Raw genomic sequence first — 55,392 nt, 5'->3', positions numbered from 1 at the left:
CACGGACGGCTGGTTGTCGTCGGCGGTCGTGAAGGTCTCGCTGCGCTTGGTCGGGATGGCCGTGTTGCGCTCGATGAGCTTGGTCATGATGCCGCCCTTGGTCTCGATGCCGAGGCTCAGGGGGGTGACGTCGATCAGCAGCACGTCCTTGCGCTCGCCCTTGAGGACGCCCGCCTGGAGCGCGGCGCCGACGGCGACGACCTCATCGGGGTTGACGCCCTTGTTCGCCTCCTTGCCGGCCTCCTGCTTGACGAGGTCGGCGACGGCGGGCATGCGGGTCGAGCCACCCACGAGCACGACGTGGTCGATGTCTCCGACCTTGATGCCGGCTTCGCGGATGACGTCCTCGAACGGCTTCTTGGTGCGGTCGAGCAGGTCCTTGGTCAGGTCCTCGAACTTCGCGCGCGTGATCGTCTCGGAGAGCGACACCGGGCCGCTGTCGGTGAGCGAGAGGTAGGGCAGGTTGACGCTGGTCGACATGGAGCTGGAGAGCTCCTTCTTCGCCTGCTCCGCGGCCTCCTTGAGGCGCTGGAGGGCGATCTTGTCACCCGACACGTCGACACCGGTGGTGTCCTTGAACTGCTTGATGAAGTACTCCACCAGGCGCTGGTCCCAGTCGTCGCCGCCGAGGCGGTTGTCGCCGGCGGTCGAGCGCACCTGGATGGTGGAGAAGTCGTCGTCCTTGCCCACTTCGAGCAGCGAGACGTCGAACGTTCCGCCACCGAGGTCGAAGACGAGGATGAGCTCGTCCTCCTTGCCGCGGTCGAGGCCGTAGGCGAGGGCCGCAGCGGTGGGCTCGTTGATGATGCGCAGGACGTTGAGGCCCGCGATCTCGCCGGCCTCCTTCGTGGCCTGACGCTCGGCGTCGTTGAAGTAGGCGGGGACGGTGATGACGGCATCCGTCACGGCGTCTCCGAGGTACTGCTCGGCGTCGTGCTTGAGCTTGCCGAGGATGCGCGCCGAGATCTCCTGCGGCGTGTACTTCTTGCCGTCGAGGTCGAACTTCCAGTCGGTGCCCATGTGGCGCTTGACCGACGAGATCGTGCGGTCGACGTTGGTGACGGCCTGGCGCTTCGCCGTCTCGCCGACGAGCACCTCGCCGTCCTTCGTGTACGCGACGACCGAGGGGGTCGTGCGGAAGCCTTCGGCGTTGGCGATGACCTTCGGCTCGCCGCCCTCGAGGACGGAGACGACCGAGTTGGTCGTCCCGAGGTCGATTCCCACAGCACGTGCCATGTGATTCTCTCCTTCGTTGAGAATTGGTTCCTGAATGTTGAGTCTTGGGGGCTCAAGTTCGAGCCATGTCCCACACTAGTCGCCGACGACGAAGAGTGTCAAATGAACTTGAGCCAGTTCATATCAAGTTTTCAGGAAGGCGGAGAATCGGATGCCTCGGGCCCGGCCACGCCACCCAGCCGCTCCGCGAGTCGCTCGCGCGCCCGCCCGAGGTGCACGGAGAGCAGGGCGGCGGCGGCATCCCCGTCACCCGCCTCGATGAGGGCCAGCAGCCGCGCGTGCTCGTCGACGATGACGTCGGTGGGCAGCAGCGATGCCCCCTGCACCTGCGACATGCAGAACACGACCTCGGAGGCGAGGGTGTCGTACATCCGGCTCGTCCGCTCGCTCCCGATCGCATCGATCAGGCTGCGGTGGAAGCGCATGTCGGGTTCGACGACGTCGCGCGGCGACGCGTCGGCGAGGGCGGCGATCTCGTCGTTGGCGGCACGCGCGGCATCCGGAACCGTCCGCGCCCGCGCGAGCGTGCGCAGCACCTCGGCCTCGACGATCTCGCGGCTGCGGTAGACGTCGCGGGCGTCGTCGGGGGTGAGCCGCACGACGCGGGCCGTCTTGTGGGCGCTGCGCACCAGCAGCCGCTCCCGCACGAGGTTCTCGATGGCGGCTTTGGCCGTCGGCCGCGCGACCTCGTACTCGTCGGCGATCTCGACCTCGGCGAGGGGCGTGCCCGGCGCGAGCGCGCCGGACAGCACGCGGGTGCGCAGGGCGTCGGTCACGGCATCGATGATCGACACCACCGCGAGCTTCGAAGCCATGCGGCGATGGTAGCCGAGATGCACGACACGTCACCTTGACAGGCCTGTCTACTTGTCTGACAATCTGAGGATGCCTGCCATCGAGGGAACGATCGCCCCCGAGATCGCCGCGGCGGTGTCGGACGCGTCGCGCGTGTCGACCCGCGCGATCGACCGGGTCGCCTACGCGAGCGACGCGTCGCACTTCCTCCTGACCCCTCAGGCCGTCGTCGTGGCCCGCGACGCCGACGAGGTCGCCGCGCTCCTGCGCGCCGCCACGGCGTCGCGGTCGCGCGTGACCTTCCGGTCGGGCGGCACGAGTCTGTCGGGGCAGGCCTCCGGCGGCGACCTCCTGATCGACACCCGGCGGGAGTTCCGGCGCATCGACGTGCTCGACGGCGGGCGGCGGGTGCGCGTGCAGCCGGGAGCGACCGTGCGCCAGGTCAACATGCGCCTCCTCCGCCACGGCCATCGACTCGGCCCCGACCCCGCGAGCGAGGCCGCGTGCACGATCGGCGGAGTCGTCGCCAACAACTCCAGCGGCATGGCGTGCGGCATCACCGAGAACACGTACCGGACGCTCGAGTCGATGGTCGTGGTGCTGCCGAGCGGGACGATCGTCGACACCGCCGCCGACGACGCCGACGACCGGCTCGCCGAGTGCGAGCCCGAGCTCTTCGACGGTCTCGTGCGACTGCAGCGGCGCGTGCGATCGAACCCCGAGTCGGTCGCGATCATCGAGCGGCAGTTCGCGATGAAGAACACGATGGGCTACGGCGTCAACGCGTTCCTCGACTTCGACTCCCCCGCGCAGGTGCTCGCCCACCTGATCATCGGCAGCGAGGGCACGCTCGCGTTCGTCGCCGAGGCGACGTACCGCACGGTCGCGATCACACCGAGGATCACGACGGCCCTCGCGGTGTTCCGCACGCTCGACGACGCGACGCGCGCGCTCCCCGCCCTCGTGGAGACCCGGGCCGCGACGCTCGAGCTGATGGATGCCACGAGCATCCGCGTGGGGCAGTCGTTCGCCGACGCCCCCGCGCAGATCCTCGGCTTCGACGTCACGTCGGAGGCGGCCCTGCTCGTGGAGTACCACGCGACCGACGACGACGAGCTGGCCGAGCTCGCCGCGCGCGGCCAGGCGGTGCTCGGACAGGCGCCCCTGCGCACCACCGCCGTGTTCTCGCCCGATGCGAAGGCCCGCGCGACGGCGTGGAAGCTGCGCAAGGGCCTGTACACGTCGGTCGCCGGCGTGCGGCCCTCGGGCACGACCGCACTGCTGGAGGACATCGTCGTGCCGGTGCCGACGCTCGCCCCCACGTGCGACGCGCTCCAGGACCTGTTCGCCCGCTACGGCTACCGCGACTCCGTCATCTTCGGGCACGCGAAGGACGGCAACATCCACTTCATGCTCACCGACCGGTTCGAGGGCGACGAGGCGATGGGCCGCTTCGCCGGGTTCACCGACGACATGGTCGACCTGGTGCTCGACGCGGGCGGAAACCTCAAGGCCGAGCACGGCACGGGCCGCGTCATGGCGCCGTTCGTGCGGCGGCAGTACGGCGACGAGCTGTACGACGTCATGCGCGCCCTCAAGCAGCTCTGCGACCCGTCGGGCATCCTCAATCCGGGCGTCATCATCGGCGACGACCCCGATGCGCATCTGCGGGATTTCAAGCTCGCCGAGCCGATCGAGGTCGAGGCCGACCGGTGCGTCGAGTGCGGCTACTGCGAGCCCGTGTGCCCGTCGAAGGACCTGACCCTCACGCCCCGCCAGCGGATCGTCGTGCGCCGCGGGATGGCGCGGGCCGAGGCATCCGGCGATCACGCCCTCGCGGCGAGTCTCGAGAAGGACTACGACTACTCCGGCATCGACACGTGCGCCGTCGACGGCATGTGCGTGACGGCCTGCCCCGTGCTGATCGACACCGGCGCCCTCGTGAAGCGCCTCCGCCGGGAGTCGGCGAACCCCGTGCTGGCCGCGGGATGGACGACCGCAGCGAAGGCGTGGGGACCGGTCACGCGTGCGGGATCGATCGCGCTGACGACGGCGGACGCCGTGCCCGTCGGCCTCGTGCGCGGGGCCACCACCCTGGGCCGGGCGGTGCTCGGATCCGACACCGTGCCGCAGTACTCCGCGGATCTGCCCGCCGGCGGCCCCGCGCGCCGCCCGCGCGCCGGCAGTGCCGGATCCGGACCGGGCGATCCCGTCGCGGTGTACCTGCCGGCGTGCGTCAACAGCATGTTCGGCGCCGCGGGCGACGGCATCGGGGTGACCGAGGCGTTCACCCGTCTGGTCGATCGCGCCGGCGTGCGGATGATCGTGCCGGACGGCATCGAGGCGATGTGCTGCTCCACCCCCTGGACGTCGAAGGGCTACTCCGGCGGACGCGCCGTCATGGCCCGCCGCGTGATCGACGCGGTGCGCGCGGCCTCCGTCGACGGCGAACTCGTCATCGTGAGCGACGGCGCGAGCTGCACGGAGGGCTTCGCGCACATCTTCGACGACGCGGGGCTGCCCTATCGCACGGAGGACGCCGTCGACTTCGTCGCGCGCGTCGTGCTGCCGGTGCTGGGCGACATCCCGCCGCTCGTGGATTCGCTCGTGCTGCATCCGACGTGCTCCTCGACGCAGATGGGGCTGAACCCGGCGCTGCTCACGGTGGCCGCGGCGGTCGCCCGCTCGGTGACGGTTCCGGATGCCTGGGGCTGCTGCGGCTTCGCCGGCGATCGCGGAATGCTGCATCCCGAGCTCACCGCCTCGGCGACCGCCGCCGAGGCCGCCGAAGTGCGCGCCCTCGACGCCGACGCGCACGCCTCCTGCAACCGCACGTGCGAGATCGGCATGACCCGGGCCACGGGAAAGGAGTACCGTCACGTGCTCGAGCTGCTCGAGGAGGCGACCCGCGACCGTTGACCGGCCGTCCACCGGGGCTGCACCGGCAACGCGGTGCGCACGGATGCGGAGACGCCGCCCGACGCGCCGGCGCGACGTCGATCCGGACGGGGTGTCGGGAGCGGTCTCCGCGGGCGTGCACGCGGAGTCTCCGGCGAGCGGCCTCAGGCGCGACGGGAGGCGGTGATCGTGAAGGTCGGGTTGCGCGCGATCTGGCGCGTCGGGCCCACGAGCCGCTCGAGGTCGCCGCGGTACCGGAGGTGCGAGTTCCAGACCGCCCACAGCTCGCCCCCGGGTGCCAGCACACGACCGGCGTCGGCGAAGAGCTTCCGCGCGATGCCGGGGTGCACGGCGGCTCCGATGTGGAACGGCGGGTTCAGCACGATGAGCTCCGCGCTGCCGCTCGGCACCGACGACAGGGCGTCGTCGCGCACCACGTCGACGCGATCCCCCACGCCGTTCGCCGCCGCCGTCGCCGCCGCGGATGTGACCGCCGCGGCGGACTGATCGGTCGCGCGCACCCGGAGGCCCGGCCGGCGCAGCGCCAGGGCGGTGGCGAGCACTCCCGTGCCGCAGCCCAGGTCGATCGCGTGCGCGGCGTCGGGCACGGCGTCGTCGAGATGCTCGAGCAGGAACCGCGTCCCGATGTCGACGGATGCCCCGGCGAAGGCCGCCCCGTGCGCCACGATCCCGAACCCGGTCCGCGCATCGCGGTGCGACACGGGCCAGCGCGTGGCACCGGCATCCGGGATCACGCCCGTCGCGATCAGCACGCGGGCCTTCTGGCGGGCGTGCGAGATGTCGAGGCGTGCGAAGCGCGCCCGCAGCACGTCGTTCATCGCGACCGCCATGTGCTTGACCATGCCGCCCGCGAACACCCGCACGTCCGACGCGGCGTGCGCGGCGATCGTCGCGGCGATCTCGTCGAGGGCGTCGAGCGAGCGGGGCAGGCGCACCAGCACGACGCGCGCCCCGGCGACCAGCGCGGCATCCAGCCCGTGCGAGGCGAAGCCGTCGTCGAGGCCGAGCGCGCGGGCGTTCGCCGCCAGGGCGAGCTCGCCCGACAGGGCATCCTGATGGACCCGGATGCCGCGAGCGCCCGACCTCGCCGCGGCGCCCAGCGTCAGGGCTCCGTACGCGTCGCCGATCATCACGACGGTGCCGTCGGGGGCCGCAGCGAGCGCGTCGGCCGCCTCGTCCAGCAGCAGCCGGTCGGCGGCGTCCGAGGCGGAGAGCTCGGGACCCTCGACATCCGGATGCCGCGACAGGCGCGAGAAGTCGAAGTCCACGTCACCACGTTAGGCGTAGCCTGGCCTCGCACCGCACCGGCGCGGTGCGTGCCGGACGCCACCGCCCGTTCACCGAAGGACCCTACCGTGCCCGACATGAGCTCTTCCGACGGAAGCCCGCAGACGACTCCGCCCATCTTCAAGACGGCGGCACTTCGCACCGACGGGCTCGACGCCACCCCCGTGCCGCGCAGGCAGGTCTTCTCGTGGGCGCTGTGGGACTGGGCGACCCAGCCGTTCAACTCGGTGATCCTGACGTTCGTCTTCGTCTCGCTCTACCTCGTCTCCGATGCGTTCCTGCCGGCCGATGTCGCGGCGCAGAACGCCGACGGGTCGCTCGTGTGCTCGCAGGCGGCGGATGCCGGCACGGCGTACTGCCAGGGGCTGTCGAATCTGGCGGAGTGGTACGGCTGGATCGCGTTCGCGGCCGGCATCCTCGTTCTGCTCCTCGCACCCGTGCTCGGCCAGCGGGCCGACGCCCGCGGCAACAAGAAGCGCTGGGTCATCGGGGCGACCGCGGCCCTCGCCCTTCTGCAGTTCTCGCTCTTCTTCGTCTACGCCGACCCCGCCTTCTTCTGGGTCGGCGCCGCGATCGTCGCCCTCGGCTCGGTCGCGTCGGAGATCGCCGGCGTCAACTACAACGCGATGCTCGTGCAGGTCTCCACGCCGAAGACGATCGGTCGCGTGAGCGGACTCGGCTGGGGTCTGGGCTACATCGGCGGCATCCTCGCCCTCGTGATCGTCGTCGTCCTGACGCAGCTGGAGTGGTTCGGGCTCGACGTGTCGGGCGGCCTCGCCTACCGCCTCATCGCCCTGGGCGCCGCCGTCTGGACCGTCGTGTTCGCCCTGCCGTTCGTGTTCAACGTGCCCGAGGCGCCGGCGCGGCTCGACCGCGAGCGCGTCGGCTTCTTCCAGAGCTACGGCGTGCTCGTGAAAGACATCGGCAACCTGTTCCGCCACCACCGCCCGACGTTCTGGTTCCTGGTCGCCAGCGCCGTCTACCGCGACGGGCTCGCGGGAGTCTTCGCGTTCGGCGGGGTCCTGGCGGCGGTCTCGTTCGGCTTCTCGCCGACGGAGGTCATGATCTTCGGCATCGCGCTCAACCTCGTCGCGGGCATCTCGACGATCCTCGTCGGCTGGCTCGACGACCGCTTCGGCGCCAAGGCTGTCATCGTGACGGCGCTCGTGGTGCTGATCGCGAGCGCGCTGTTCGTATTCCTGTTCCGCGAGGAGGGGAAGATCATCTTCTGGATCGGCGGGATCATCCTCTCCGCCGCCGTCGGACCGGCTCAGGCGTCGAGTCGCTCGCTGCTCGCACGCGTCACGCCGAACGGCATGCAGGGGGAGATCTTCGGGCTCTACGCCACGTCGGGGCGCGTCATGAGCTTCCTGTCGCCGCTGCTGTGGGCGCTGTTCATCGGGTGGTTCGGCGCGACGCACTTCGGCATCCTGGGCATCGTGATCATCCTCGCGATCGGCCTCGTGCTGCTGCTCCTGGTGAAGCTCCCGAAGCACGTGCGCGCGGAGTAGTCGCCGTCAGAGCCGGAGAGCGTCGGCCAGGAACGCGTGGATCGTCGCGTGCAGCGCGGCCGTCGCGGCGTTGTCGATCGTGCCGGCGTGCCCGCCCTCGACCGGCTCGAGGTAGTGCACCTCGGCATCCGTCTCCTCGCGCAGCCGCGCCGCCATCTTGCGCGCCTGCACCGGACCGACGCGGTCGTCGCTCGTCGCGGCGTAGATCAGGCTCGGCGGGTAGGTGCGCGCGGGGTCGATCAGGTGGTACGGCGAGAACGTGCGGAGGAACTCCCAGTCGGCGGGGTCGTCGGGGTCGCCGTACTCGGCGATCCAGCTCGCTCCGGCCGACAGCCGCGTGTATCGGCGCATGTCCAGCAGCGGCACGCCGCACACGATCGCCCCGAAGTCGTCCGGATACGTCGTGAGCATGTTGCCGACCAGCAGCCCGCCGTTGCTGCGCCCGTGACAGCCGATGCGTGCGGGCGAGCTGACGCCGCGGGCGACGAGGTCGCGCGCGACCGCGGCGAAGTCCTCGTACGCGCGGTGGCGGTTCTCCCGGAGGGCGGCGAGGTGCCACGCGGGCCCGAATTCGCCGCCGCCCCGGATGCCCGCCACGACGAACACTCCGCCGCGCTCGAGCCAGGCCGGGCCGACGATGCTCGGGTACTCGGGCGTGAGCGCGTGCTCGAACCCGCCGTAGCCGCTCATCAGCACGGCGCGCTCGGGCCCGGGGGCCTGCGGCCCCACTTCGAAGTACGGGATGCGGGTGCCGTCGGCCGAGACCGCCCACTGCTGCCGGGCGACGAGCCCCGTCGTGTCGAAGACCGCGGGCGCGGCATCCGTGATCCGCGAGTCCCCCGTGACGGCGTCGGCGACGAGGAGCGTCGTCGGCGTGAGGAATCCGCGCGCCACGAGCCACAGCTCGTCGTCGACCTCGGCGTCGGCCGTCGCGATGTCGATCGAGAGGATGTCGCCGCCCACGCCGACCTCGAGCGGCACGGGTGCCCACTCCGCCGCCGGGTCGAGGGAGACGAGCCGGCTCTGCACGTTCTCGAGGAGATCGAGCACGAGCCTGCTCGCGGTCCAGCGCCACGACGCGAGCACCGTGTCGCTCGACGGCGCGAACGCCACGCGCAGCGCCGACCCGTCGCCCTCGGTCAGGGTCTCCAGCGGCCCGACGAGCAGGGTGCCGCCCGGGTGCCGCTCGCCCGCGACATCCCAGTCCGTGGTGGTGCGCACCGCCACGAGGTCGCCGTGCACGTCGACGTGCGCGTCGCTCGGCGCGGCGATGCGCACCGGCACGACGCCGTCGCCGTGGCGCCACACGTGGACGTCGGAGTGGAAGAAGTCGCGCGCGAGCACGACGACGGCCGTCGCGCGTCCTCCGCTGCGGTCGACATGGACGAAGGCGCCGACATCGGTGCGGTCGGCGGTGAGGACGACGGACGCATCGGCGAGCGGGGTTCCGCGGCTCCACACGCGCACCGTCGCGGGATAGCCGGAGTCGGTGACGGCGCCCCCCGCGATGCCCGTCGCGACGAGGAGCGTGTCGGCGTCGAGCCAGGCGACGGCGGACTTGTCGACCTCGAGGGCGAACGGATGCTGCGCCGCGTCGACGAAGCCCGCCAGGCCCAGGTCGTACTCGCGCAGGATGCGGGCGTCGCCGCCGTCGGGTGAGAGACCCACGAGCACGCGACCGGTGCCGGTCGGGCCGTGCCAGGCTCTCGCGAAGGCCCACGGCACGCCCTCGGCCGCGCCGAGCGCGTCGACGTCGAGCAGGGTCTGCCACTCGGGCGCTCCCGCGAGGAACGACTGCCGGCTGCTGCGCCGCCAGACCCCCCGCGGGTGCGCGGCATCGCGCCGAAGGTCGTACATCCACTCCCCGCGCCGGCTCGGGATCACGATGCGCGCGGGATCGTCCAGGATGCCGCGCAGGCGCGCTTCGAGCGCGCTGCGCCCGGGCGAGGCGTAGCGGTCCTCGGTCTCCGCGGTCCGCGCCGCGGCCCACGCGAGGGCGTCCTCGGCATGGATCTGCTCGAGCCAGAGATGCGGGTCTTCGGGAGGGGTGCTCATCACCGGCTCAGCCTAACCAGGGCCGAACCTGCTCAGTCCGCGTGAGCGTAGCTCCTGAGCTCCGGTCCGGGAGCGTTCGCCTGTCGCGATCCGCACGCAACCCCGCGAGTTGCGACAGGCGAACCGGGGGGAGCTCCGCCGGGGTGCTCGCCTGTCGCAGTCCGCGAGCCCCACCGCGAATCGCGACAGGCGAACCGACGTGTCAGCCTCGCCCGGCGGCTCGCCTGTCGCGATCCGCAAGCGGCACCGCGAGTCTCGACAGGCGAGTCGGCCGAGTCGGCTCGGCAGGCTCTCGCACGCGACGGGTCAGCTGCGCGGCCAGGCCTCGGCGAGCTTCGCGAGCAGACGGGCGAGCTCGGCGCACTCGTCCTCGGTGAACGACGTGAGGGCGCCGGCGATCGTCTCGCGGCGGTCGCCGCGGAATCCCCGCACGATCTTCGAGCCGTCGTCGGTGAGCACGATGCGCGTGCGACGCGCGTCGTCAGGGTCGGCCTCGCGGCGCACGAGACCCATCTCGACGGACTGCTGCACGAGTCGCGAGGCGCGCGGCTGATCCACCCCCACGGCCTCCGCGATCTCCCCGACCGACAGAGGGGCGGATGCCGCGGCGAGCGCGTCGAGCAGGCGCAGGCGGGCGGGTCCGCCGAACCGCGCTCCGGCGACCCACGGAGGCGGGCCGTGGTGCGGCATCCCGTGCACCCGGGGGCCTCCGCCGTGCCCGTGCGGACCACCCCGCCCCCACGGCGCACCGTCGTCGGAGCCCTCGCCCCACGGCGTGCGCGGCCCGCGGCGCCCGCGGAGGCGCGAGAGGGCCGCGGCGATGACGTCGACGGGATCGGTGCTCTCGGTGGCCATGCACCCAATTTACATGCGACTTGACATGTATCCACATTGCATGTCACACTGCATATACATGTTCTCTGACATGCATCATCGGCGGCACAGACGCATCGGCGCCCGCAGCCGCCCCCACGAATCGAAGGACTTCCCATGAACACCGCACACGATCAAGACATCCCCTCGACGCCCGACGAGGGCGTCCCCACCGACCGTCGTCCGCTCGGCTACTGGCTCCGCGTCGTCGACGCGCTGCTGACCCGGGAGTTCGCGACGGCCTTCGAGAACGAAGAGGTGTCGCGACGCGAGTGGATGCTGCTGAGCATCATCGCCGGCGACGTCGAGCGTCCGGGTCTCGCCGAGCGCTTCGCCCGCAAGGGCAAGAAGCTCCGCAGCCTCGAGGACCGCGGATGGGTCGCGCAGACCGCCGACGGCACCTGGTCGCTCACCGACGAAGGCCGTGCGGCCAAGGAGCGACTCGGCGGCATCGTCGACGGGCTCCGCTCCCGTGTCGCCGGCGCGGTCCCGCCCGAGGACTTCGCCACCACGATGGCCTCGCTCGAGGCCATCGCGCGCGAACTCGGCTGGGACGACGAGGCCCGCATGCCGCGTCACGGCTTCGGCCGAGGCGGACGCCGGGGCTTCGGTCCGGGCCTGCGTCCCGGATTCGGTCCGGGTCACCGCTTCGGTCCGGGATTCGGTCCCGGCCGCGAGTTCGGACCCGGGCACGGCGACGGCCGCGGCCGTGTATTCCCGCACGACGGCGACGGCCACGGTCGCGGCCGCGACTGCGCACCGCACGGCGGCCACCCGCACCACGGCCGCGGTGGCGCACGCGCCGAGCAGGCCTACGAGCGCGGCTTCGACGCCGGGTTCGCGCGCGGGCGCAGCGCCTGAGGGCCTCCTCGCGCTGCCGGTCCGGCCGACGCGCGACGGATGTCCGGCGCGCATCCGAGAAGGAGCAGCGCCATCGACGAAGGGCACCGGGATTCCCGGTGCCCTTCGTCGCGCAGGCGTCGGTCAGGCGCCGATCGCTCCCGCATCGGTCGTGCCGACATCCGTGCGGTGGAAGTTCTGGAACGAGCGGGATGCCGTGGGACCCCGCTGACCCTGGTACCGGTTGCCGTAGGGCCCCGAGCCGTAGGGGTTCTCGGCGGGCGACGAAAGCCGGAAGTAGCAGACCTGACCGATCTTCATGCCCGGCCAGAGCTTGATGGGCAGCGTCGCGACGTTCGAGAGCTCGAGTGTGACGTGTCCGGAGAACCCGGGGTCGATGAAACCGGCCGTCGAGTGCGTCAGCAGGCCGAGCCGACCGAGCGACGACTTGCCCTCGAGTCGGGCCGCGACGTCGTCGGGCAGGGAGATGAGCTCGTAGGTCGAGCCGAGCGCGAACTCGCCCGGGTGGAGGATGAACGGCTCGTCGGGTGCGACCTCGATCAGGTGCGTGAGGTCGGGCTGATCCTCCGCCGGATCGATGAAGGGGTACTTGTGGTTGTCGAAGAGCCGGAAGTACCTGTCGAGCCGCACGTCGACGCTCGATGGCTGCACCATCGAGTCGTCCCACGGCTCCAGGCCGAGGCGTCCGGCGGTGATCTCGAGTCGGATGTCGCGGTCGCTGAGCAGCACGGGGCCAGCCTACTCGCGCCCCGCGGCGGGCCCGGATGCCGTTACGGCCGCTCCCGAGGACGGCTCGCCTGCGGGTGACGGGGTCTGCGGGTCGCGTCTGCGGAGACGACGGAGGAGGACCGATCCCGCGGCGCCGACGATCACGGCCACGAGAAGCGGCGGGAGCACGAGTTCGGGCATCGTGAGCGCCGAGACGAACACCCGGATGCCGTACTCGGCCATCTCCCCCGGGTAGGGCGCCAGGACGCGCGTCCCCGCGGCCGACGACACGGCGGTGAAGAACGCCGGGCCGATCCACAGCGCCGCGAGGCTGACGATGACCGCCGCGACCCTGCCGGCTGTGCGGAACCCGCACCACGCGATCGCGCATCCGACGAGCACGGGCGGCAGCCAGCGCAGGACGAACAGGATCGGCTGCACGAGCTCGTACGGGGCGACGGTCATGACGTCGCGGAGCGCGACCCCGATCCAGCTCGCCGAGACGAGCGCGGCCAGGGAGAGGGCGATCGTCGCGCCGGCCACCTGCGCCCGCGCGATGAGCAGCAGCACGAGCAGGCTCATCGAGAGGGAGACGAGGATGATCCCGACCACGAGCCCGGCGTAGAGCGCGCTGCGCGCCGAGTCCTCCAACGACGCCACCGTCACCGCGGTCGCCTGCACGGCGGCGACGACCTGCACGAGCATCACCCCGCCGACGAGCGCCAGCGCGCCGAACCGGGGGCGCTGCGCGGCCAGGGAGCGCCCGGCGATCCCCGCGCTCGCTCCGCCGACGACGAGGAGCGCGACGATCGACGTCAGGAAGTACTGACTGAACGGGAGCAGCGCGAACGGGGTCTCGGTCGTGGACGGGTCGGCCGCGAGGTTCTGCAGCGGCAGCCGCGCACCGGTGACGAGCCACGGGAGCAGCCCCGCGACAGCGCCGGCCACCCCCATGCCGAACCACACGAGGAGGGGGAGAGGTCGACGCTCGGCGGTGCTCATCCGCGCAGACTAGTCGAGGCCGTGGCGGATCGGCCGGCGAGGCGCGGCGGAATGCGGGCGCCGTCGATCGCCTTGCACCTCACCATGCGTGCAATCGTCTACTCCCAGCCCGGCAGCTCCTCCGTCCTCGACCTCGTCGACCGCGAACCGGCGTCGCCGGGTCCTGACGACGTGCGGGTCCGGATCGCCGTGTCGGGCGTCAACCCGACGGACTGGAAGGCGCGGTCGGGGGGAGTGCCTCCCGAGTTCGCCGAGGTGGTCCCCAATCAGGACGGCGCGGGCGTCGTCGACGCCGTCGGGTCGGATGTCTCGGGCCTGAGCGTCGGCGACCGCGTCTGGCTCTTCCTCGCGGCGCATCAGCGTCCGACCGGCACGGCGCAGGAGTTCACCGTCGTCCCCGCGAGCCGCGTCGTGCGCCTCCCCGAGGGCATCGGCTTCGACGTGGCCGCCAGCCTGGGCGTTCCGGCGATGACCGCCCATCGCGCGCTCACGGTGCACGAGTCCGGGCCGGCGCACCTGGCTCCGGGCGCGCTCGCGGGTCGCGTGGTGCTGGTGCAGGGGGGCGCGGGGGCCGTCGGGCACGCCGCCATCCAGCTGGCCGTCTGGGCCGGTGCGACGGTCATCGCGACCGTCAGCAGCGACGACAAGGCCGAGCTGGCCCGCGCGGCGGGTGCACACCACGTCCTGCAGTACCCGGATGCCGGGCTTGCCGCCAAGATCTCCTCGCTCGCTCCGGGCGGAGTCGACCAGATCGTCGAGGTCTCACCGACCCAGAACGCGGCGCTCGATGTCGAGGTGCTCGCCAACCACGGCAGCATCGCGTACTACGCCAACAACAACGGCGAGGAGTTCACGGCCCCGATCGTGGCGAGCTTCGCGAAGAACGCGCGCTGGCAGGGTCTCCTTCTCTACACCGTCGGCCCGGAGCCCCTCGCTGCCGCAGCACGCGACATCACCGCCGCTCTGCAGGACGGTGCGCTTCCCGTAGGCGCGGATGCCGGGCTGCCCCTCACGTGGTTCCCGCTCGAGGAGACGGCATCCGCTCATGACGCGGTCGCGGCGGGGGCCACCGGCAAGGTCCTCATCCGCGTCGCCGACGACCTCGTCTGAGGGGAGGGAGCGGACCGATCGGAGGGGCTGACGGGAATCGAACCCGCGCTATCTGCTTGGGAAGCAGAAGTTCTGCCATTGAACTACAGCCCCGAGCGCCTGGAGGCGCCTGGACAGCATAGCAAAACGCGTGATCGAGCCCGCCAGGCCCCCGGACGCTACGAGGCGCTCGAGCGCCGGCGCGCCAGAAGGAGCACCGCGCCCAGTGCGGCGATTCCCGCACCCCACAGCACGAGCGGCTGGGGCTCGACGCCGGTCGCCGCGAGCGCGGTCGCGCGCGCGGTCTGGGCCACGGCAGGCGCGGGAGAAGCGGGCGACGCAGACTCCGGCGTCGGCGTCAGAGGGAGCGGACCGGCGGGCGTGACCGTGCCCGTGCCGACCGGCGGCTCTTCGACCTCGACCGGGCACGTGACGATCGCGGGGATCGTCAGCGTCCATGCGGCCACCGCGCCGGGTGCCAGCGCGTACCCCTCCGCGAGCGCGGCCGTGACCACGACCGAAGCGCCCTCGCGCACCTGCGTGTACGCGACACCGTCCTGGACGGGGATGACCACGGTCTCCTCCACCCCGCACGCCGCGCCGGTCGTGACGGTGGGCGCGATCGGCGTCGTCGCGATGTCGCGGGTCTGGTAGACGTAGCGGTACGCCACGGTGAGCGTTCCGAACGTCCTCTGGTTCGCGACGACGTTGCCACCGCCGCCCGTCGTGGTGGTGCCCGTGAGCGAGTCGTACGTGACGTTCACCGCTCCCGGTCCGATCCAGCCCGCCTCCGACGACGTGTAGGTCGGAAGCGTGACCTCGTTCTCGATGCGGCCTTCGACCGGCTCGCCGACGGGAATCAGGAGGAAGCCGGTGTCGAACGCCGCGATCGAGGCCGAGCTGCTGAAGTCCGACGCAGCGGGCGAGGACAGCAGAAGCGTCACATTGCCCGAGATGCGCATGCGCTGCGCCTGCGCGGCGGTGTTCAGGAAGGAGTAGTCGGTGCTCCAGCCCGACGTGGTGACGATCTCGATGCTCTGGAAGTCGCCCAGCGCGGGATCGAACTTCTGAATCGGAAGCGACATCGAGAAGTCGGTGGTCTGCGTGTCCGACACCGTCACCCAGTCGGTGGTGACGGTCTCGGATGCCGCGGCCGGCAGAGCGGTCGCGACGACCGTTCCCGCCGAGATCGCGGCGACGGCGGCGGCGGTAGCGATCAGCTTGCGCGCGCGACGACGGATGGTGTTCATGTGTCTCCCCAGACAGACAGAGTGGCCGCCCCCAGTGGCAGGCTCAGGAGAGAGACGTCGGGGATCCCGGACTATTACGCGATTCGCCGGAATCTCCTCCGGCAGGCTGCGGGGAGGCGTTCAGCCCAGCGGCTCGGCCGTCTCCCTGGCCGCCCGGGTCGAGGCCAGGACCGCACCGACGCTGGCCGCGATCACGAGCGCGATGCCCACGAGTTCGAGCCAGGCGAGGTGCTGACCGAGCAGCACGAAGCCCGCGAGGGCGGCCGTCGCCGGCGCGAGGCTCATGAGGATCGCGAAGGCGGCGGCGGGCAGGCGGCGGAGCGCGACGAGCTCGAGCGCGTAGGGGATGGTCGACGACAGGATGGCGACGGCGGCGCCGAGGGCGACCAGGTCGAGGCGGAGCAGGGCGGACCCCGCATCGGCGATGCCGAACGGCAGCGACATCACGGCGCCGGCGAGCATTGCGAGCGCGAGGCCGTCGAGCTTCGGGAACTGCCGCCCGACCCGGGCCGAGGAGAGGATGTAGAGCGCCCAGCTCGCCGCGGCGCCGAGGGCGAACAGCACGCCGATCGGGTCGAGCCGATCCCAGCCGCCGCCGCCGAGGGCGGCCACGCCGACGACCGCGAGCAGCGCCCACAGCCAGGCCGAAGCCCGCCGGCTCACGATGATCGACAGCGCGAGAGGGCCGAGCACCTCGATCGTCACCGTGACGCCGAGCGGCAGTCGCTCGAGGGCGAGGTAGAAGAGGCCGTTCATGAGGGCCAGCACGCCGCCGAACCCGATCACCGAGAGCCACGCCTCCCGCGTGCGCCCACGGAACGACGGGCGGGCGATCAGCAGCAGCACGATCGCCGAGAAGACGAGACGGAGCATGACCATCCCGAGCGGGCCGACATCGTCGAACAGCAGGACGGCGAGCGAGGCGCCGACCTCCTGACACGCGAGACCCGCGACGACGAGCAGGACGGCGGTGCTGCCGGCGGCTCGAGTGGTCACCGGGTCACCCTACGCGCCCCGCGGTCATCCTTCGGCGGGAGCCGCCTCCGGCAGCGGGCAGACGGCGGCGGCCGCGGTCGAGTCGCGGTACTGCTGGGCGGTCCACGGGAGACCGGCTTCGGGCGCCGTCTCGCCGCTCGCGGCAGGGGCCTTGGAGGCGATCGCCGCCAGCTCCCACGCGAGGGCGAGGGCCGGGCCGGAGCCCATCGAGGAGTTGTTGAGCACGACGGCGACGGTGAGCCCGGTGGACGGATCGGCGAAGGATGCCGTCGCGTACCCCGGCACCGCGCCGGCCTGACCCACCAGCGATCCGGCCTGCAGCGCACCTCCGGCCGTCGTGTACCAGGACGGCGCATCCGTGTACGCCGGCAGGGGCTGCGCGTAGCGCTTGGTGTTCTCGGGCATGAGTGCCTGCGTCGCCAGCGCCTGGGCGTAGCGACCCAGGTCGTCGATGTCGGTCACGACGCCCGAGTCGGTGAACCCGAAGCTCGACGACATCGTCGTGGTCTCCAGCGGAGCCGTGCAGTTCATGACGCCCGCCGCGTCGCGCAGCCCGACATAGCCGCGGAGGACCCCGTCGACGGGATCGGCCGCGCTCTCGGGGAGATACGTGTTCTCGAGCGCGAGCGGCTCGAACACCTCGTCGGCGAGGATCTCGGAGGCCGTCTTCCCCGTCGCGCGCTCGAGCGCGAGCCCGAGGAGCACGTACCCGGCGTCGGAGTCGCGGTAGGCCTCGCCCGGTGCGCTCACGCGCGCGCGGCCGATGCCGTAGCTCGCCAGCTCGCGCGGGCTCCAGACGCGCTCGGGCACCGAGAGCCACGAGGAGAACAGGATGTCGCTGTAGCTGCCGATCCCCGACGTGCCGTCGCACAGCTGCTCGAGCGTGACGTCCTGGATGTCGGCGACGCCGGACACGTATTCACGGACGCTGTCGGAGAGCGACACCGTTCCCTTGTCGGCGAGGACGTAGAGGGCGTCGCACGTCATGGCGCGCGTCATGGCCGCCGCCCGGAACGGAGTCTCCTCGGTGACCGCATCGCCGCCGCCGATCGCCTGGGTGCCGACGCCGGTGACCCATTCCCCGCTCCACGGGGCCCACACTCCCACGACCGCTCCGGATGCCCCGACAGCCGCCATCGCCTGCGCGACGGCCGTGGAGAGCTCCTGAGCGGTGGCCTCCGGGAGCTGAGCCTCGGTCTGAGGCGGCACGTCTACGGCGACTTCGGGAACGTTCGTGCAGCCGGTGAGGACCAGCGCGAGAACGCCGAACAGCGCCGCCGCTGCGCGCACTCTGTGGGTCTTCGCCCGCATACTCACCCCCCGATGACCGTGCATTGAATTCAAACACACCGAACGCCCCGGCCACGGATCGGTTCGTAGGCTGTGGAGTATGACCCATCGATTCGACGAGGCCACGCTCGCGGGTGTGCTTCGCCACATGAACGACGATCACTCCGACGACAATCTTCTCATCTCGCGGGCGTTCTCCGTCGACGGCGAGCCCGTCGCCGCACGCATGACCGGATTCGACGGTGCGGGCGGCGAGTGGTCGGTCGAGCTCGCGGACGGCGGATCGACGACCGTGCGGGTCCCCTGGCCCGGCGGGCCCATCACGCAGCGTCCCGAGGTGCGCCGCGAGATCGTGGCGCTGTACGACGCCGCCTGCGCGCGGCTCGGGATCGAGCCGCGCCCGCACGCCTGACGGCATCCGGAGCGTCCTGAGCTTCCGTTCACCTGAAGGTATTTAGGTTTCGCTTACCTGAAGGTAGTATCGGCGCATGCCCGAGATCCTCCCGTTCTCCACTGCTCTCCGCGAGCGCTCGAGCTCCGCCCACTCCAACAGCGAGCACGCCGGCTTCATGGCCGATCTGATGAAGGGCGAGGGATCGCGCGACGACTACATCGCCCTCGTCGCCCAGCACTGGTTCATCTACGAGGCACTCGAGGCTGCTGCCGAGCGCATGCGCCACGATCCCGTGGCATCCGTCTTCATCAGCGACAAGCTCACGCGCCTGCCCGCCCTCGAGGCGGACCTCGAGTTCCTCCTCGGACCCGACTGGCGCGAGCTCATCACCCCGGTCCCCACGACGACCCGCTACGTCGACCGCATCACCGAGGTCGCCGCGACGTGGCCGGGCGGATTCGTCGCCCACCACTACACCCGCTACCTCGGCGACCTGTCGGGCGGGCAGTTCATCGGTCGCCTGATGGCGCGTCGCTTCGGATTCGAGACCAACGGCATCGGCTTCTACCTCTTCGGCGACATCGCCGACCCGAAGGCGTTCAAGGACGTCTACCGCGAGCAGCTCGACGCCGCGCCGTGGGATGCCGCCGAGCAGGAGCGCGTGATCGACGAGGTGCTGCTCGCCTACCGCTTCAACACCGAGCTCTTCGAGGACCTCGCCGCGGCCAAGGCCTCGCAGGTCGCCTGACCTCGAGGCGCGGCAGCCGGTACCGCAGGCAGGCGATCTGCCGACGACAGGCCGTTTTCGACCCCATCGGCCTGTTCCCGGCGGATCCCCTGGCTCCGACCGTCAGCCCGCTCGCCCGGACTCGCAGGTCGCCTGACGCCGGCGCCGCTCAGGAGGCGGCCGGAGCGCGCACGACACCGGCCATGAACCGCTGCACGTCGGGATCCACCCGGATATCGCTCGGGCGCAGCGGACGCGACAGGTACAGGCCGTCGAGGCTCGTGAGGCGGGAGAGCGCGACGTACGTCTGCCCGGGCGCGAACGCCCCCGAACCGAGATCGACCACCGCGCGCTCGTACGTCTTGCCCTGCGACTTGTGGATCGTGACGGCCCACGCCAGACGCAGCGGGAACTGCGTGAACTCGGCCACGACGTCGCGACTCAGCGTGCGGGTGCCGGCGTTGTACGAGTAGCGGAACCTCTCCCACACGGCCGGCTCGACGTCGAACTCCCGATGCTCGACCTCGACCTTGACGGTGGCCCCCGTGATGCGGGTGACCGTGCCGATCGTGCCGTTGACCCACCGAGGGGGCTCGCCGAAGGTCGAGACGTCGTTTCGGAGGAACATGACCTGCGCGCCGACCTTCAGCTGCAGCTCGACGTCGGCCGGGTAGGCCGCATCCCCCCGGCCGAAGTCGCCGCTGATCTCTGCGTTCGCGGTCTGCGTGCGGCCGGGGAGCGCATCGAGGTGTCGCCGGTTGATCGCGTTCACGATGTCGTTGCGCGTGGCGAGGGTGATGATCGGCGTCTCGCCGTCGACAGGATCGGGGGGCGTGCGGGCGCCGGTGTCGTTGAGGATCTGCGCGATGTCGGCCGTGACCCGCCCGTGCCGCACGGCGTTGAGCATGGCCTTGAAGGCCGGATCGGCCTGGCGGTGGATGTCGACGAGCTCGCGCACGTGCAGCGTCGCGCCGAACGAGCCCAGCTCCGCGAAGCCTTCGAGCGAGGGGGCATCCTTCAGCGCGCTCTGCGTGCCGGTCCACACGTGCGCGTCGAAGAACCAGAACGAGCGGTAGTGGTCGCGGATGTAATGCATCTCGTCGCCGCGTGGAGGAACCGGCGCCAGCTGATACGGATCGCCGAACATCACGATCTGCACGCCCCCGAACGGCTCGGCGCGGCGTCCGCGTGCCTGGCGGAGCGAGCGGTCGATGCCGTCCATCAGATCGGCGTTGACCATCGAGATCTCGTCGATCACGAGCGTGTCGATCGCGTTGAGGATCTTGCGGGTCGCGTCGGACTGCTCGAGCTCCTGATCGGCGATGAGGCCGATCGGCAGGCGGAACAGCGAGTGGATGGTCTGGCCCTCGACATTGAGCGCGGCCACGCCGGTGGGCGCGCACACCGCGATGGACTTCTCGGTGTTCCAGGCGAGATGCTTCAGCAGCGTGGACTTGCCGGTGCCCGCCCGCCCCGTGACGAACACGTGCTCCCGGGTGTCTTCGATGAGCCGGAAGAGCGCCTCCTGTTCGGCGGAGAGGGGCGGCGTGCTCACCGGTTCATGTTAGTCACCGGATGCCTCGGTCGCGGGCGTCGGCGCGGCGGTCCGTGCACTCCCCGCATCATCCACACCCGTCGTGTCTCCCGACGTCGTCGGGACGCGGCGGCACCGGACCGTTTCCTAGACTGAGGGGGTGGACCAAGGGGCGGTGGGCACCCGGGCGGGCGTCGCGACGCCTCCCGTCGCCGGGGCGACCCCGGATGCCGCGGTGCCGCGCCGCCCGCGGCGGCGGAGTCTGTGGTTCGACCTGACGGCCCTCGCCGTGGTCGCCGTGCTGTTCGCCGGCGCGGTCGTCGCGGCCTCGACCGTCGTCTACCGCGAGCTCTACAGCCCGACGGCGTTCGTGATGCGCTACCTCGATCTGCTGTCGGAGGGGCGTGCGGCCGACGCCCTCACGATCGCCGGCGTCACGGTCGACTCGGCGCAGCTCGAGGCCCGGGGGCTCCCCGTCACCGCCTCCGAGGCGCTGCTGCGCCGCGACGCCCTGGCTCCGCTCACCGCCGTGGAGGTGCTCTCGGAGGAGCCGACCGACGGCGGCGCGAAGGTCACGGTGTCGTACCGGGCGGGCAACATCGACGGCACGACGACGTTCGATGTGGAGCGGGCCGGCTCGATCGGATTCGTGCCGACCTGGCGCTTCGCGCGCAGCCCCCTGGCCGTGGTCGACCTGTCGGTGAAAGGCTCGATGTCGTTCGATGTCAACGGCTTCGCGATCGACAAGCGGCAGGTCTCCCCCGACGGCGTCGACGCCGACCCGCTGGCCTCCGTGCCGCTGCTCGTCTTCTCACCGGGCCTGTACTCGGTGTCGGTCGACACCGCGATCGCGGCGACGCCGGGCGTCGCCGTCCTGAGCGACAGTCCGCTGACCCGCACGCCCGTCACCGTGCAGGCGGAGGCCACGGAGAAGTTCCGCGCGGTCGTGCAGGAACGGGTGGATGAGTTCCTCACGGCGTGCGCGACGCAGCAGGTGCTCCAGCCCACCGGATGCCCGTTCGGCTTCTACGTGCGCGAGCGCATCGCATCCGAGCCGCTGTGGTCGATCGCGCAGCAACCCCAGGTGGTCGTCGAGCCCGACGGAGCGGGCTGGAGGATCCCCGCAGCCGAAGCGGTCGCTCGCATCGATGTCGACATCCGCTCGCTGTTCGACGGATCGGTGCGCAGCGTGAGCGAGGACGTGCCGTTCACGGTCACCGGCCAGATCACGATCCTGCCCGACGGCACCGCCTCGATCGTGGTCTCCGGACCGTAGCGACGGTGGCTCAGGATGCCGCAGGCAGCCCGCCGCTGGGTCGGATGACGCGCAGCCGCACGAGGCCCAGGTAGAGCTGGCACCCGAGGCACAGGCCGAACGCCGCGTTGAGGAACGCGGCCATGAACGCCGCCGCTCCGGCGATCGGCAGCGCCCACGGCACGCCGACGACGTGCAGCACGAGTCCGATCGTCACCACGACGAAGCCGACGACCTGCGCGAACCGCGGCGGACGCGGGTCTTCGAGCTCGACGGGCGGAGCCAGGCGCGGGCGCACCAGGGCCCGGAAGAGGGCGCCGAACGGCGCGGTGCGCGGTGACGTGAAGCCCCACACGAAGAGCAGGTCCACGACGAGCAGCACGAGGAATCCCGGGTCGAGCAGGCGTTCGCCCAGCGTCGCACCGGGCGTGACCGCCGAACCGAGCAGGGCGAGGAACGTGCCGATGAGCAGGAGCACGGCGGTGAGCGATGCCGCGAAGCGCGGACCGCGGGGGTCGATGCCGGCCGGTCGGCCGGGCGCGGGGTTTTCAGACGAGGACACGGCGGTCATCCTACGATCCGCAGGCGAGGATCCGCACGAAGGTCGTCACAATCCGTAGGACGCGGGCATTCCTGCGGCGTGCTCAGCGTGCGGCGCGCGCATCCTTCTCGGCGAGGGCCGCGAGCTGCGCGTTGTATTCGTTCAGCTCCGCGTCTCCCGTGCGGTCCGCGTGACGATCGCGGCGGCGCTGCTGTCGCTCGTCGCTGCGACTCCACTGGATCGCGACCGTGATCGCGAGGATGAGGGTCGGGAGCTCCCCGATCGACCACGCGACGCCGCCGCCGATGTACTGGTCCTCCAGCGGAGGAGCGCCCCACGTCCGCCCCATCGAGCCGAACCACTCCGCGACCATGAGCCCCGACTGCATCATGATCGCGATGCCGAAGAACGCGTGCATGGCCATGACGGCGATCAGGATCACGAGGCGGAACGCGTACGGCAGCCGGTATGGCACGGGATCGATGCCGATGAGCGACAGGACGAAGAGATAGCCGGTGATGAGGAAGTGGGCGACCATCCACTCGTGCCCGACGTGGTCGTACAGCGACCAGCGGAAGAGATCGGTGTAGTAGAAGATCCAGAGCGACCCGATGAACAGCGCCGCGGCCACGTACGGGTTCGTCACGACCTTCGAGAACGGGGAGTGCACGGCCCAGAGGATCCACTCGCGGCCGCCGCGCGTGCCGTCGTCGCGCTTGCGGATCGCGCGCGCGGCGAGCGTGACGGGGGCGCCCGAGACGAGCAGCAGCGGGATCGCCATGGTGAGCAGCATGTGGCCCATCATGTGCAGGCTGAACAGGTACTCCTGGTACACGTTGATCGGCCCGCCGGTGACCCAGAAGAGCAGCACGAGGCCTGCCACCCACAGGATGCTCCGGTACAGCGGCCAGGCGTCTCCGCGGCGACGGAGGCGCCACACGCCGGCGAGGTAGAAGAAGATCCCGAGACCCGCCGCGAACGCCCAGAGCAGGTCGATGTTCCACTCCGTCAGCCAGCGGTCGATCGTCAGCTCGGGGGGCAGGGCGGATCCGGTGAGGATCTCCGCCGGAGTCCGCCGCTCGGGCAGCGCGCTGGTGGTGGGGGGAGCCGTGCGTCCCAAGGCGGCGGCGACTCCGCTCGCGACGCCCATGAAGGCGACCTCGAGGGCGATGAGGCTCCAGAACCGACGGGATGCCGCATCCTCCCGCAGGCGTCCGATCAGGCGCCGGCGGTACCAGGCGCCGAGCACGCCCAGCGCGAGCAGCGCCGCGATCTTGACGAGGACGAGGATGCCGTAGGGCGAGCCGAGGGCGCTCCACGCCCCCACCCCGATCACCGCGCGCACCATGCCGGAGATCGCGACCACGATGAAGGCCACCAGGGCGATGCTGGAGTACCTCGACAGCGCCGTCGCGATGCCGTCGCGCGAGACCAGCGGACGGATGACGACCATCAGCAGGAGCCCGCCGAGCCACACGGCTGCGGCGATGACGTGCAGCACGATCGCCATGACGGCCGCGTTGTGATTGGCCTCCTCGCCGGAATGCCCCTGCGTCGCGACCGGGATGAGGGAGGCCGCGGCCAGGATCGCGACGAAGAACGTCGCCGTCCACGACCGCACGGCGAAGGTGAGCACTGTGAGGACCGCACCGGCCACCGTCGTGAGCAGCCACGTGCGGCCGCTGTCGAGTTCGACGAGCCAGCGACCCAGCTGGGCGCCGAACTCGGGGCCGAGGCCGATCTGCGCGTTGAACGCATCGAGGAACGTGAACAGTCCCGTGACGGCGGCCGCGACCGTGAACACCGCCGCGGAGACGGAGGCCGTGTCGAGCGCCGCGTCGAACTCGCGCTCTCCGGCCTTGAGGGCGAACAGGGCGGTGACCAGCGCGCCGACCGTTCCCGCCGCCGCCAGGTTGAACACGAGCGTCGTGACCGGAAGACCCCAGCGCACCACGGGTCCGGGGTCGGCGATCACGAGCGGCGCCGCTCCCCCGCCGTAGACGAGCCCCGCGATCAGGGCGACGAGCGCGACGACCACGAGGATCACCGGGCCGGCGGCCCGCAGGGTGCGCGGCTTCACTGTTCCAGCCTACGTGGGGCCGTGGTCACCGGAGCCCGCCGGCGACCGTCGAGAACCGTAGGAGAAATCGCGTTCGCCGCGCGCTCGGTGGGCTCGCGGCGGCGTTTCTCCTACGGTTCTCGACGCGAACGGCCGCAGACACGCAGAAGGGGGATGCCGCAGCGCGGCATCCCCCTTCATGAAGCGTCGTTACTTGACGGCGCTCTTGAGCTTCGAACCGGCGGTCACCTTGACGCGCTTGCCGGCCGGGATCTGGATCTCGGCGCCGGTCTGCGGGTTGCGACCCGTACGAGCGGACGTCTCGACCTGCTCGAACGAGATCCAGCCCGGGATCGAGACCTTGTCACCCTTGGCGACGGCCTCGGACACGGTGGCGAAGAGGGAGTCGAGCACGCTCGACACGGTGGACTGGCTCTGACCCGTCGCGCTCGCGATGCTGGCGACGAGTTCGGTCTTCGTGATGGCCATGTGTTTGTCCTCCAGGCGGCTGCGTGCCGCCTTCATTGCACGGACCGAGCGGCTGCTGCCCCCCGGCTGGTCGTATCGACCGTTGCCGACAGTACCTGAGATGCCCCGACATCCGCGTATTTCCGGGGGTTTTGGAGCTTCTGACCGGCGTGTCGGGTGACGAATGGGGCAAATGTGACGAATGTGACCCCGTTCGTCACGTCCGACGGCCCGCAGGGCACTGCCGCGGTCGCGGCATCCGGGCGAAGAAGAAGGCCCGCAGATCGGAGATCTGCGGGCCTTCGGGTGCTGTGGTGCTTACCAGGACGACTTGGTCACGCCGGGCAGCTCGCCACGGTGCGCCATGTCACGGAAGCGGACACGCGAGATGCCGAACTTCGTGAGGACACCGCGGGGGCGGCCGTCGATGACGTCGCGGCTGCGCACGCGCACCGGCGAAGCGTTCTTGGGAAGCTTCTGCAGGCCGATGCGGGCGGCTTCGCGCTGCTCGTCGGTGGAGTCCGGCGACACGAGCGCCTTCTTCAGCTCAAGGCGCTTGGCGGCGTAGCGATCGACGATCACCTGACGCTGCTCGTTGCGCGCGATCTTGCTCTTCTTGGCCATGGGATCAGCGCTCCTCTCGGAATTCGACGTGCTTGCGGATGACCGGGTCGTACTTCTTCAGCACGATGCGGTCGGGGTTGTTGCGGCGGTTCTTGCGCGTCACGTAGGTGTACCCCGTGCCGGCGGTGGAACGCAGCTTGATGATCGGACGGACGTCCTGAGCCTTCTTGGCCATCAGAGCTTCACACCCTTCGCCTGGAGGTCGCGGACGACGGACTCGATGCCACGGGCGTCGATGACCTTGATGCCCTTAGCCGACACGTTCAGCTTGATGTTGCGACCAAGCGAGGGAACGAAGTAGGTCTTCTTCTGCACGTTCGGGTCGAAGCGGCGCTTCGTCCGGCGGTGCGAGTGCGAGATGCTGTGACCGAAGCCGGGAATTGCTCCAGTCACCTGGCACACTGCTGCCATAGTGATGTCTCCTTAGTACCGTGAGGCCGGACGGCCCCACCCAAGATCCCTTGTCTGCACCCCACGACTCAGCGGACCGTTTCCGGTCGGAGAGGGAGTGGGATACGAACTGCGTGCAGGGAGTGCGCGCAGACGAAGAGTCAGTCTAGCACGGGGGATGCCGCGGCCTGCGCCCCGCGGCCCCATCGGAACGGCGACACCGTGGGGTCGCCCGGGATCGAGAAGCGCCAGGGGAACGCCGCCGTGCCCGCGATGCCCGCGACGCCGACCCGGGGCCCCGCGACGATCCCGTCGAGCGGAGTCTCCCTCAGCCACAGCCGGGCCACGGCACCCGCCTGCGGCTCTCCGGCGACGGCGTCGATGCCGTCGTGCACCGGATGCCGGAGCCCGACCGCGTCGCCGAGCCGGCCGGGACCCCGGGCGAGGTCTCGCGCGCTGCGCGCGGCCGGGCGCCGGCGGAACGCGGCATCCGCCCCCTCGATCACCTCGCCGGCGCGCAGCAGGATTCCACCCGCGACGCCGTCGGGACCGCAGACGACGTTGACGCACGAGTGGATGCCGTGGCTCAGGTACACGTAGAGGCGGCCGGGCTCGCCCCACATCGTGGCGTTGCGCGCCGTCGGCCCGCTGCGGGCGTGCGAGCCGGGATCCGCGACGTCGCCCGTGCCCCGGCCGTGATAGGCCTCGACCTCCGTCAGACGCACCGCCACGCGCTCCCCTTCGACCAGCGTCTCGAGCACGCCGCCGAGCAGACGCGGGGCGACCTCCACCGGAAGCCCGAGGAGGTCGTGCCGGCGCGCGAGGCGCAGCGCGGCATCCGGATTCACTGCGGAGGCACCCGGCACCACGAGATGGCGCCGCCGGCCATGACGACGACCTCGTCGCCGCCGTCGATCTCGACCACATGGGTCTGGAGCTTCTCGGGGAGCGGCAGATCGTAGAGATCGTAGGGATTCGACACGGCATCCGGAGCGACGAGCACGGCCGCGTAGCGACCGCTCGGCGACACGCACGTCTGCACGACGGCATCCGACGAGGTCACTTCCAGCACCGGGGACTCCTCGCCCTCATCGGTCACGAAGACGATCCGGGTCGCGATCGGAAGGCCGGCCGCCCCGACGTCGGAGAGCGTGCGGAGCGTGCCGCCGCCGGGGACGGGCAGGACGGCGCCGAGCAGCGTCTCGTCGGACACCGCGACCAGCGGCGCACTCGTGCCGTCGGTCAGGTCGACCACTTCGACCGCCTCGAGACGATCGACGATGGCCTCCGTCGCGGCGGCGCCGTCGATCGCGATCGCCGTGCCGAGCGCTGTCGAGGTCGATCCCGTGGCGTCGGTGAGCAGGAGGGAGCCTTCGAAGTTCAGCAGCAGGATGCTGTCGGTGTCGGGCACGAAGCGCCACTGGCCGACGCGAGGATCGGCGCCGGCGATGTCGACCATCTGCGGCTCGGCGTCCGGGTCGCCGAGCGACGTCGTGAACAGCACGCTCTCCAGGGCCCCCTCGGTGCCGGGGTTCAGGTCGGAGAACGTGTATCCGATGCGCTCCCCGCGGTCGGCCGCCTGCAGATTGGCGACGACGCCGGTGCCGGGGAGGGGCAGCGTGCGCTCACCGCCTCCGTCCAGATCGGTGGCGATCAGCTCGGCGGTGTCGTCGGTGCGCACCGAGACGATCAGGTGCCCGGCCGTCGTGCGGAAGTCCTCGATGTGCGGATGCTCGAACACCTTCACAGCGTTCTCGCCGGTGAGGTCGGTGCGGAAGATCGTGTCGGTTCCGCCGCCGCGCTGGAGCAGGTAGACCTCGGCCGGCGGCGTGCGGAACGTGTGCGTGAACTCCGCGGTCGGGCCGTCGCCGAGTCCCTCGACATCCGTGAAGCTCACCGTGTACTCGGTGTCGTCGCGCAGCGGGAGGCCGAAGCGCACGCCCACTGCGCGCCCCGACGTGTCGACGGCGAACGGCACGGCGGGCTCGATCGTGACCTGGCTCTCCTCGACCGGCTGCAGCGACTGCGACGTCGTCACGATGAGGCGGGATCCGGATGCCTGGGCCGCCGCCGCCGGGTCGACCTGCACCCCGGTGACGTGGGGCCCGCGTGCCGTGCCGATCGCCGCGCCGGCGAACCCGAGGACCGCGAGGACAGCCACGACGGCCACGAAGCTCGAGAAGAAGGCGCGTCCGCGGCGCCGGACCAGGGCGGTGCGCCGGGGCTCCGGGCCGGGCGCTTCGGCATCCGCACGGGGCGATCCGGCATCCGGATCGGGGGCTCCGGCATCCGGGCCGGTGGTCCCGGCATCCGGTCCCTGAGCCTGTCGAAGGGCTGCGTCGGCTTCGGCGGCCTCTCTCGCCTCGCGGCGCGTCAGGGGCCTGCCCGAGTCAGTACTCATACGGGTCCTGCGGCTCGTCGATCTGCTCGACGGTCGCCGCGTCGACCGTGAGGCGGCCGTCGGAGCTCGAACGCACCGTGCCCGTCACCGTCACCCACTGGCCGGTTGCGGGCGTGCCGCTCGACGCCGCCACGACGGGGAGGCTCGCGGGCTGGGCGTCGATGACGCAGTGCGTGATCACGAGGCGCGTCAGCCGGAAGTCGCCGTCGTCGCCGGTGGTCACGAACCCAGTCAGGGTGACGGGGTCGCCGTCGAAGGCATCCGGGTTCGTCGCCGTCGCGAACACCGTCGACCACTCCCCGACCCCGAACGACGACGTGTCACCCGTGGTCGCGAGCGACACGACGTCCGCTCCCCCGAACAGCGGCGGCGCGCCGACGTCGCGCGACATCGCCAGTTCGGCCGAGAGCGAGGCGGGCGGGAGCACGAGCGTCAGGAGCACCACGCCGGATGCCGCGACCCCGCCGACGAGCGTGGCCGCGACGGCGGCGGGGTGCCGCGTCGTGCCGACGCCCGAGCGCACCAGGGTGGCGGGATCGACATCGTCGGCCTCGGCGTGCGCTTCGGCATGGTCGTGGATGTCGGCGTCGCCGTGATCGTGCCCGTGGTCGGCCTCCGCACCGAGCGGCAGCGTGAACGACAGCACGGCGCCGACGAGCACCACCACCGACATCCCGACCGCGAACCAGGTGGACTCGGGGTTGATGTACAGCCCGATCCGGCCCGTGAGGGCCAGGCCGAGCGTGACGACGGCGAGGATCGAGGCGAGCCCCACGCCGAGCCACCGCGTGCCGATCGAGTCGAGGTTACGCAAGGAGGTTCACCACCGTTCCGATGGCGAAGGAGGCGAGCACGACGATGACCACGAGGCCCGCGAGCGTCCGCGTCGTGAAGGTCGTGCGCAGCAGCGCGAGCATCTTCACGTCGACGAGGGGCCCGACGAGGAGGAACGCGACGATCGACCCCGGCGTGAACGTCGAGGCGAACGACAGCGCGAAGAACGAGTCGACGTTCGAGCAGATCGACACGACCATCGCGAGCGCCATCATGGCGACGATCGACAGGGCGGGGTTCGATCCGATCGCCAGGAGCGCCTCCCGCGGCACGATGACCTGCACGGCACCGGCCAGGGCAGAGCCGATCACGAGCGCCGGCATCACGGCGCGCAGCTCGATCACGAGCTGCGCGATGCTCTGCTGCACCCGGTTTCCCGGTTCGTGCGTGACGAGCTCGCACGTCGCGCGGAAGCGATCGGTGAGGAGCGAGTCGGGGTCGGGGTGCCGGCTGTACAGCCAGCCGATGAGGTTCGCGATCGCGTACCCGCCGAGGAGGCGGGCGATCAGGATGCCGTCGCTGAAGCCGAACGCCGCGTGGGTCGTGATGATCACGATGGGGTTCACGATCGGCGCCGCGATGAGGAACGTCATCGTCTCGGCGACGCTGAACCGGCGCATGAGCAGGCCACGGGCGAAGGGCACGTTGCCGCACTCGCAGACGGGGATGAACATGCCCAGCAGCGAGAGCACCATGCGCCTGGCCCACGCACGACGCGGCATCCACCTCTCCAGCACCCCGGGCGGAATCCAGACCTGCACGACGATCGAGAGGATCACGCCCAGCGTCACGAACGGCAGCGACTCGATGAGCACGCTGATCGCGAGGGTCAGGGCGTCTTCGGCGCGTGTGGGGAGGGAGGCGGAGAACAGGGACGGGGCGAGGAAGTCGATCGCGACGAGGGCGCCGACGACGGCGAGGCCCAGCAGGATGCCGACGAGCGCCTTGGTGGCAGGCGCCGGCTCGAGCCGTGCCGTCCGTGGCGCCCGCGGATCAGCGCGCGTCACGCTCGCCCTCGTGCGCCGCGACGGGGGAGCCGTCGTCGGTGCGGGCGGCCGCAGCGGTGCACGACGCGCAGAGGCCGAAGATGTCGACGACGTGCTCGGCCTGCGTGAAGCCGTGCTGGGCGGCGGTCGCCTTCGCCCACTGCTCGACGTCGGTCGCGGCGATCTCGACCGCGAGGCCGCACGAGCGGCAGATGAGATGGTGGTGGTGTCCGCGCGTCGCGCAGGCGCGGTAGAGGCTCTCGCCGTCGGGGCTCTGCAGCGAATCCGCATCGCCCTGCGAGGCGAGCCCGGCGAGCGCCCGGTACACCGTGGCGAGCCCGATCCCGGTGTTCTCGTCGCGCAGCGTGGCGTGCAGCGACTGCGCGCTGACGAAGCCGCGCGCATCGGCGAGCGCTTCGCGCACGCGCTCGCGCTGCCACGTGTTGCGCTGGACGACCATGGCCGCGAGTCTACCCGCGGCTCATCTGCGGAGTCTGGGTGCCGGGCGAACGCCGTGCGCGCTCGACTCGTCCGCGCCGCGCGCCGATGACGCGGCACACGACGTAGATCGCGAACGAGATCGTCGTGATGTACGGGCTCACCGGAAGCGTGCCCATGACGGCGAGCAGGATGCCGCCCACGGCGGAGACGAAGCCGAACCCGGCGGCCAGGAGCGGTACGGCGAGCGGACCCGACGCGACGCGCATCGCGGCGGCCGCGGGCGTCACCAGGAGCGCCATGACCAGCAGCGCGCCGATGATGTGCACGCTGACGGCGACGATGAGTCCGAGCAGCAGCATGAACGCGAGCGACACGAGGGTCGTGGGCACACCGCGGGCCGCCGCCGACTGCGGGTCGAGCGAGTCGAAGCGGAGAGGACGCCAGATGTACAGCAGCGCCAGGAGGACGACGGCGCTGATCGCGATGAGCCAGCCGAGCTGCGCGTTGGGCACCGAGACGATCTGGCCCGTGAGCAGGCTGAAGCGGTTGGCGCTGCGGCCGCTGTAGAGCGACAGGAACAGGATGCCCAGGCCCAGCCCGAACGGCATCAGGACGCCGATGATCGAGTTGCGGTCGCGGGCCTTCGCCCCGAGGACGCCGATGATCGCCGCCGCGATGAGCGACCCGACGATGGAACCCGTCACGACGTCGACCCCGATGAGCAGGGCGGCCGCCGCTCCGGCGAACGAGAGCTCGCTGATGCCGTGCACGGCGAACGCCATGTCGCGCTGCAGCACGAACACGCCGATGAGGCCGCCGACGAGTCCGAGGACGGCACCCGCGACGACGGAGTTCGACACGAGGGCGAGGATGTCGCCGTAGTCGGCGAGTCCGCCGAACATCGCGTCCCAGAGGTCGGGCCAGTTCATGCGTGGGCCCCGTCTCCGTCGTGGTCGTGGTGGTCGTGCTCGTGATGGTGCGACGACTCCTCGACATCCGGCGCACCGACCACGACGAGGCGGCCGCCGGCGCGCAGCACGTAGACCGGAGCGCCGTACAGCGCCGAGAGCGTCTCGCTCGTCAGCACCTCGTCGGGTGTGCCGAGCGTGAACCGGCCGTTCGCGAGGTACAGGATGCGGTCGGTCAGCTCCAGCACGGGGTTGATGTCGTGCGTCACGAGCAGCACCGCCGCGCTCCGCTGCCGGCGGTGCCGGTCGATCAGGGCGATGACGTCCTGCTGGTTCGCGAGGTCGAGGCTCGTGAGCGGTTCGTCGCAGAGCAGGAGGAGAGGATCGTCGGCCAGGGCCTGTCCGGCGCGCAGACGCTGCTGCTCGCCACCCGAGAGCTCCCCCACCGGGCGGTCTGCGAAGGCGCTCGCGCCGACGGCGTCGAGCAGGCGGTCGATGCGGGCCCGATCTCCGCGCCGCGGGAAGGGCAGGCCGAAGCGGTGTCCGTCGACGCCGAGGGCGACGAGGTCGCGCCCCCGCAGTGCGCTGTCGCGCGCGAGCGGACGCGCCTGCGGGATGTAGCCGATGCGCCGGTTGCCCTTCGCGCGCACGGGTTCTCCGAGGGCGACGATGCTGCCTTCGCTGAGGTTCTCGAGCCCCAGGATCGCGCGCAGGAGGGTGGTCTTGCCGGATCCGCTGGGTCCGAGGACGGTGATCAGCTCGCCGGGCCGGACGGTGAGGTCGAGCCCGCTCCACAGCTCGCGGCCGTCGCGCCGCAGACCCGCGCCGCGGATCTCGAGAGGGCTCGCACTCACTCGGCGAGCGCCTCCTCGAGCTGGGCGATGTTGTCCGTCATCCACGAAAGGTAAGTCTGGCCCGAAGGAAGCGTCTCGGTGAACTCCAGAACGGGGATCGACGTGGACTTCGCGGCATCGATCACCTGGGTGGTCTCGGCTCCGCCGGTCTGGGCGTTCGCGATGACCACCCGGACGTCGCCCGACTCGAGCAGGTTCAGCGCCTCGAGGAGCGTGGCCGGCGGGACGTCCTGTCCCTCTTCGACGGCCTCGCTGAAGGCATCCGGAGTCACGTTCTCGAGCCCTGCGGCGATCACCAGGTAGACCGGAACGGGCTCGGTGACGAACACCTCGGCGCCGGCGTGTGCTGCCTCGATCGCGGCGAGCGAGTCCTCCAGCCCTGCGATGCCCGCGACGAACTCCGCGGCGTTCGCCTCGAAGGTGGCCGCGTCGTCGGGGCGCAGCGCCGACAGCTCCTCGGCGATCGCCTCGGCCACGTGCTCCATCGTGTGGGGGTCGTACCAGACGTGCTCGTTGAAGCCCTCGATGTGCGTGTGCTCGTGCTCGCCGTGCTCGTCGTCGGAGTGCTCCTCCTCGGTGTGCTCGTCCTCGGAGTGCTCGCCGTCTTCGCCGGGCCAGTCGTGGTTGAACTCGACCGCGGAGATCACCGGCGCGGTCGTGCCCGTGGACTCGATGAGGGTGTCGAGGAAGGAGTCGTATCCGCCGCCGTTGCCGATGATCAGCTCGGCCTTCGACACGAGCAGCTGGTCCTGCGCGCTGGCCTCGAACGAGTGCGGGTCCTGGGAGGCCGAGGTGATGATCGGCGTGACCGACACCAGGTCTCCGCCGATCTCCTCCGCCACCTGTCCGTAGACGTTGGTCGAGGTGACGACGGCGATCGCGTCGCCCGATCCGCCGGCGTCGGATGCACCGGGCGTGGCGGCGCCTCCGGCGCAGCCGGCCAGGGCCAGGGCGGAGACGGCGGACATCGCGAGGAGGACGGCGGTGCGGCGGGTGCTCATGAGTCGATGATAACGCTACTGAGAATCGTTATCAAAACCGCGATTGAGCTAGCAGACGCTCCGAGACCGGTCGCAGGCGATCTTCACCGCGTTCATGATCGTTCAGACCCCCGGCTCGGTACCCCTGACCGCCAGGTCACGAGACCGGGTGGCAACCGAGCGGAGGCGCAGCGGCAGAAACCCGGCGATCCGCTTCAAGAATGCGATGTGGCCGCTGGAATGCGAACAAGAGCGCACCCCCGATGACTGCTCCAATGGCGAAAGGCGCGTAGCTGAAGTCGGGCGAGACGAGCGACGCCGCTGCCAGCAGCATCACGACGGTCGAGAACGTGGAACTCACCGCTAACACGGACATGATCACAGCCGCAGCTCTTTCGTGGCGAAGGACACAGGCCACGGCTCCGACCGAGTATGCCGCTGAAGCAAGTGACGCCCACAAGGCAAGCGGTATCGGAACGAAGTTTCCGATGAGGAATCCCGACCAGCACAAGAGCCACAGCGCGGAACCCGACGCGACCATGACGCGCGCCAGAGTCTGCGTGAAGACGTCACGCGCGAGAAGTGACGCGGCGAAGATCATGGCGAAACCGAGCGCATGGAGGACGAAGACGAGCGCATACGCCCGCAGCACGATGTAGTCGACGGCGAGGGAGGACACGAGCACGAGCCCGCCGCTGATCATCAAGGTGGCCGCGAGAACCGCCACGACGCGTTTCATGGGAGTCTCGGCAGGATCACATCAGTCGAGGAGGAGGGCCGGCTCCTCGAGCACCGAGGCGACGTCGGCGACGAAGCGCGACATCCCGTCGCCGTCGATGACGCGGTGGTCGAACGAACCCGACACGGTCGTGACCCAGCGCGGGCGCACCTCGCCGTCGACGACCCACGGCTTCTGCCGGATCGCGCCCATCGCGATGATGCCCGACTCGCCTGGATTGATGATGGGCGTGCCCGCGTCCATGCCGAAGACGCCGATGTTCGTGATCGTGATGGTGCCGTGCTGCTGGTCGGCGGGCGACGTCTTGCCCTCGCGGGCCGTCAGCGTGAGCTTCTCGAGGGCGCGCGCGAGCTCGCGGGTGTTGAGGTTCTGCGCGTCCTTGATGTTCGGCACGAGCAGACCGCGCGGCGTCGCGGCGGCGATGCCGAGGTTGACGAAGTGGCGCACGCGGATCTCCGCCCCCTCGTCGGTGTCGATCCACGCCGCGTTGATCATCGGGGTGCGGCGCACGGCCCAGATCACGGCGCGCGCCATGATCAGCAGCGGCGAGACCTTGGTGTCGGCGAAGTCGGGCGACGCCTTGAGCCTCTTGACCAGCTCCATCGTGCGCGTCGCGTCGACGTCGGTCCACACCGAGACGTGCGGGGCGGTGTAGGCGCTGCGCACCATGCCGCTGGCCGTCGCTTTGCGGACGCCCTTGACGGGAATGGTCTCCTCGCGTCCCTCCACCGCCTCGGGAGCGGATGCCGGGGCAGCCACAGGGATCGTCTCCTCGCGCACCTCCGACCACTCCGGCGTCTCGATGTTGCGGAACACCGAGGCCTGCGACGCGTGCTTCATGACGTCGTCGCGGGTGACCTCGCCGGCGGGACCGCTGGGCGTCACTTCGACGAGGTCGATGCCGAGGTCTCGGGCGAGCTTGCGGATGGGCGGCTTGGCGACGACGCCGACGGATGCCGCGACAGGCCTCTCCGCAGGACGCTTGGGGCGACGCGAGGCGACCTCGCCGACGCTGCCGTAGCCGACGAGCACGGCGCCGCCCGCGTCGTCGGGCTCTTTGGCCTCGCCGTGCTCCGACTGCCCGACGACCGAAGCGGCCGCCGCCGGGTCGGCGATCGTGATGATCGGCGCACCCACCTCGACCGTCTCGCCCTCCTTCGCCAGCAGGTCGCCGACCGTGCCGGCGAACGGGGACGGCAGCTCGACGAGCGACTTGGCCGTCTCGATCTCGACGAGCACGTCATTGACTCCGACCTCGTCGCCGGGCGCGACGCGCCACTGCACGATCTCGGCCTCGGTGAGTCCTTCGCCGACATCGGGGAGGACGAACGTCTGAGTGCTCATGCGGGTTCCTTTCGCGGCATCCGCCGGGGACGCGTCATGTCAGTAGGCGAGGACGCGGTCGACGGCTTCGAGGATGCGATCGGCATCGGGGAGGTACGCGCCCTCGAGCTTGGCGGCGGGGAACGGGGTGTCGAACCCCGACACGCGCAGGACCGGGGCTTCGAGCGCGTAGAACGCCTTCTCCATCACCGTGGCCGCGACCTCCGAGCCGACCGAGGTGAAGCCCGGCGCCTCCTGCGCGTAGACCATGCGGCCCGTGCGGCGCACGGAATCGAGGATCGGTCCGTAGTCGACCGGCGAGAGCGAGCGCAGGTCGATGACTTCGACCGACACGCCCTCCGACTCGGCGAGCGCCGCGGCCTGAAGGAGCGTCGTCACCATCGCTCCGTGGCCGACGAGAGTGACATCCGTGCCGCGGCGCACCAGGCGGGACGCGTGCAGCGGGAGGGCGCGGGCCGCGGCATCCACTTCGCCCTTCATCCAGTACTTCGCCTTCGGCTCGAGGAAGATCACCGGATCGTTCGACGCGATCGCATCCTGGATCATCCAGTAGCCGTCGTTCGGCGTCGACGGGCTCACCACCCGCAGGCCGGGGGTGTGCGTGAAGTACGCCTCCGGGCTCTCCTGGTGGTGTTCGACCGCGCCGATATGTCCGCCATAGGGGATCCGGATGACGATGGGCATCGTGAGCGCGCCCTCGTGCCGGTTGGTGATCTTGGCGAGCTGCGACGTGATCTGATCGAACGCCGGGAAGACGAACCCGTCGAACTGGATCTCGACGACAGGACGGAACCCGGCCATCGCGAGTCCGATCGCCGTGCCCACGATGCCGGATTCGGCCAAGGGGGTGTCGAGCACCCGTCGGTCTCCGAACTCTGCCTGCAGCCCCTCGGTCACGCGGAAGACGCCGCCGAGCCGGCCGATGTCCTCGCCCATGAGCAGTACGCGGTCGCTGTCGAGCATCGCGCGCCGGAGTCCGGCGTTGATGGCCTTGCTCAGCGGCATCGTCTGCACGGTCCTCGCGACGTCGGCGGCCCCGACCTGGGGAAGGGTCATGATGCGCCCTCCTCGAAGGATGCCTCGTAGGCGGCGAGCCAGGCCCGCTGCTCGTCGATCAGCGGATGCGGGTCGGAGTAGACGTGCGCGAACATCGCGTCGCGCTCGAGTCCTCCGAGCTGCGTCGTGCGCACCCGTGCGTCGTCGGCGACGGCCGCTGCCTCGGCCTGGACGTCGGCGAAGAACGCCTCCGACGCACCGCGCCCGAGCAGGTACGCGTGCAGGCGCGCGATCGGATCGCGTCGCGCCCAGCCGGCCTCTTCGTCGGACGTGCGGTACTTCGTGGGGTCGTCGCTCGTGGTGTGGGCGCCCATCCGGTAGGTCATGGCCTCGATCGCACGCGGACCCTCACCCGATCGCGCCTCGTCGAGCGCGCGGCGGGTGACGGCGTAGCTGGCGAGCACGTCGTTGCCGTCGACGGGGATCGACGGCATCCCGTAGCCCTCGCCGCGCTTGTACAGCGGCGAGCGCGACTGCGTCGAGACGGGGACCGAGATCGCCCACTGGTTGTTCTGCAGGAAGAACACCTCGGGCGTGCGATAGCTCGCGGCGAACACCATCGCCTCGTGCACGTCGCCCTGGCTGGAGGCTCCGTCGCCGTAGTAGACGATGACGGCTTCGTCGCGTTCGGGGTCGCCGGCGCCGCAGCGACCGTCGAACACGAGCCCCATGCCGAGTCCCGTCGCGTGCAGCGTCTGCGAGCCCAGCACGAGCGTGTAGATGTGCGTGTTGCCGTTGGCGGGATCGGTCGGGTCCCAGCCGCCATGCGAGAGGCCGCGCATGACCCGGATGATGTCGATCGGATCGACGCCGCGGATGCGGGTGACGGCGTGTTCGCGGTACGACGGGAAGATGTGGTCCTGGGGGCGCGCTGCGCGCGCGGATCCGACCTGCGCCGCCTCCTGTCCGTTGCTCGGCGGCCACAGCGCGAGCTGTCCCTGACGCTGCAGGTTGGTGGCCTGCTGGTCGAACGCCCGGATGACGACCATGTCGCGGTAGAACTGCTCGAGGTCGGAATCGGTGAGCGCGTCGATGAGATCGAGGTACGGCTCGGCGGACGCAGTGGGGGCGAAGGCGCCGTCTGCGTCGAGCACGCGCACGAGCCCGGCGGGGTCGACGGAGTTCTCGGACGTGGTCACGGTTCTACGCTAACCCTCGCCCGGAGTGGCCCTCTGGGAGGGCTTCGACAACGGATGCCGCGATCCGTAGGACACTCGCGACAGACTCCTCCTCGCCCACCGAGATGCGCAGCCCGTCGCCGGCGAAGGGTCGAACGATCAGCCCGGCCGCGCCGAACGCCGCGGCCGCTGCCAGCGTCTCATCGCCCGCGGGGAGCCACACGAAGTTGCCCTGCGCCTCGGGAACGTCCCAGCCGGCGTCGCGGAGGGCCGCGGCGAGAGCGTCGCGGCGCGCCGCGATCGCGGCCACGCGCTCGAGCAGCTCGTCTTCGCGGTCGAGGCTCGCGAGCGCCGCCTCCTCGGCCTGCGCCGTGACAGACAGCGGGATGGCCGTGGCCCGCGATGCGTCGAGGATGCGCGAGTGGCCGACGGCATAGCCCACGCGGAGCCCCGCGAGTCCGTACGCCTTGGAGAACGTGCGGAGGACGACCACGTTGGGGGCGCCGGCGGCGAGCACCGCGGCGCCGGAGACGGCATCGGGGTCGGTCACGAACTCGGCGTACGCCTCGTCGAGGACGACGAGCACATCGGCCGGGACCTTCTGCAGGAACGCGTCGAACTCGGCCTGGGTGACCACGGGCCCCGTCGGATTGTTCGGGCTGCACACGATGATCAGACGCGTGCGGTCGGTGACGGCGTCGGCCATGGCGTCGAGATCGTGCCGGGCGCCGGCGCCGAGGGGCACGGGAACCCCCGTCGCTCCGGCGACGGTCGCGAGTCCGGGGTACGCCTCGAACGAGCGCCACGCGTGGATGATCTCGTCGCCCGGCCCGGAGGTCGCGAGCGCCAGCTGGTAGAGGATCGACACGCTTCCCGCGGCCACGTGCACTTCGTCGGGGGTGACGTCGTACCGCTCGGCCAGGCGCGCACGGAGGCGGGCGGCGGAGGCATCCGGGTACCTGTTGAGAGCCGTGGCAGCCTGCACCGCCTCGACGACCCCCGGAAGAGGGTCGAACGGGTTCTCGTTGCTCGAGAGCTTGAAGGCGTCGCCTCCCGCCTGCGTCCCCTGCTTGTAGGGCGGGAGGGAGGCGATCTCAGGACGGATGCGAACGGGCAGATCTGTCACGGAGCCGAGTCTATTGAGGGTCGTATGCCGCCGGGGGTGTGCCTCCTGCATGTCGGCGACGGCGCACACGTGCCAGACTGGCCGCACTATGCGCTTCCTCATCCGCGTCGTCATCAATGCGTTCGCGATCTGGGTCGTGACCCTCATCCCGGCCCTCCGCGTGACCGTCATCGCCTTCCCGCCCGGAGAGACGCTGCAGCTGGTCCTGACCCTGCTCGTCGTGGCGGCGATCTTCGCGATCGTCAACTCCATCATCGGCACCGTCATCAAGGTGCTCGCCTTCCCGCTGTACATCCTCACGCTCGGGCTCATCTCGCTCGTGATCAACGGGTTCCTCCTCTGGTTCACGGCGTGGATCACGAGCTTCTGGGGCTGGGGTCTGCGCGTCGAGGACTTCTGGTGGGGCGTGCTGGCGGCCCTCGTCATCTCGCTCATCAACTGGATCCTCGGGGTCATCCTGCGTCCGCAGGCCAAGAGCGAGCACTGAGCGGAGTCATCCGAGCGCGGGTTGCGGACTCGCGCCGGGCGCGAGCGTGACGAGCGCCTCGTCGCGCGTCGCGCCGTACTCGAACACCCGCACCTCATCGGCGGTCGCAAGTTCGGCGAACACGTCGCGCACAGCGCCCACGCGCGGGTCGCTCGAGGCATCCACCATCTCCGCCGTCTCGGTGTAGCCCGCCAGGGCATGGGCGCCCCAGCCGAGGTCGCGGATGCCCGATTCGGGATCGATCGAGCGCTCGACGACGATGCTGCCCGGCGCGCCGACCGGGAGCATGTGCCCGCCACCGGCGAGTCCTCCGACCGGATCGTCGGCGTGCCGGATGCCGACGCTCAGCGTGGTCGGGGCGACATCGGCCTCGACGGGCGAGCCGAGCGTGATCACGCTGCGCACGTCGTAGGCACCCTCCACGGCGAGGTGCGACACGATCATGCCGCCCTGCGAGTAGCCGACGGCGTGGACGGTGTCGCCGGGTCGGGCGCCGGCTGCGGCGAGGGCATCGGTCGTGGCGGTGTACGACGCCGACTCGTGACCGGTGTACAGCTGAGCGTTGGAGTCCCAGTTCCAGGGCTCGTCGCGGTCGGCCGATCGGGTGCCCGCGACGTATACGGCGAACTGCCGCGATCCGTCCGGCATGGAGTACGCCTCCACCCGCACCCGCGCGGCACCCGAGGCGGGGATGCGTGACGCGGCATCGGCGATCCCGGTCGGAGCGACGGCCGACCGCGGCGCTGTCGTCGAAGCCTGGAGCGTCACGGCCGCCGGACCGCCGCGGAGGCGGTCGCCGCGGGCGATGAGTCCCGCGCCCGACATCCCGATCCCCACGCCGAACGCGATCGCCGCGCCCCCGAGCGCGACGCCCCCGATCACCCCTGCCGCCGGCGATCTCTCCGACCCCACCGTGAAGCCCAGTTCGGTCGCCTGGCGCACCAGATCGGACGGCCACTGCAGCGCCCGCCCGAACGCGATCCCCGCCGATTCCCACTCCGCGCCGGGGTACCGCTCGAGGATGTGCGCGCGCAGCGCGTCGATGCGTTCGGTCTCGGCCACGTCGAAGGCCAGGAACGCGGCCTGATGCGCCGCATCGAGCTCCACGAGCTCGTAGATCGATGCGGCACGGCGCAGCCGCTCGGCGATGCCGGCGGCCTCGCCGATCGCCTCGTCGAGCCGCACCTGCAGCGCCCAGGCGGAGCTCACGGCCTCGCGGGACCCCCGGTCGTGCGCCACCAGGGTGTGCTGCAGCGCGGCGATCTGTTGAGCCATCGCCTGCAGCTCGTCTTGGGCCGCGGCGAAGCGGTCCGCCGCCAGGCGCAGGGTGACCGTGTCGACGGCGACCGCCCCGCCGCTCGTGATCTGCAGCTCGCCGAGAGCCGGCGACGGCGGCGTCAGCTCGAGCGCGGCGTTCGCCCCCTCGCTCGTCCTGTCGCCGATGCCGGGCGGCCCGTCGACGCCTCCGCCGCGCATCCCGACGGCCCCGCTCACCAGCAGCCCGCCTGCACGGCCGCCACAGCGGCGGCCCGGTCGCGGGCATGACCCGCACTCCACCGCGCCGTCTCGGCGAGCGTCGCGAGCCGCGCGATGTCTTCGGCCCAGCGTTCGGACCGCTGGTGGAACTCGGTCGCCGCCCGCGCCTTCCAGTCGGTCTGCGCCGACAGCGAGCGCGCCGTCGCCGCGGCGTCGTGCAGTCGGTCGCTGATGCGTGCCAGCTCGCGCGCGGCATGCGCGAGGCGCAGCTCGGCGTCGGATTGGCAGGGGAGTGTGCTGTGCATCCGCCCAGCGTGGGGGAAGCCGGGGTGAGGATCCGTCGCACGAGCGGAATCGGGAGCGTCATCTGTCCGCACCTCCCCTGGGGAGGAGTCGACCCGGAACCGGCCTCTGTGCGCGAAATCGATTCGCTCGACAGAATGGAGTCATGACGGCGCCGACGGGAGAGACCCTCGATCCTTTCCGCGTCGTCTTCGTCTGCACCGGGAACATCTGCCGTTCCCCCATGGCCGACGTCGTGTTCCGGTGGTTCGCGGAGTCCGCGGGTCTGCGCGACCGGGTCGTCTCGACGAGTGCGGGCACGGGCGACTGGCACGTCGGCGAACGGGCGGATCAGCGCACGCTCGATGCCCTCGAACGCCGCGGCTACGACGGGACGCGCCACCGCGCCAAGCAGTTCGGACCGGCGGACTTCGCGGCGAACGACCTCATCATCGCCCTCGACCGCAGCCACGAGCGGATCCTGCGCGGATGGGCGCGCGACGAGTCCGACGCCGACAAGATCTCGCTGCTGCTGTCGTTCGACGCCGACGCGCGGGGTCTCGACGTGCCCGACCCGTACTATGCCGGGCCGGGAATGTTCGACGAGGTGCTCGGTATGATCGAGAGCGCGAGCCGGGCGCTCTTCCGGCAGCTCGAACCCGCGATCCGCCCGGCATCCTGACCCGGGCGTTGCCGTCCGACGGGAGCACCGTGACTTCTCTTCCCCCTCAGCCCCTGAGCCCGCTCGACGGGCGGTACCTCGCCGCGGTCGCACCCCTGGCGGACTACCTCTCCGAGGCGGGGCTCAACCGCGCCCGAGTCGAGGTCGAGGTCGAGTGGCTGATCGCCCTCACCGACCGCTCGCTGTTCGGCACGCAGCCGCTCGACGGATCGGCGAAGGACGCTCTGCGCCTTCTCTACCTGAACTTCGGACAGGCCGAGATAGACTGGCTCGCCGCGAAGGAGGCGGTCACCCGCCACGACGTCAAGGCCGTCGAATACCTCGTTCGCGACCGCCTCGACGCCCTCGGCCTCGGCTCCATCGCCGAGCTGACGCACTTCGCGTGCACGAGCGAAGACGTCAACTCCGCGTCGTACGCCCTCACGGTCAAGCGCGCCGTGACCGAGGTCTGGCTGCCGGCCCTGGACGCCGTCATCGACAAGCTCCGCGCCCTGGCCGTCGAGACCCGGGATGCCGCGATGCTCGCCCGCACGCACGGGCAGCCCGCGACGCCCACCACGATGGGCAAGGAGATCGCCGTCGTGGTCTGGCGCCTCGAGAGAGTGGCCGCGCAGATCCGCGCCAATGACTACCTCGCGAAGTTCTCCGGCGCGACCGGCACATGGTCGGCGCACCTGTCCGCCGATCCCCAGGTCGACTGGCCGGGCCTCACCCGCGAGTTCATCGAGGGTCTCGGCATCGGGTTCAACCCCGTCACGACCCAGATCGAGTCGCACGACTGGCAGGTCGAGCTCTACGACCGCGCGCGGCACGTCGGAGGCATCCTCCACAATCTGGCGACGGATGTCTGGACCTACATCTCGCTCGGATACTTCGCGCAGATCCCCGTCGCGGGCGCGACCGGCTCGTCCACGATGCCGCACAAGATCAACCCGATCCGGTTCGAGAACGCGGAGGCGAATCTCGAGATCGCCGGCGGACTCTTCGCCACCCTCGCCCAGACGCTCGTCACGAGCCGGCTGCAGCGCGACCTCACCGACTCGACGACGCAGCGCAACATCGGCGTCGCGTTCGGGCACTCGCTCCTCGCGCTCGACAATCTGCGGCGCGGTCTCGGCGAGATCTCACTGTCGCAGCCGGTGCTGGATGCCGACCTCGACACCAACTGGGAAGTGCTCGCCGAGGCGATCCAGACGGTCGTGCGGGCCGAGGTGACGGCGGGCCGCTCGCAGATCAGCGATCCGTACGCTCTGCTCAAGGACCTCACGCGCGGTCGCCGCATCGGCGCCGACGATCTCGCCGAGTTCGTGCGCGGTCTCGACATCGGCGACGCGGCGAAGGAGCGGCTCCTCGCTCTGACCCCCGCGACGTACACGGGTCTCGCGTCGGAGCTCGTCGACCTGGTCTGACGCGCCCGCGCCCCCGCGCGCCCCCCGCCCCCGCGCCCGCGCCCGCGCGCCGCGCGCCCCCCGCGCTGCACGCCCCCGCGCCCCCGCGCCGCACCCCCCACCCCCCGCTCCCCGCATCGAGAAACCCCGGGTCGCCCGAAACACTCCGCGCTGCGGGGTGTGCGGGGCGACGCGGGGTTTCTGAGCGATGGGCGGGGCGACGCGGGGTTTCTGAGCGATGGGCGGGGCGACGCGGGGTTTCTGAGCGATCGGCGGAGCGATCGGCGGAGCGATGGACGGAGCGGCTAGCGCAGCGCGCTGGCGGAGCGATGGGCGGGGCGATGCGGGTTTCTGAGCGATCGGCGGAGCGATGGGCGGAGCGGCTGGCTCAGCGCGCCGGCGCAGCGCGTCGGCGCAGCGCGGTGATGTCCACGCGACAGCAAGCAGTGTCGCAGCGACACTTGACGATGGCGTCGACGCGCGCCTACCCTGGCCGTGCGACGCCCGTGTCGCGCCGCGTTCAAGGGAGAACCGCATGTCGATCGACGCGTTCGCAGAGGGATTCGCACGCCCCGCCATCGAATTCCGCCCGGAGCAGCGCTGGTGGCTGGCCGAAGGCCTGCACACCGATGAGACGCTGCGGCGCGAGATCGACACGGCGCACCGGCTCGGCTTCGGCGGCATGGAGTTCCTCGCGATGGACGAGCAGGCCATCGACCACGCCCGCTACGGCTGGGGGTCGGAGGAGTGGGGCCACGACTCCGAGCTCGTCGTGACCGAGACCACGGCGCGCGGCATGGCGGTGAGCTTCACGTCGGGCACCAACTGGTCCAACGCGAACCTGCCCACGATCGATCCCGACCACGACGCCGCGGCCAAGGAGCTCGACGTCGTCGTCGAGCACGTCGCGGGCGGAGCATCCCGCTCCGGCGCCGTCACGCCGATCGACCTCGAAGCCGAGCGCGACCACGGCCCCCTCCCGGGCGAGCGCGCGGTCCCGAAGGTGCAGACGCTCTTCGCGGTCGTCGCGGCCCGCCGCACCGCAGACGCCGTGCTCGAGGTCGACTCGGTCATCGACCTCACCGCGAGCGTGGTCGACGGCGAGCTCGACTGGACGGCGCCCGCCGAAGGCGACTGGATGCTCTTCGCGTTCTGGATGCACGGCACGGGGCAGACGGCATCCCCGTCGTCCACCGTCAACTACACCGTGAACTACCTCGATCGCGCCGGCGTCGATGCGGTCATCGACTACTGGGACACCGTCGTGCTCACCCCGGCGCTGCGCGCCCAGATCGCGCAGAATCCGCGCACCCAGATGTACATGGACTCGCTCGAGCTGTTCGTCTGGGGCGAGGGCGGGATGCTGTGGGGCGCCGACGTGGCCCGGGAGTTCCGCGTGCGCCGGGGCTACGACATCACGCCGTGGCTGCCGTTCCTCACCCGGTCGGCGCTGTTCATGGCGGCATCCACGGTGTACCGGTTCGAGCCGGATGCCGCGCACGCCGTCGAGGTCGCGAAGGTCCGGCACGACTACGTCGCCACGCTGACCGACCTGTACATCGAGAACATGCTGCGTCCGTTCGCGGCGTTCCTGCACGAGCGCGGCATCGCCCTGCGATCGGAGATCAGCTACGGCCTGCCGTTCGAGCTGACGCGCCCCGGGCCGGAGGTCGACGGCATCGAGACGGAGTCTCTGGAGTTCGCGTCGCAGATCGATGCGTACCGGCTGCTCGCCGGCCCCGCCCACCTGTTCGGCAAGCAGTACTCGTCGGAGACGGGCGCGACCACGCGCAACCACATGCTCGAACACCGCTTCTACGACCAGATCATCGCGACCCAGCTCGCTGCGGGCGTCACCAAGACCGTGCTGCACGGCTGGGCGAGCACCGCCGGGGCCGAGGGCGCCACCGAGTGGCCGGGGCATGAGGGCATGTGGCCGATGTTCTCCGAACGCTTCGACACGCGGCAGCCGGCGGCCGAGTTCTATCCGCTGTGGACCGAGGCGCTGGGCCGCGTGCAGTACACCCTGCGGCAGGGCAGGCCCCGCATCGACGTGGGGATCCTGCGCACCGACCACTTCGTCGACAACGCGTCCGGTCTGGCACTGATCGACGCCGACGGCAACCGGGTGCCCGACGAGGTGGGCTATGCGACGTGGTGGATGCGCAACCGCGAGAACCACTGGTGGCAGGACCTGGGCATGCAGGATGCCGGGTGGACCTACGAGTTCTTCGACGGCTCGCTCCTGCAGCGCGACGAGATCTCGTTCGAGGGCGGGATCGTGCAGCCCGGCGGGCCCGGCTACCAGGCGCTGATCGTCTACCAGAGCGAGCTCGACGCCGACGTCGCCGCGCTGCTGCTGCGCGAGGCGCGGCGCGGGCTGCGCGTGCTCCTCGTGCACGGCGCCCGCGAGGTGCAGCACCTCATGACCGGCCGGCACCGCACCCACGAGCGGGCCGCGTCGCTCACGCCCGGCCTCGACGGCCGCGACGACGAGCTCGCCGCGACGATCGCCGAGCTTCTCGCGCTCCCCACCGTCGCGGAGGTCTCCTCGCCCGACCAGACCGTCGCGGCGCTGCGCCGCCTCGGCGTCCGCGGTCGCGCCGAGTTCACGGCGGACGACCGCGGCATCCTGACCCATCTGCGCGAGGACGGCGACCTGCTGCACCTGTACGTCTACAGCTTCCTGTACGAGACCGGCGCCCCGCAGACGGCGCGCATCGCCCTCGACGGAGCAGGCGCGGTCGTGCGCCTCGACCCGTGGAGCGGCGAGCGGCACCCGCACCCGGCCGCCGTGGTCGACGGACGCACGGTCGTCGAGGTCGCCCTGCGCCCGGGCGAGATCGCCCTGTTCACCCTCGATCGGTCGGCCCCACCCGTCGATCCCGCACCGGTGGCCGACAGCGTGGTCGCCGAAGCGGGTGCCTGGCGCATCGCGGTGGAGAGCTGGGATGCCGGCGAGCTCGAGCTCGTCACGGAAGACCGCGGCCTCGGCTACATCACGCGCGAAGTGCGTCCGACGACCGCGGTCACCACGCTCGAGTCGCCCGACACCGCGTTGGCACCATGGACCGAGCTTGCCGGCGTCGGCCCCGAGGTGTCGGGCGTCGGCGACTACACGACCACGATCACGCTGGCCGAGAAGCGGGACGGCGTGCGCTACCTCCTCGATCTCGGCTCGACCGCCGGCGGCCTCGGGTCGGTGCGCGTCGGCGGCGGCGCCGTGCGGGGCTTCGACACGTCGGCCCCGACGGTCGACGTGACCGACGACATCGTCGCCGGGGAGAACGCGGTCCACGTGCGCGTCGCGAGCTCGCTCAACAACCGTCTTCTCGCCCGCGGCTACTACGAGGGCGTGCCCGACATCCTCGCCGACCTCGCCGGAGGCGGGCCGCGCCCGCAGACGACCTACCCGCGCGAGGCGGGACTGCGGGGTCCTGTCGTGCTCCGCGAAGTGGGATGATCGGGACGCCGGCAGGGGCACGACGGAGGGAGCGGGTGTGACCGAGCACATCGAGGTCGACACGTCTCCCGTCATCGAGCCCGAGCCGTTCGACCTGCGGGTCTCGCTCACCTCGATCGTGCACTGGGCCGACAGCACGGCGCTGCGCAACCGCGTCATGCGCGCGTCGGGGTTTCCTCAGGACGACCTGCCGATGTTCCTCATCGTGAACCAGCTCACGTACAACGGCGCGATGCGGCCGAGCGAGCTCGCCTCCGCGCTGGGGATGTCACGCACCAACGTGAGCAAGGTCGTCAAGCGCCTCGAAGACGCGGGGCTCGCCGTGCGCGTGGCCGATGCCGACGACGAGCGCAGCGTCCGCGTCGCCCTCACCGAGAGCGGGCGGGCCCAGGGGCGTCGCATCCTCGACGTCGTCGACGTCGACTTCGCGCGCGCGCTCGACGGCTGGAGCGACGACGATCTCGACGAGCTCAAGCGGATGCTGGCGCGCCTGGCGCGGAGCATCGTGCTCGAGACGGCCCACGCGCGCAGCCGCCGGGAGTGAGTCAGGCCGGCGGCGGCGTTCCGGATGCCGAGGCATCCGGGCCCTTCTCGGGCCCCGGCTCGTCGTCGGGGAGCAGAACGGGGCGGTCGATGGTCTTCGCGACCTGCGCGGGATCGACGGCGAGGATCATGAGCGCGAGTCCGACGAGCACGACGATGAACGTGATGCCGGCCACGACCGCCGCCAGGGTGAGGGCGCGCAGACCCTGACCCTCGAAACGCTGCTGGAAGACGCCCATCGACACCGCCGTGACGATGCCGGCGAAAAGGGCGGCTCCGAAGGCGAGCCCGAGCAGCTGCACGGGCTTCATCAGGTCGCGCCGCGTGGGCTTGTCGTCGGTCATGCGACCTCCTCCCGCGCCGGCAGATCCTGCGACGGTGCGTCGTCGGCGGGCTTGCGGGGCGAGAACCCGGCGATGCCGAGATAGACGGCGACGATGGCGGCGTAGCCGCCGAAGATCCCGACGCCGATGGTGATGCCCGTCAGGGTGAACCCCTGCTGCGCGTCTTCGATGTAGTAGTCCAGCGCGTAGCCGGTGGGAACGAGAGCGAGTCCGAGCGCCAGCACCAGCGTGATGATCCCGACCGTGACGGCATCCCGCGCCTCGCTGCGCGGCATCGGGGCCACCGCGAAGCGCGCCTGCTCCGGGCGCACCGCCACGGGACGCAGGGCGCGCCAGCCCGAGACGAGCTCGACGGCACCGGTGGTCACCGCCCACGCGATCACGAGCACGAAGAACACCTCGTTCGTGCGCCACACGCTGATGCCCGAGGCCATGCCCGCGAGGATGGTCAGGATCGCGAGCAGCGTCGTCGGCCACCGCCGACCCGCCGGGTAGACGAGCCAGAGCGAGAGCAGGAGCACGAGACCGGTCGCGATCGCGAAGCCGCTGAACACGGACATCCCCACGGCCGCCGAGTGATCGGGGGAGAACGTGATCATCACCGCGGCGATCGCGGCGAAGAGCGCGCGCGAGAGCTGGACGTGCCGCACCTCGAAGGTGCGAGCGGCGGATGCTGTCGACACGGCGGTTCCTGGAGCGATGGACGGGATGCTTCCAGTCTAGGTCGTGGGTGCCCTCGGCCCGGCCGCCTCCGCGCGATCTCAGCCGGCCGCATCCGGGAGCTGGGCGGGGCACGTGCCGCCCGGCGTCGTCGCGATCTCGAAGTGCCAGCGCTCGTTGGCGTATATCTGGCACAGACCCCACTGCGCGCCGTGCTGCTGCAGCCACAGCTGCGCGTCGAGGTTGCCGACGTCGACCGCGTTCCCGGTCACGTGGTGCGAGCGCTCCGGCGTCGCGACGAACTGCCGCGCGACCTCCTCGCTGGCGTAGACGCGCACGGCGTCGTCGAAGAGCCACTGCTGGTACTCGGCGCTGCGCCAGCCGCTCGTGATGTCGAAGCGCATCCCGGCCGCGGTCTCGGCATCCGTCATCGCCGTGCGGAGCACGGGATCGAGCCGCGCGATCGCGGGGACGTCGAGGTCGGACAGCGACACCGACGACTCCAGGTGACCGTTCTCGGCATCCGGGACGAACGGCGCGTCGAAGACCCGCGCCGGACTCCCGGCGACCGCGACTGCCGCGACGAGGCCCGCGACGACGGCTGCGAGCAGCACGCCGACGACGACGAACAGCACCGGACGGCGATGCGGAGAGTGGACGACAGGGGTCGCGGAGAGCGTGATCATGCCCTCAAGTCCACGCGTCCGGGTGTTGCCGGGCCGTATGCGCGGATGCATACATCCGCGATATCCCGCGGTGTTAGCGTGGAGGCCCGCGCACGAGGAGAGGAGACGGGATGCACGACGCCGTCACCGCGACCCTCCATCTGCTGCTCTCCGCCCTCGGAGTACTGGGCGGCGTCGACCTCGCCGCGCTCGGCGGCATGACGGGCGCCCTCGCCCTCACGATCGCCGTGATCTCGGCGACGGTTGCGCTGCTGACGCTCGTCGCCATGACGCATCCCGCCTCCGGCGGCGCGTCTCCGCCGCATCCGCGTCGCGCGATCGACGCGTCGTCGCCGCTCACGCAGAGCGATCCGGATGCCCCGGGGCACCCGCGCCCGCGCGCACCGCAGTCCGTGGCCTCGGCCACGTAGCATCCGACGCCCGGCGCTGTGCCGTGGCATCCCTTCGTGGCCGATCGATCCCCGATCATCTGCCACCGAACGGACACCGCCATGGACTTCTTCGCCTTCCCACCCGTCGCCGCTCTCCTCGACCTGACCTCCTCGGCCCTGATGGGCCTCTCCGCCCTTCTCTCCCCTCTCGCCGGGGCGTCCTCGGCCGCCGCAGCCGTCTTGCTCATCACGCTGCTCGTGCGCGCCCTCCTGATCCCCGTCGGCATCTCGCAGGCCAGAGCCGAGCAGACGCGGGCGCGCCTCGCGCCGCAGCTGCGCGAACTGCAGAAGCGCTTCCGCTCCGACCCCGAACGGCTGCGGCGCGAGACGATGCAGCTGTATCGCGACGAGCGCACGTCGCCCTTCGCCGGCTGCCTGCCCGTGCTGCTGCAGGCGCCGATCGTGGGTCTGCTGTACGCCGTGTTCCTGCATCCGGTCATCGCGGGGCACCCGAACGAGCTGCTGGGCCAGACCCTGTTCGGGGTCCCGCTGGGCACGAGCCTGTTCGGCTCTCTGGCATCCGGCACTCTCGACGCGTCGATCGCTCTCGTCTGCGGCCTCCTCGTCGTCGTGATCGTGGCCGTCGGCGAGGTCACTCGACGACTGTTCCGGATGCCGCAGCCCCCGCACGATCCGGACTCGCCGATCCCCGCGATCCCCGTCGGGCTGCTCGGCGTGCTGCAGTTCGTCACGGCCGGCATCGCGCTCTTCGTGCCGCTCGCGGCCGGCCTGTACCTGCTCGTCACGGTGGTCTGGACGCTCGTGCAGCGACTCGTGCTCCGCCGCCTGTACCCGCCGGCCAGCGCATGATCGCCATACGCTCCCGATACACGTCGCGACCTAGGCTGGGCGCATGCGCGTGCTGATCGTCGAGGACGAGCTCTACCTCGCCGAGGCGATCCGCGACGGACTCCGCCTCGAGGCGATCGCGGCCGACATCGCGGGCGACGGCGACACCGCACTCGAGCTCCTCGCGATCAACCGCTACGACGTCGTCGTGCTCGATCGCGACATCCCCGGTCCGAACGGCGACGAGATCGCCCGGCGGCTGGCGCTCGAGGACGAGAGTCCGCGCATCCTCATGCTGACGGCGGCCGATCGGCTCGACGACAAGGCGAGCGGGTTCGAGAGCGGCGCCGACGACTATGTCACGAAGCCCTTTGCGCTGCGCGAGCTCGTGCTGCGCCTGCGTGCGCTGAGCCGCCGGCCCGCCGCGAGCGCACCGCCGGTCATCGAGGTCGGCGGGGTGCGGCTCGATCCCTTCCGCCGGGAGGTCTTCCGCGACGGGCGCTACATCGCCCTGACCCGCAAGCAGTTCGCCGTGCTCGAGGTGCTCGTGAACGCGCGCGGGGGAGTCGTGAGCGCCGAGGATCTGCTCGAGCGCGCCTGGGACGAGAACGCCGACCCGTTCACGAACGCCGTCCGCATCACGATCTCGACGCTGCGCAAGCGCCTGGGCGAGCCGTGGGCGATCGAGACGGTTCCCGGTGTCGGCTACCGCATGAGCGAGGCCACGGATGCCTGAACGCGCGGCCGGGCTGTCGGTGCGGGTGAAGCTCACCCTGAGTTACGCGGGGTTCCTCGTGATCGCCGGCATCGCGCTCTTCGCCGTCGGCTTCCTGCTGCTGCGCTTCGTCCCCGAGGGCAATCTCCAGCTCGAGGGCGGCGGGTGGGCGCCGAACCGCACGAATCTCCTCGAGGTGTTCGTCAAGTACTCGTGGTGGGCGCTGGGCCTTCTCGTCGTGTTCGGCCTCGCCGGCGGCTGGGCCCTCGCCGGCTTCGTGCTGCGCCCGCTCGGCCGCATCACCGATGCCGCCCGTCGCGCGCGCGACGGCGCGCTCGATCACTGCATCGCCCTGCCCGGCCGTCGCGACGAGCTCACCGAGCTCGCCGACGCCTTCGACGCGATGCTCGACCGCGTGCAGCTCACGCTCGAGGAGGAGCGACGATTCGCAGCGAACGCGTCGCACGAGCTGCGCACCCCGCATGCCATCATCCGGACGATGGTCGAAGTCGCGCAGGCCGATCCGGACGGCCGCGACGTCGACACCGTCCTGGCCCGCGTCGCGGCGACGAACGACCGCGCCATCGCGACCACGGAGGCGCTCCTCGATCTCGCGCGTGCGGGGCGCGGTCATGGCTGGGACGTGGAGCAGGTCGACATCGCCGAGGTCGTCCGCCGCACGCTGGCCGAGACCGATGCCGGAGGCCTCGCGGTCGAATCCGAGCTCGCGGCGGCCGCGGTCGTCGGCAACCGGACGCTTCTCGAGCAGCTCCTGTCGAACCTGGTGCGCAACGCCGTCGTGCACAACGTGCCCGGAGGCCGCATCTGGATCACGGTCGACCCGTCGCCGTTCGGCGGGGCCGAGCTCACGGTCGCCAACACCGGGCGGGTGGTGGATCCGGCCACGACCGCGACGCTCATCGAGCCGTTCGTGCGCGGAGCCGGGCGCGTGCGCACCGAGACGGCGGGATCGGGCCTCGGTCTCGCGATCGTCGCCGCGATCGTGCGCGCCCACGGCGGGCGACTCGACATCGCCGCACTGACCGCGGGCGGACTTCACGTGCGGGTCGTCCTCCCCGCGTAGCGCACGGATGCCGCGACCGTCCCGCGGATCACGGCGACCCCGATCGCGCCGACCGCCGCACCGAGGGTGTTCCACAGCACGTCGTGCGGGTCGGGCACCCGGCCCGGGATCGCGATCTGCGCCCACTCGACGGCCGCAGAGACGCCGAGACCGGCGACGATCGCCAGGGGCCACCACCGGCGAGCCAGCAGCATCCCGAGGGCGGCGCCCAGCGGCACGAAGAGCATGGCATTGAGGGCGCGGTCGTCGCCGTACGGGATGACCGACGCGAACGGCGCGATGACGGCATCCGCGATCTCGGTGAAGAAGCTGCGCGCGGGGGCGACCACCGCGCGGGGGCCGAGGGTGAGCACCGCCACCGCGGCGAGCGCGATCAGCGCTCCCGTGGCCCGTGCCGTCGTGTTCTTCATTCCGTCTCCTCGTCTGTGCAGCATCCATTCGACGCGGCGCGATGTTGCGGGAGCGTATGCGACGCCTGAGCGAGGAACGGTCGGGCACTTCATTTCATCCAGTGGAATCTGTATGCTGTGCAGTGAAACATTGGAGGCGTCGTGAGCGAACCGTCGACCCGCACCGTGGAGCGCGCGCTCTCCCTCCTCGCCGACGTGTGCGAGAAGGGGAGCACGACGCTGGCGGATGCCGCGCGCGCCGTCGACCTCGCGCCGAGCACGGCCCTGCGACTCCTGCGCACCCTCGAGGCGAGCGGCTTCGTGCGGCGGGATGCCGAGGGCAGCTACCGAGCGGGTTCGCGCCTCATGCAGCTCGGCGCCCAGGCTCTCGGCAACGAGTCGCTCATCGATCTGTGCCACGACGAGATGGTCGCGCTGGAGGCTGAGACTGGCGAGTCGGTCTACCTGAGCGTCGAAGGCCACGCCGACTCCGCGCTCTACATCGCCATCGTCGAGGGGTCGCACTCGGTACGGCACGCGAACTGGGTGGGCCGCACGATCCCGCTCGAGGGATCGGCCGCCGGCCTCGTGCTCCGCGGCGCGACGCCGGAGCCCGGGTTCGTGGTGATCGAGCGCGGGATCGAACGCGACGTCACCGCGGTGGCAGCCCCCCTCACGGCCGCCGGTCGCGTCGTGGCCGCGCTCAGCATCCTGGTCCCGACGTACCGGATGTCGGAGTCCGACGCTCAGCAGTGCGGCGAGCTCCTCGCCGCCGCCGCCCGCCGCCTGTCCGCGCGGCTCACCGACTCGTCTCACCGCTGAGACCCACAGAAAGGCACCACATGTCCCGACAGATCCGCGCTCGTCGCGGCAGCACGATCGTCGCCAAGAGCTGGCAGACCGAGGCCGCTGTGCGCATGCTGATGAACAACCTCGATCCCGAGGTCGCCGAGCATCCCGAAGATCTCGTCGTCTACGGCGGCACGGGCAAGGCCGCCCGCTCGTGGGAGGCGTACGACGCGATCGTGCGCACGCTGGAGGGCCTCGAGTCCGACGAGACGCTGCTCGTGCAGTCGGGGAAGCCTGTGGGCGTCTTCCGCACGCACGAGTGGGCGCCCCGCGTGCTGATCGCCAACTCGAATCTCGTCGGCGACTGGGCGAACTGGCCCGAGTTCCGCCGCCTCGAGGCGCTCGGACTCACGATGTACGGCCAGATGACCGCCGGGTCGTGGATCTACATCGGCACGCAGGGCATCCTCCAGGGCACGTACGAGACGTTCGCCGCGGTGGCGCGCTCGCTCGGCCGCGACTCGCTCTCCGGCACGCTGACTCTCACCGGCGGTGCGGGCGGCATGGGCGGAGCGCAGCCGCTGGCCGTGACGATGAACGGCGGAGCGGTGCTGGTCGTCGACGTCGACGAGTCGCGCCTCGCCCGTCGCGTCGAACACGGCTACCTCGACGAGTACACGACCGATCTCGACCACGCCCTCGAGCGCGCGCTGGGGGCCAAGGCATCCGGTCAGGCACTGTCCGTCGGCATCGTCGGAAACGCGGCGACCGTGTTCGCCGACCTCCTCGCGCGCGGCACCGCCATCGACATCGTGACCGACCAGACGAGCGCCCACGACCCGCTGGCCTATCTTCCCGAGGGAGTGTCGGTCGACGAATGGAAGGATGCCGCAGCCGCCGATCCCGAGGGTTTCACGTGGAACGCGCGGCGGAGCATGGCGAAGCAGGTCGAGGCCATGGTGGGGTTCCAGGATGCCGGAGCCGCCGTCTTCGACTACGGCAACTCGCTCCGCGCAGAGGCCGAGCTCGGCGGATACGACCGCGCCTTCGCGTTCCCCGGCTTCGTTCCGGCCTACATCCGGCCGCAGTTCGAGGAGGGTCGCGGGCCCTTCCGCTGGGCGGCGCTCTCGGGAGACCCCGCCGACATCGCGGCCACCGACCGCGCGATCCTCGAGCTCTTCCCCGAAGACACGGCCCTGCGCCGCTGGATCACGCAGGCGAGCGAGAAGGTGCACTTCGAAGGCCTACCCGCGCGCATCTGCTGGCTCGGATACCGGGAGCGCCACCTCGCAGGACTCCGCTTCAACGAGATGGTCGCCTCGGGCGAGCTCTCCGCACCGATCGTGATCGGCCGCGATCACCTCGACTCCGGCTCGGTCGCCTCGCCCTACCGCGAGACGGAGGCCATGAAGGACGGCTCCGACGCGATCGCCGACTGGCCGCTGCTGAACGCGCTGCTCAACACGGCATCGGGGGCCACGTGGGTGTCGCTGCACCACGGCGGCGGAGTCGGGATCGGCCGGTCGATCCACGCCGGACAGGTCACGGTGGCCGACGGCACGGCCCTCGCGGCGGAGAAGCTCGAGCGCGTGCTCACGAACGACCCCGGCACCGGGGTGATGCGCCACGTCGACGCCGGCTACACGCACGCCGCCGACGTCGCCCGCGAGCGGGGTCTGCGCGTGCCGATGCAGGAGGGTCTATGACCTCGTCCGGCGCCCGAGGGCTGCTCGGCGAGATCGCCGAGGTCGGGCGCGACGCCCGCCGCGGCGGCTACACCCGGCACGTGTTCGACGACGCCGAGCTCGAGCTGCGCGCGTGGTTCGCCGAGCGCGCCGAGCGCCTCGGGCTCGCGGTCACGACCGACCGCAACGGCAACGTGTGGGCGTGGTGGGGCGAACCCGGGCCCGACGCCCTCGTCACGGGCAGCCACCTCGACTCGGTGCCCGGCGGCGGCCCGCACGACGGCCCGCTCGGCGTGGTCAGCGCGCTCGCCGCCGTCGAGCGTCTGCAGACGGCGGGCTTCACTCCGTCGCGGCCGGTGGCCGTCGTCGTCTTCGCCGAGGAGGAGGGATCGCGGTTCGGCATCGCGTGCCTCGGATCCCGCCTTCTCTCGGGCGCTCTGTCGGCCGAGCGCGCCGCGTCGCTGACGGATGCCGCGGGCAACCGCTTCAGCGACGTCGCCCGGGCGGCGTCCCTCGGCTCCTTCGGCGCCGATGCCGAGGCCCTCGCGCGCATTGGGGTGTTCGTGGAGCTCCACGTGGAACAGGGCCGGGGGCTCGTCGACCTCGACGCGCCCGTCGCCGTCGGCTCGACGATCCTCGAGCACGGCCGCTGGCGCATCGACGTGCGAGGCCAGGGCAACCACGCCGGCACGACCGCACTCGTCGATCGCCGCGATCCCATGCTCCCCGCGGCATATGCCGTGCTCGCAGCCCGGCGGGCTGCGGCGGCTCGGATGGGTTCGCGCGCCACGATCGGGCGCCTCGAACCACTCCCGGGCGGCACCAACGTGATCGCGTCGCGCGTCTCG

General features: G+C 71.2%; 55 protein-coding genes and 1 tRNA gene (2 of these 56 only partly in view). 19 read left to right on the top strand and 37 right to left on the bottom strand.

Annotated elements, in window-relative coordinates:
• A protein-coding gene (gene dnaK, locus B0B14_RS12315; protein WP_076682202.1) for a molecular chaperone DnaK crosses the window boundary here: on the bottom strand, positions 1-1,236 show its 5' portion. 630 nt of this gene lie to the left of the window's left edge; the window shows 1,236 of its 1,866 coding nt (coding positions 1-1,236); it begins with the start codon at positions 1,234-1,236; its stop codon lies beyond the left edge, outside the window.
• A 131-nt stretch (positions 1,237-1,367) separates the two neighbouring features.
• Positions 1,368-2,051, bottom strand: coding sequence for a GntR family transcriptional regulator (locus tag B0B14_RS12310; RefSeq protein ID WP_076682733.1), 684 nt, complete (start codon positions 2,049-2,051; stop codon positions 1,368-1,370).
• Between the two features lie 70 nt (positions 2,052-2,121).
• Here B0B14_RS12310 and B0B14_RS12305 point away from each other — a divergent pair, with 70 nt between their 5' ends.
• Entirely contained in the window at positions 2,122-4,950 is a 2,829-nt protein-coding gene (locus B0B14_RS12305; RefSeq protein ID WP_076682200.1) for an FAD-binding and (Fe-S)-binding domain-containing protein, read from the top strand.
• A gap of 143 nt (positions 4,951-5,093) precedes the next feature.
• Here B0B14_RS12305 and B0B14_RS12300 read toward each other — a convergent pair whose 3' ends face one another.
• Positions 5,094-6,218, bottom strand: a complete 1,125-nt coding sequence (locus B0B14_RS12300; RefSeq protein ID WP_076682198.1) for a class I SAM-dependent methyltransferase — start codon at positions 6,216-6,218, stop codon at positions 5,094-5,096.
• 96 nt (positions 6,219-6,314) lie between these two features.
• Between B0B14_RS12300 and B0B14_RS12295 the strand changes: the two genes are divergently transcribed.
• Positions 6,315-7,748 carry an MFS transporter gene (locus B0B14_RS12295; RefSeq protein WP_076682730.1) on the top strand — a complete coding sequence of 478 codons (1,434 nt, stop codon included), beginning with the start codon at positions 6,315-6,317 and terminating at the stop codon, positions 7,746-7,748.
• 6 nt (positions 7,749-7,754) lie between these two features.
• Here the strand turns inward: B0B14_RS12295 and B0B14_RS12290 are convergent, their stop codons facing one another.
• Together B0B14_RS12290 and B0B14_RS16805 are read right to left on the bottom strand one after the other, a co-directional pair.
• Entirely contained in the window at positions 7,755-9,803 is a 2,049-nt protein-coding gene (locus B0B14_RS12290; protein WP_076682196.1) for a prolyl oligopeptidase family serine peptidase, read from the bottom strand.
• A 306-nt stretch (positions 9,804-10,109) separates the two neighbouring features.
• Complete coding sequence (locus B0B14_RS16805; RefSeq protein WP_076682194.1) at positions 10,110-10,658, bottom strand: MarR family winged helix-turn-helix transcriptional regulator; 549 nt, start codon at positions 10,656-10,658, stop codon at positions 10,110-10,112.
• A gap of 135 nt (positions 10,659-10,793) precedes the next feature.
• On the opposite strand from B0B14_RS16805, the gene B0B14_RS12280 reads away from it, so the two are divergent.
• On the top strand, positions 10,794-11,537 hold the full coding sequence (locus B0B14_RS12280) for a MarR family winged helix-turn-helix transcriptional regulator (protein ID WP_076682192.1): 744 nt from the start codon (positions 10,794-10,796) through the stop codon (positions 11,535-11,537).
• Positions 11,538-11,660: 123 nt separating this feature from the next.
• Here the strand turns inward: B0B14_RS12280 and dcd are convergent, their stop codons facing one another.
• Together dcd and B0B14_RS12270 are read right to left on the bottom strand one after the other, a co-directional pair.
• Complete coding sequence (gene dcd, locus B0B14_RS12275) at positions 11,661-12,266, bottom strand: dCTP deaminase (RefSeq protein WP_076682190.1); 606 nt, start codon at positions 12,264-12,266, stop codon at positions 11,661-11,663.
• Between the two features lie 9 nt (positions 12,267-12,275).
• The gene (locus B0B14_RS12270; RefSeq protein WP_076682188.1) at positions 12,276-13,247 is read right to left on the bottom strand and encodes a hypothetical protein; all 972 of its coding nucleotides are present in this window, start codon (positions 13,245-13,247) and stop codon (positions 12,276-12,278) included.
• A gap of 84 nt (positions 13,248-13,331) precedes the next feature.
• Between B0B14_RS12270 and B0B14_RS12265 the strand changes: the two genes are divergently transcribed.
• Positions 13,332-14,357 (top strand): NADPH:quinone reductase, encoded by a 1,026-nt coding sequence (locus B0B14_RS12265; protein ID WP_076682728.1) that lies wholly within the window; start codon positions 13,332-13,334, stop codon positions 14,355-14,357.
• Between the two features lie 22 nt (positions 14,358-14,379).
• On the opposite strand, the gene B0B14_RS12260 is transcribed toward B0B14_RS12265, so the two are convergent.
• From B0B14_RS12260 to B0B14_RS12245, 4 genes are all read right to left on the bottom strand, one after another.
• Positions 14,380-14,450: transfer RNA gene (locus B0B14_RS12260), tRNA-Gly, on the bottom strand.
• Between the two features lie 65 nt (positions 14,451-14,515).
• Complete coding sequence (locus B0B14_RS12255; RefSeq protein WP_076682186.1) at positions 14,516-15,586, bottom strand: choice-of-anchor E domain-containing protein; 1,071 nt, start codon at positions 15,584-15,586, stop codon at positions 14,516-14,518.
• 120 nt (positions 15,587-15,706) lie between these two features.
• Positions 15,707-16,582, bottom strand: coding sequence for an EamA family transporter (locus B0B14_RS12250; RefSeq protein ID WP_076682184.1), 876 nt, complete (start codon positions 16,580-16,582; stop codon positions 15,707-15,709).
• 24 nt (positions 16,583-16,606) lie between these two features.
• Positions 16,607-17,872 (bottom strand): serine hydrolase domain-containing protein, encoded by a 1,266-nt coding sequence (locus tag B0B14_RS12245; protein ID WP_256714378.1) that lies wholly within the window; start codon positions 17,870-17,872, stop codon positions 16,607-16,609.
• 100 nt (positions 17,873-17,972) lie between these two features.
• Here B0B14_RS12245 and B0B14_RS12240 point away from each other — a divergent pair, with 100 nt between their 5' ends.
• Entirely contained in the window at positions 17,973-18,284 is a 312-nt protein-coding gene (locus B0B14_RS12240) for a DUF2470 domain-containing protein (protein WP_076682180.1), read from the top strand.
• A gap of 76 nt (positions 18,285-18,360) precedes the next feature.
• Entirely contained in the window at positions 18,361-19,014 is a 654-nt protein-coding gene (locus B0B14_RS12235; RefSeq protein WP_076682178.1) for a biliverdin-producing heme oxygenase, read from the top strand.
• A gap of 148 nt (positions 19,015-19,162) precedes the next feature.
• Here the strand turns inward: B0B14_RS12235 and B0B14_RS12230 are convergent, their stop codons facing one another.
• On the bottom strand, positions 19,163-20,548 hold the full coding sequence (locus tag B0B14_RS12230) for an ATP-dependent DNA helicase (protein WP_076682176.1): 1,386 nt from the start codon (positions 20,546-20,548) through the stop codon (positions 19,163-19,165).
• A 139-nt stretch (positions 20,549-20,687) separates the two neighbouring features.
• Between B0B14_RS12230 and B0B14_RS12225 the strand changes: the two genes are divergently transcribed.
• A complete protein-coding gene (locus B0B14_RS12225; RefSeq protein ID WP_372236638.1) occupies positions 20,688-21,803 on the top strand; it encodes a hypothetical protein in 1,116 nt (371 codons plus the stop codon).
• A gap of 10 nt (positions 21,804-21,813) precedes the next feature.
• Here B0B14_RS12225 and B0B14_RS12220 read toward each other — a convergent pair whose 3' ends face one another.
• The 19 genes from B0B14_RS12220 to B0B14_RS12130 all read right to left on the bottom strand — a co-directional run bounded on the left by B0B14_RS12220 (position 21,814) and on the right by B0B14_RS12130 (position 38,651).
• Positions 21,814-22,344, bottom strand: coding sequence for a DUF4395 domain-containing protein (locus B0B14_RS12220; RefSeq protein WP_256714377.1), 531 nt, complete (start codon positions 22,342-22,344; stop codon positions 21,814-21,816).
• An 82-nt stretch (positions 22,345-22,426) separates the two neighbouring features.
• Positions 22,427-24,403: a bifunctional copper resistance protein CopD/cytochrome c oxidase assembly protein gene (locus tag B0B14_RS12215; RefSeq protein WP_076682172.1), complete on the bottom strand. Its 1,977-nt coding sequence runs from the start codon at positions 24,401-24,403 to the stop codon at positions 22,427-22,429.
• Positions 24,404-24,592: 189 nt separating this feature from the next.
• Positions 24,593-24,871: an HU family DNA-binding protein gene (locus B0B14_RS12210; protein WP_076682170.1), complete on the bottom strand. Its 279-nt coding sequence runs from the start codon at positions 24,869-24,871 to the stop codon at positions 24,593-24,595.
• A 297-nt stretch (positions 24,872-25,168) separates the two neighbouring features.
• Positions 25,169-25,474 (bottom strand): 30S ribosomal protein S14, encoded by a 306-nt coding sequence (gene rpsN / locus B0B14_RS12205; protein ID WP_076682168.1) that lies wholly within the window; start codon positions 25,472-25,474, stop codon positions 25,169-25,171.
• Positions 25,475-25,478: 4 nt separating this feature from the next.
• Positions 25,479-25,649, bottom strand: coding sequence for a 50S ribosomal protein L33 (gene rpmG, locus B0B14_RS12200; protein ID WP_005051772.1), 171 nt, complete (start codon positions 25,647-25,649; stop codon positions 25,479-25,481).
• On the bottom strand, positions 25,649-25,885 hold the full coding sequence (gene rpmB / locus B0B14_RS12195; RefSeq protein ID WP_076682166.1) for a 50S ribosomal protein L28: 237 nt from the start codon (positions 25,883-25,885) through the stop codon (positions 25,649-25,651). Before rpmB ends, rpmG begins: the two co-directional genes overlap by 1 nt.
• A 140-nt stretch (positions 25,886-26,025) precedes the next feature.
• Positions 26,026-26,733, bottom strand: coding sequence for a DNA-3-methyladenine glycosylase (locus tag B0B14_RS12190; protein WP_372236637.1), 708 nt, complete (start codon positions 26,731-26,733; stop codon positions 26,026-26,028).
• Positions 26,709-28,265 (bottom strand): hypothetical protein, encoded by a 1,557-nt coding sequence (locus B0B14_RS12185; RefSeq protein WP_256714376.1) that lies wholly within the window; start codon positions 28,263-28,265, stop codon positions 26,709-26,711. The genes B0B14_RS12190 and B0B14_RS12185 overlap by 25 nt, the downstream gene beginning before the upstream one ends.
• Positions 28,255-29,079, bottom strand: coding sequence for a TIGR03943 family putative permease subunit (locus B0B14_RS12180; protein WP_083710577.1), 825 nt, complete (start codon positions 29,077-29,079; stop codon positions 28,255-28,257). Before B0B14_RS12180 ends, B0B14_RS12185 begins: the two co-directional genes overlap by 11 nt.
• Entirely contained in the window at positions 29,072-30,106 is a 1,035-nt protein-coding gene (locus B0B14_RS12175) for a permease (protein WP_076682164.1), read from the bottom strand. Before B0B14_RS12175 ends, B0B14_RS12180 begins: the two co-directional genes overlap by 8 nt.
• A complete protein-coding gene (locus tag B0B14_RS12170) occupies positions 30,093-30,545 on the bottom strand; it encodes a Fur family transcriptional regulator (RefSeq protein ID WP_076682162.1) in 453 nt (150 codons plus the stop codon). The genes B0B14_RS12175 and B0B14_RS12170 overlap by 14 nt, the downstream gene beginning before the upstream one ends.
• A gap of 10 nt (positions 30,546-30,555) precedes the next feature.
• Entirely contained in the window at positions 30,556-31,455 is a 900-nt protein-coding gene (locus B0B14_RS12165; protein WP_076682160.1) for a metal ABC transporter permease, read from the bottom strand.
• Positions 31,452-32,288, bottom strand: a complete 837-nt coding sequence (locus B0B14_RS12160; RefSeq protein ID WP_076682158.1) for a metal ABC transporter ATP-binding protein — start codon at positions 32,286-32,288, stop codon at positions 31,452-31,454. The genes B0B14_RS12165 and B0B14_RS12160 overlap by 4 nt, the downstream gene beginning before the upstream one ends.
• Complete coding sequence (locus B0B14_RS12155; protein WP_076682156.1) at positions 32,285-33,289, bottom strand: metal ABC transporter solute-binding protein, Zn/Mn family; 1,005 nt, start codon at positions 33,287-33,289, stop codon at positions 32,285-32,287. Before B0B14_RS12155 ends, B0B14_RS12160 begins: the two co-directional genes overlap by 4 nt.
• A 136-nt stretch (positions 33,290-33,425) precedes the next feature.
• Complete coding sequence (locus tag B0B14_RS12150; RefSeq protein WP_076682154.1) at positions 33,426-34,007, bottom strand: hypothetical protein; 582 nt, start codon at positions 34,005-34,007, stop codon at positions 33,426-33,428.
• Between the two features lie 21 nt (positions 34,008-34,028).
• Positions 34,029-35,351, bottom strand: coding sequence for a dihydrolipoamide acetyltransferase family protein (locus B0B14_RS12145; protein WP_076682152.1), 1,323 nt, complete (start codon positions 35,349-35,351; stop codon positions 34,029-34,031).
• Positions 35,352-35,390: 39 nt separating this feature from the next.
• A complete protein-coding gene (locus B0B14_RS12140) occupies positions 35,391-36,407 on the bottom strand; it encodes an alpha-ketoacid dehydrogenase subunit beta (RefSeq protein WP_076682151.1) in 1,017 nt (338 codons plus the stop codon).
• A complete protein-coding gene (locus B0B14_RS12135) occupies positions 36,404-37,546 on the bottom strand; it encodes a thiamine pyrophosphate-dependent dehydrogenase E1 component subunit alpha (RefSeq protein ID WP_076682149.1) in 1,143 nt (380 codons plus the stop codon). Before B0B14_RS12135 ends, B0B14_RS12140 begins: the two co-directional genes overlap by 4 nt.
• 4 nt (positions 37,547-37,550) lie before the next feature.
• Entirely contained in the window at positions 37,551-38,651 is a 1,101-nt protein-coding gene (locus B0B14_RS12130) for a histidinol-phosphate transaminase (protein ID WP_076682147.1), read from the bottom strand.
• An 88-nt stretch (positions 38,652-38,739) separates the two neighbouring features.
• On the opposite strand from B0B14_RS12130, the gene B0B14_RS12125 reads away from it, so the two are divergent.
• Positions 38,740-39,138: a phage holin family protein gene (locus tag B0B14_RS12125; RefSeq protein ID WP_076682146.1), complete on the top strand. Its 399-nt coding sequence runs from the start codon at positions 38,740-38,742 to the stop codon at positions 39,136-39,138.
• A gap of 6 nt (positions 39,139-39,144) precedes the next feature.
• On the opposite strand, the gene B0B14_RS12120 is transcribed toward B0B14_RS12125, so the two are convergent.
• Positions 39,145-40,632 (bottom strand): alpha/beta hydrolase family protein, encoded by a 1,488-nt coding sequence (locus B0B14_RS12120; RefSeq protein WP_143733716.1) that lies wholly within the window; start codon positions 40,630-40,632, stop codon positions 39,145-39,147.
• A complete protein-coding gene (locus B0B14_RS12115; protein WP_076682143.1) occupies positions 40,629-40,919 on the bottom strand; it encodes a hypothetical protein in 291 nt (96 codons plus the stop codon). The genes B0B14_RS12120 and B0B14_RS12115 overlap by 4 nt, the downstream gene beginning before the upstream one ends.
• Positions 40,920-41,062: 143 nt before the next feature.
• Here B0B14_RS12115 and B0B14_RS12110 point away from each other — a divergent pair, with 143 nt between their 5' ends.
• From B0B14_RS12110 to B0B14_RS12095, 4 genes are all read left to right on the top strand, one after another.
• Positions 41,063-41,578, top strand: coding sequence for a low molecular weight protein-tyrosine-phosphatase (locus B0B14_RS12110; protein WP_076682141.1), 516 nt, complete (start codon positions 41,063-41,065; stop codon positions 41,576-41,578).
• Positions 41,579-41,607: 29 nt separating this feature from the next.
• Positions 41,608-42,987, top strand: coding sequence for an adenylosuccinate lyase (gene purB, locus B0B14_RS12105; RefSeq protein ID WP_076682139.1), 1,380 nt, complete (start codon positions 41,608-41,610; stop codon positions 42,985-42,987).
• A gap of 514 nt (positions 42,988-43,501) precedes the next feature.
• Positions 43,502-46,429, top strand: a complete 2,928-nt coding sequence (locus B0B14_RS12100; protein ID WP_076682137.1) for a glycosyl hydrolase — start codon at positions 43,502-43,504, stop codon at positions 46,427-46,429.
• A 37-nt stretch (positions 46,430-46,466) separates the two neighbouring features.
• On the top strand, positions 46,467-46,973 hold the full coding sequence (locus B0B14_RS12095) for a MarR family winged helix-turn-helix transcriptional regulator (RefSeq protein WP_076682135.1): 507 nt from the start codon (positions 46,467-46,469) through the stop codon (positions 46,971-46,973).
• A 1-nt stretch (position 46,974) separates the two neighbouring features.
• Here the strand turns inward: B0B14_RS12095 and B0B14_RS12090 are convergent, their stop codons facing one another.
• From B0B14_RS12090 to B0B14_RS12080, 3 genes are all read right to left on the bottom strand, one after another.
• Positions 46,975-47,316 (bottom strand): amino acid transporter, encoded by a 342-nt coding sequence (locus B0B14_RS12090; RefSeq protein WP_076682133.1) that lies wholly within the window; start codon positions 47,314-47,316, stop codon positions 46,975-46,977.
• Positions 47,313-47,999, bottom strand: a complete 687-nt coding sequence (locus tag B0B14_RS12085) for an acyl-CoA synthetase (RefSeq protein ID WP_076682131.1) — start codon at positions 47,997-47,999, stop codon at positions 47,313-47,315. Before B0B14_RS12085 ends, B0B14_RS12090 begins: the two co-directional genes overlap by 4 nt.
• A 78-nt stretch (positions 48,000-48,077) precedes the next feature.
• The gene (locus B0B14_RS12080) at positions 48,078-48,662 is read right to left on the bottom strand and encodes a M15 family metallopeptidase (RefSeq protein WP_076682129.1); all 585 of its coding nucleotides are present in this window, start codon (positions 48,660-48,662) and stop codon (positions 48,078-48,080) included.
• Positions 48,663-48,772: 110 nt separating this feature from the next.
• On the opposite strand from B0B14_RS12080, the gene B0B14_RS12075 reads away from it, so the two are divergent.
• The 4 genes from B0B14_RS12075 (at position 48,773) to B0B14_RS12060 (ending at position 51,681) form a co-directional block, all read left to right on the top strand.
• The gene (locus B0B14_RS12075; protein WP_076682128.1) at positions 48,773-49,072 is read left to right on the top strand and encodes a DUF6412 domain-containing protein; all 300 of its coding nucleotides are present in this window, start codon (positions 48,773-48,775) and stop codon (positions 49,070-49,072) included.
• An 81-nt stretch (positions 49,073-49,153) separates the two neighbouring features.
• Entirely contained in the window at positions 49,154-49,903 is a 750-nt protein-coding gene (locus tag B0B14_RS12070; RefSeq protein ID WP_076682126.1) for a YidC/Oxa1 family membrane protein insertase, read from the top strand.
• A 43-nt stretch (positions 49,904-49,946) separates the two neighbouring features.
• The gene (locus B0B14_RS12065; RefSeq protein ID WP_076682124.1) at positions 49,947-50,618 is read left to right on the top strand and encodes a response regulator transcription factor; all 672 of its coding nucleotides are present in this window, start codon (positions 49,947-49,949) and stop codon (positions 50,616-50,618) included.
• The gene (locus B0B14_RS12060; RefSeq protein ID WP_083710576.1) at positions 50,611-51,681 is read left to right on the top strand and encodes a sensor histidine kinase; all 1,071 of its coding nucleotides are present in this window, start codon (positions 50,611-50,613) and stop codon (positions 51,679-51,681) included. The genes B0B14_RS12065 and B0B14_RS12060 overlap by 8 nt, the downstream gene beginning before the upstream one ends.
• Here the strand turns inward: B0B14_RS12060 and B0B14_RS12055 are convergent.
• Positions 51,654-52,091 carry a VanZ family protein gene (locus B0B14_RS12055; protein WP_076682122.1) on the bottom strand — a complete coding sequence of 146 codons (438 nt, stop codon included), beginning with the start codon at positions 52,089-52,091 and terminating at the stop codon, positions 51,654-51,656. The two genes, B0B14_RS12060 and B0B14_RS12055, sit on opposite strands and share 28 nt — an antisense overlap.
• A 141-nt stretch (positions 52,092-52,232) precedes the next feature.
• Here B0B14_RS12055 and B0B14_RS12050 point away from each other — a divergent pair, with 141 nt between their 5' ends.
• The 3 genes in view from B0B14_RS12050 to B0B14_RS12040 are tightly spaced (at most 20 nt apart) and all read left to right on the top strand, a layout consistent with a single transcriptional unit that may run on beyond the window.
• The gene (locus B0B14_RS12050; RefSeq protein ID WP_076682120.1) at positions 52,233-52,892 is read left to right on the top strand and encodes an IclR family transcriptional regulator; all 660 of its coding nucleotides are present in this window, start codon (positions 52,233-52,235) and stop codon (positions 52,890-52,892) included.
• A gap of 20 nt (positions 52,893-52,912) precedes the next feature.
• Positions 52,913-54,565, top strand: coding sequence for a urocanate hydratase (gene hutU, locus B0B14_RS12045; RefSeq protein WP_076682118.1), 1,653 nt, complete (start codon positions 52,913-52,915; stop codon positions 54,563-54,565).
• On the top strand, positions 54,562-55,392 hold the 5' portion of the coding sequence (locus B0B14_RS12040) for an allantoate amidohydrolase (protein WP_076682116.1). Its footprint extends 369 nt past the window's final position; the window shows 831 of its 1,200 coding nt (coding positions 1-831); its start codon is at positions 54,562-54,564; the stop codon falls past the right edge of the window. The genes hutU and B0B14_RS12040 overlap by 4 nt, the downstream gene beginning before the upstream one ends.

The organism is Microbacterium sp. RU33B (assembly GCF_900155915.1).
GTDB lineage: Bacteria > Actinomycetota > Actinomycetes > Actinomycetales > Microbacteriaceae > Microbacterium.
The sequence above is the reverse complement of the archived record's forward strand: the minus strand, read 5'-3'. Positions and strand labels throughout refer to the sequence as shown.

What these genes read in the sequence shown, in the direction of transcription:
- B0B14_RS12110 (WP_076682141.1), top strand. Translation starts at nt 41,063, where the DNA reads ATGACGGCGCCGACGGGAGAGACCCTCGATCCTTTCCGCGTCGTCTTC.
- B0B14_RS12310 (WP_076682733.1), bottom strand. Translation starts at nt 2,051, where the DNA reads ATGGCTTCGAAGCTCGCGGTGGTGTCGATCATCGATGCCGTGACCGAC.
- B0B14_RS12270 (WP_076682188.1), bottom strand. Translation starts at nt 13,247, where the DNA reads ATGAGCACCGCCGAGCGTCGACCTCTCCCCCTCCTCGTGTGGTTCGGC.
- B0B14_RS12290 (WP_076682196.1), bottom strand. Translation starts at nt 9,803, where the DNA reads ATGAGCACCCCTCCCGAAGACCCGCATCTCTGGCTCGAGCAGATCCAT.
- B0B14_RS12125 (WP_076682146.1), top strand. Translation starts at nt 38,740, where the DNA reads ATGCGCTTCCTCATCCGCGTCGTCATCAATGCGTTCGCGATCTGGGTC.
- B0B14_RS12100 (WP_076682137.1), top strand. Translation starts at nt 43,502, where the DNA reads ATGTCGATCGACGCGTTCGCAGAGGGATTCGCACGCCCCGCCATCGAA.
- B0B14_RS12075 (WP_076682128.1), top strand. Translation starts at nt 48,773, where the DNA reads ATGCACGACGCCGTCACCGCGACCCTCCATCTGCTGCTCTCCGCCCTC.
- B0B14_RS12170 (WP_076682162.1), bottom strand. Translation starts at nt 30,545, where the DNA reads ATGGTCGTCCAGCGCAACACGTGGCAGCGCGAGCGCGTGCGCGAAGCG.
- hutU (WP_076682118.1), top strand. Translation starts at nt 52,913, where the DNA reads ATGTCCCGACAGATCCGCGCTCGTCGCGGCAGCACGATCGTCGCCAAG.
- B0B14_RS12235 (WP_076682178.1), top strand. Translation starts at nt 18,361, where the DNA reads ATGCCCGAGATCCTCCCGTTCTCCACTGCTCTCCGCGAGCGCTCGAGC.
- B0B14_RS12165 (WP_076682160.1), bottom strand. Translation starts at nt 31,455, where the DNA reads ATGAACTGGCCCGACCTCTGGGACGCGATGTTCGGCGGACTCGCCGAC.
- B0B14_RS12295 (WP_076682730.1), top strand. Translation starts at nt 6,315, where the DNA reads ATGAGCTCTTCCGACGGAAGCCCGCAGACGACTCCGCCCATCTTCAAG.
- B0B14_RS12140 (WP_076682151.1), bottom strand. Translation starts at nt 36,407, where the DNA reads ATGACCCTTCCCCAGGTCGGGGCCGCCGACGTCGCGAGGACCGTGCAG.
- B0B14_RS12055 (WP_076682122.1), bottom strand. Translation starts at nt 52,091, where the DNA reads ATGAAGAACACGACGGCACGGGCCACGGGAGCGCTGATCGCGCTCGCC.
- B0B14_RS12070 (WP_076682126.1), top strand. Translation starts at nt 49,154, where the DNA reads ATGGACTTCTTCGCCTTCCCACCCGTCGCCGCTCTCCTCGACCTGACC.
- B0B14_RS12150 (WP_076682154.1), bottom strand. Translation starts at nt 34,007, where the DNA reads ATGAAACGCGTCGTGGCGGTTCTCGCGGCCACCTTGATGATCAGCGGC.
- rpmB (WP_076682166.1), bottom strand. Translation starts at nt 25,885, where the DNA reads ATGGCAGCAGTGTGCCAGGTGACTGGAGCAATTCCCGGCTTCGGTCAC.
- B0B14_RS12305 (WP_076682200.1), top strand. Translation starts at nt 2,122, where the DNA reads ATGCCTGCCATCGAGGGAACGATCGCCCCCGAGATCGCCGCGGCGGTG.
- B0B14_RS12265 (WP_076682728.1), top strand. Translation starts at nt 13,332, where the DNA reads ATGCGTGCAATCGTCTACTCCCAGCCCGGCAGCTCCTCCGTCCTCGAC.
- B0B14_RS12060 (WP_083710576.1), top strand. Translation starts at nt 50,611, where the DNA reads ATGCCTGAACGCGCGGCCGGGCTGTCGGTGCGGGTGAAGCTCACCCTG.
- rpmG (WP_005051772.1), bottom strand. Translation starts at nt 25,649, where the DNA reads ATGGCCAAGAAGGCTCAGGACGTCCGTCCGATCATCAAGCTGCGTTCC.
- B0B14_RS12065 (WP_076682124.1), top strand. Translation starts at nt 49,947, where the DNA reads ATGCGCGTGCTGATCGTCGAGGACGAGCTCTACCTCGCCGAGGCGATC.
- B0B14_RS12115 (WP_076682143.1), bottom strand. Translation starts at nt 40,919, where the DNA reads ATGCACAGCACACTCCCCTGCCAATCCGACGCCGAGCTGCGCCTCGCG.
- B0B14_RS12090 (WP_076682133.1), bottom strand. Translation starts at nt 47,316, where the DNA reads ATGACCGACGACAAGCCCACGCGGCGCGACCTGATGAAGCCCGTGCAG.
- rpsN (WP_076682168.1), bottom strand. Translation starts at nt 25,474, where the DNA reads ATGGCCAAGAAGAGCAAGATCGCGCGCAACGAGCAGCGTCAGGTGATC.
- B0B14_RS12080 (WP_076682129.1), bottom strand. Translation starts at nt 48,662, where the DNA reads ATGATCACGCTCTCCGCGACCCCTGTCGTCCACTCTCCGCATCGCCGT.
- B0B14_RS12240 (WP_076682180.1), top strand. Translation starts at nt 17,973, where the DNA reads ATGACCCATCGATTCGACGAGGCCACGCTCGCGGGTGTGCTTCGCCAC.
- B0B14_RS12145 (WP_076682152.1), bottom strand. Translation starts at nt 35,351, where the DNA reads ATGAGCACTCAGACGTTCGTCCTCCCCGATGTCGGCGAAGGACTCACC.
- B0B14_RS16805 (WP_076682194.1), bottom strand. Translation starts at nt 10,658, where the DNA reads ATGGCCACCGAGAGCACCGATCCCGTCGACGTCATCGCCGCGGCCCTC.
- B0B14_RS12155 (WP_076682156.1), bottom strand. Translation starts at nt 33,289, where the DNA reads ATGAGCACCCGCCGCACCGCCGTCCTCCTCGCGATGTCCGCCGTCTCC.
- B0B14_RS12210 (WP_076682170.1), bottom strand. Translation starts at nt 24,871, where the DNA reads ATGGCCATCACGAAGACCGAACTCGTCGCCAGCATCGCGAGCGCGACG.
- B0B14_RS12255 (WP_076682186.1), bottom strand. Translation starts at nt 15,586, where the DNA reads ATGAACACCATCCGTCGTCGCGCGCGCAAGCTGATCGCTACCGCCGCC.
- B0B14_RS12185 (WP_256714376.1), bottom strand. Translation starts at nt 28,265, where the DNA reads ATGAGTACTGACTCGGGCAGGCCCCTGACGCGCCGCGAGGCGAGAGAG.
- B0B14_RS12280 (WP_076682192.1), top strand. Translation starts at nt 10,794, where the DNA reads ATGAACACCGCACACGATCAAGACATCCCCTCGACGCCCGACGAGGGC.